At 46.1% G+C, this 57,671-nt stretch carries 46 protein-coding genes (1 of these 46 running past the window's edge); 23 read left to right on the top strand and 23 right to left on the bottom strand.

What is annotated here, in order from left to right:
* Window positions 1–64: 64 nt before the first annotated feature.
* The 4 genes from QUA03_RS14535 to dapB all read right to left on the bottom strand — a co-directional run bounded on the left by QUA03_RS14535 (window position 65) and on the right by dapB (window position 2,390).
* Window positions 65–379 carry a DUF2442 domain-containing protein gene (locus tag QUA03_RS14535; protein WP_333212999.1) on the bottom strand — a complete coding sequence of 105 codons (315 nt, stop codon included), beginning with the start codon at window positions 377–379 and terminating at the stop codon, window positions 65–67.
* Window positions 360–560 carry a DUF4160 domain-containing protein gene (locus QUA03_RS29020; protein ID WP_445242604.1) on the bottom strand — a complete coding sequence of 67 codons (201 nt, stop codon included), beginning with the start codon at window positions 558–560 and terminating at the stop codon, window positions 360–362. The genes QUA03_RS14535 and QUA03_RS29020 overlap by 20 nt, the downstream gene beginning before the upstream one ends.
* 197 nt (window positions 561–757) lie before the next feature.
* Window positions 758–1,468, bottom strand: a complete 711-nt coding sequence (locus QUA03_RS14540; RefSeq protein WP_333213000.1) for a phosphate ABC transporter permease — start codon at window positions 1,466–1,468, stop codon at window positions 758–760.
* Between the two features lie 94 nt (window positions 1,469–1,562).
* Window positions 1,563–2,390 carry a 4-hydroxy-tetrahydrodipicolinate reductase gene (gene dapB / locus QUA03_RS14545; RefSeq protein WP_333213001.1) on the bottom strand — a complete coding sequence of 276 codons (828 nt, stop codon included), beginning with the start codon at window positions 2,388–2,390 and terminating at the stop codon, window positions 1,563–1,565.
* Window positions 2,391–2,689: 299 nt separating this feature from the next.
* Here dapB and QUA03_RS14550 point away from each other — a divergent pair, with 299 nt between their 5' ends.
* Together QUA03_RS14550 and QUA03_RS29025 are read left to right on the top strand one after the other, a co-directional pair.
* On the top strand, window positions 2,690–5,212 hold the full coding sequence (locus QUA03_RS14550) for an EAL domain-containing protein (RefSeq protein WP_333213002.1): 2,523 nt from the start codon (window positions 2,690–2,692) through the stop codon (window positions 5,210–5,212).
* An 87-nt stretch (window positions 5,213–5,299) separates the two neighbouring features.
* Window positions 5,300–5,452 carry a DUF6883 domain-containing protein gene (locus QUA03_RS29025; RefSeq protein ID WP_445242603.1) on the top strand — a complete coding sequence of 51 codons (153 nt, stop codon included), beginning with the start codon at window positions 5,300–5,302 and terminating at the stop codon, window positions 5,450–5,452.
* A gap of 102 nt (window positions 5,453–5,554) precedes the next feature.
* On the opposite strand, the gene QUA03_RS14555 is transcribed toward QUA03_RS29025, so the two are convergent.
* Window positions 5,555–7,291: a pseudouridine synthase gene (locus QUA03_RS14555; protein WP_333213003.1), complete on the bottom strand. Its 1,737-nt coding sequence runs from the start codon at window positions 7,289–7,291 to the stop codon at window positions 5,555–5,557.
* Window positions 7,292–7,901: 610 nt separating this feature from the next.
* Between QUA03_RS14555 and QUA03_RS14560 the strand changes: the two genes are divergently transcribed.
* Window positions 7,902–9,584, top strand: a complete 1,683-nt coding sequence (locus QUA03_RS14560; protein ID WP_333213004.1) for a tetratricopeptide repeat protein — start codon at window positions 7,902–7,904, stop codon at window positions 9,582–9,584.
* Between the two features lie 301 nt (window positions 9,585–9,885).
* On the opposite strand, the gene QUA03_RS14565 is transcribed toward QUA03_RS14560, so the two are convergent.
* Window positions 9,886–12,342, bottom strand: coding sequence for an ATP-dependent helicase (locus QUA03_RS14565; protein WP_333213005.1), 2,457 nt, complete (start codon window positions 12,340–12,342; stop codon window positions 9,886–9,888).
* Between the two features lie 166 nt (window positions 12,343–12,508).
* On the opposite strand from QUA03_RS14565, the gene QUA03_RS14570 reads away from it, so the two are divergent.
* Window positions 12,509–13,516: a DUF4349 domain-containing protein gene (locus QUA03_RS14570; RefSeq protein WP_333213006.1), complete on the top strand. Its 1,008-nt coding sequence runs from the start codon at window positions 12,509–12,511 to the stop codon at window positions 13,514–13,516.
* Between the two features lie 311 nt (window positions 13,517–13,827).
* Here QUA03_RS14570 and QUA03_RS14575 read toward each other — a convergent pair whose 3' ends face one another.
* Window positions 13,828–14,922 carry a RuBisCO accumulation factor 1 gene (locus tag QUA03_RS14575; protein ID WP_333213007.1) on the bottom strand — a complete coding sequence of 365 codons (1,095 nt, stop codon included), beginning with the start codon at window positions 14,920–14,922 and terminating at the stop codon, window positions 13,828–13,830.
* Between the two features lie 156 nt (window positions 14,923–15,078).
* Here QUA03_RS14575 and QUA03_RS14580 point away from each other — a divergent pair, with 156 nt between their 5' ends.
* From QUA03_RS14580 to QUA03_RS14610, 7 genes are all read left to right on the top strand, one after another.
* Window positions 15,079–16,023: a response regulator gene (locus QUA03_RS14580; protein WP_333213008.1), complete on the top strand. Its 945-nt coding sequence runs from the start codon at window positions 15,079–15,081 to the stop codon at window positions 16,021–16,023.
* Window positions 16,024–16,275: 252 nt separating this feature from the next.
* The gene (gene ubiE / locus QUA03_RS14585) at window positions 16,276–16,977 is read left to right on the top strand and encodes a bifunctional demethylmenaquinone methyltransferase/2-methoxy-6-polyprenyl-1,4-benzoquinol methylase UbiE (RefSeq protein ID WP_333213009.1); all 702 of its coding nucleotides are present in this window, start codon (window positions 16,276–16,278) and stop codon (window positions 16,975–16,977) included.
* A gap of 159 nt (window positions 16,978–17,136) precedes the next feature.
* The gene (locus tag QUA03_RS14590; RefSeq protein WP_333213010.1) at window positions 17,137–18,369 is read left to right on the top strand and encodes a DUF445 family protein; all 1,233 of its coding nucleotides are present in this window, start codon (window positions 17,137–17,139) and stop codon (window positions 18,367–18,369) included.
* A gap of 168 nt (window positions 18,370–18,537) precedes the next feature.
* The gene (locus QUA03_RS14595; protein ID WP_333213011.1) at window positions 18,538–18,846 is read left to right on the top strand and encodes a DUF3493 domain-containing protein; all 309 of its coding nucleotides are present in this window, start codon (window positions 18,538–18,540) and stop codon (window positions 18,844–18,846) included.
* A gap of 732 nt (window positions 18,847–19,578) precedes the next feature.
* Window positions 19,579–20,154 (top strand): alpha/beta hydrolase, encoded by a 576-nt coding sequence (locus tag QUA03_RS14600; protein ID WP_333213012.1) that lies wholly within the window; start codon window positions 19,579–19,581, stop codon window positions 20,152–20,154.
* Window positions 20,155–20,711: 557 nt separating this feature from the next.
* Window positions 20,712–21,920 (top strand): DegT/DnrJ/EryC1/StrS family aminotransferase, encoded by a 1,209-nt coding sequence (locus QUA03_RS14605; RefSeq protein WP_333213013.1) that lies wholly within the window; start codon window positions 20,712–20,714, stop codon window positions 21,918–21,920.
* A 919-nt stretch (window positions 21,921–22,839) separates the two neighbouring features.
* Window positions 22,840–23,967 carry a glycosyltransferase family 4 protein gene (locus tag QUA03_RS14610; RefSeq protein ID WP_333213014.1) on the top strand — a complete coding sequence of 376 codons (1,128 nt, stop codon included), beginning with the start codon at window positions 22,840–22,842 and terminating at the stop codon, window positions 23,965–23,967.
* Window positions 23,968–24,123: 156 nt separating this feature from the next.
* On the opposite strand, the gene QUA03_RS14615 is transcribed toward QUA03_RS14610, so the two are convergent.
* The 11 genes from QUA03_RS14615 to QUA03_RS14665 all read right to left on the bottom strand — a co-directional run bounded on the left by QUA03_RS14615 (window position 24,124) and on the right by QUA03_RS14665 (window position 38,398).
* Complete coding sequence (locus tag QUA03_RS14615) at window positions 24,124–25,305, bottom strand: glycosyltransferase family 4 protein (RefSeq protein WP_333213015.1); 1,182 nt, start codon at window positions 25,303–25,305, stop codon at window positions 24,124–24,126.
* Between the two features lie 422 nt (window positions 25,306–25,727).
* Window positions 25,728–25,952 (bottom strand): hypothetical protein, encoded by a 225-nt coding sequence (locus QUA03_RS14620; protein ID WP_333213016.1) that lies wholly within the window; start codon window positions 25,950–25,952, stop codon window positions 25,728–25,730.
* Window positions 25,953–26,193: 241 nt separating this feature from the next.
* A complete protein-coding gene (locus tag QUA03_RS14625) occupies window positions 26,194–26,934 on the bottom strand; it encodes a low-complexity tail membrane protein (protein WP_333213017.1) in 741 nt (246 codons plus the stop codon).
* 366 nt (window positions 26,935–27,300) lie between these two features.
* Window positions 27,301–30,465 (bottom strand): translation initiation factor IF-2, encoded by a 3,165-nt coding sequence (infB, locus tag QUA03_RS14630; RefSeq protein ID WP_333213018.1) that lies wholly within the window; start codon window positions 30,463–30,465, stop codon window positions 27,301–27,303.
* Between the two features lie 382 nt (window positions 30,466–30,847).
* Window positions 30,848–31,162, bottom strand: coding sequence for a YlxR family protein (locus QUA03_RS14635; RefSeq protein ID WP_333152294.1), 315 nt, complete (start codon window positions 31,160–31,162; stop codon window positions 30,848–30,850).
* Between the two features lie 262 nt (window positions 31,163–31,424).
* On the bottom strand, window positions 31,425–32,705 hold the full coding sequence (gene nusA / locus QUA03_RS14640) for a transcription termination factor NusA (RefSeq protein WP_333213019.1): 1,281 nt from the start codon (window positions 32,703–32,705) through the stop codon (window positions 31,425–31,427).
* Between the two features lie 268 nt (window positions 32,706–32,973).
* Window positions 32,974–33,441, bottom strand: a complete 468-nt coding sequence (gene rimP, locus QUA03_RS14645) for a ribosome maturation factor RimP (protein WP_333040953.1) — start codon at window positions 33,439–33,441, stop codon at window positions 32,974–32,976.
* Window positions 33,442–33,767: 326 nt separating this feature from the next.
* Window positions 33,768–33,986 carry a hypothetical protein gene (locus QUA03_RS14650; RefSeq protein ID WP_333213020.1) on the bottom strand — a complete coding sequence of 73 codons (219 nt, stop codon included), beginning with the start codon at window positions 33,984–33,986 and terminating at the stop codon, window positions 33,768–33,770.
* Window positions 33,961–34,113: a thiamine S protein gene (locus QUA03_RS14655; RefSeq protein WP_333213021.1), complete on the bottom strand. Its 153-nt coding sequence runs from the start codon at window positions 34,111–34,113 to the stop codon at window positions 33,961–33,963. Before QUA03_RS14655 ends, QUA03_RS14650 begins: the two co-directional genes overlap by 26 nt.
* Before the next feature lie 71 nt (window positions 34,114–34,184).
* Window positions 34,185–35,576 (bottom strand): response regulator, encoded by a 1,392-nt coding sequence (locus QUA03_RS14660; RefSeq protein ID WP_333213022.1) that lies wholly within the window; start codon window positions 35,574–35,576, stop codon window positions 34,185–34,187.
* A complete protein-coding gene (locus QUA03_RS14665; protein WP_333213023.1) occupies window positions 35,573–38,398 on the bottom strand; it encodes an ATP-binding protein in 2,826 nt (941 codons plus the stop codon). The genes QUA03_RS14660 and QUA03_RS14665 overlap by 4 nt, the downstream gene beginning before the upstream one ends.
* 411 nt (window positions 38,399–38,809) lie before the next feature.
* Between QUA03_RS14665 and QUA03_RS14670 the strand changes: the two genes are divergently transcribed.
* On the top strand, window positions 38,810–38,977 hold the full coding sequence (locus QUA03_RS14670; RefSeq protein ID WP_333213024.1) for a hypothetical protein: 168 nt from the start codon (window positions 38,810–38,812) through the stop codon (window positions 38,975–38,977).
* 54 nt (window positions 38,978–39,031) lie between these two features.
* Here QUA03_RS14670 and QUA03_RS14675 read toward each other — a convergent pair whose 3' ends face one another.
* Complete coding sequence (locus QUA03_RS14675; RefSeq protein WP_333213025.1) at window positions 39,032–40,483, bottom strand: hypothetical protein; 1,452 nt, start codon at window positions 40,481–40,483, stop codon at window positions 39,032–39,034.
* Between the two features lie 610 nt (window positions 40,484–41,093).
* On the opposite strand from QUA03_RS14675, the gene QUA03_RS14680 reads away from it, so the two are divergent.
* Both QUA03_RS14680 and QUA03_RS14685 read left to right on the top strand, forming a co-directional pair.
* Window positions 41,094–42,593, top strand: a complete 1,500-nt coding sequence (locus QUA03_RS14680) for a GUN4 domain-containing protein (RefSeq protein ID WP_333082456.1) — start codon at window positions 41,094–41,096, stop codon at window positions 42,591–42,593.
* 268 nt (window positions 42,594–42,861) lie between these two features.
* The gene (locus QUA03_RS14685) at window positions 42,862–43,074 is read left to right on the top strand and encodes a hypothetical protein (RefSeq protein WP_333213026.1); all 213 of its coding nucleotides are present in this window, start codon (window positions 42,862–42,864) and stop codon (window positions 43,072–43,074) included.
* Window positions 43,075–43,201: 127 nt separating this feature from the next.
* Here QUA03_RS14685 and QUA03_RS14690 read toward each other — a convergent pair whose 3' ends face one another.
* Entirely contained in the window at window positions 43,202–43,729 is a 528-nt protein-coding gene (locus tag QUA03_RS14690) for a P-loop NTPase family protein (protein ID WP_333213027.1), read from the bottom strand.
* Between the two features lie 356 nt (window positions 43,730–44,085).
* Between QUA03_RS14690 and QUA03_RS14695 the strand changes: the two genes are divergently transcribed.
* Both QUA03_RS14695 and rph read left to right on the top strand, forming a co-directional pair.
* Window positions 44,086–44,640, top strand: a complete 555-nt coding sequence (locus QUA03_RS14695) for a nucleoside monophosphate kinase (RefSeq protein ID WP_333213038.1) — start codon at window positions 44,086–44,088, stop codon at window positions 44,638–44,640.
* Between the two features lie 130 nt (window positions 44,641–44,770).
* Complete coding sequence (gene rph, locus QUA03_RS14700) at window positions 44,771–45,490, top strand: ribonuclease PH (RefSeq protein ID WP_333152318.1); 720 nt, start codon at window positions 44,771–44,773, stop codon at window positions 45,488–45,490.
* A gap of 437 nt (window positions 45,491–45,927) precedes the next feature.
* On the opposite strand, the gene QUA03_RS14705 is transcribed toward rph, so the two are convergent.
* Complete coding sequence (locus tag QUA03_RS14705; RefSeq protein WP_333213028.1) at window positions 45,928–50,766, bottom strand: CHAT domain-containing protein; 4,839 nt, start codon at window positions 50,764–50,766, stop codon at window positions 45,928–45,930.
* A gap of 81 nt (window positions 50,767–50,847) precedes the next feature.
* On the opposite strand from QUA03_RS14705, the gene rnhA reads away from it, so the two are divergent.
* From rnhA to QUA03_RS14735, 6 genes are all read left to right on the top strand, one after another.
* Window positions 50,848–51,753: a ribonuclease HI gene (gene rnhA, locus QUA03_RS14710; RefSeq protein ID WP_333213029.1), complete on the top strand. Its 906-nt coding sequence runs from the start codon at window positions 50,848–50,850 to the stop codon at window positions 51,751–51,753.
* A 247-nt stretch (window positions 51,754–52,000) separates the two neighbouring features.
* The gene (locus QUA03_RS14715; protein WP_333213030.1) at window positions 52,001–52,789 is read left to right on the top strand and encodes a HipA family kinase; all 789 of its coding nucleotides are present in this window, start codon (window positions 52,001–52,003) and stop codon (window positions 52,787–52,789) included.
* Window positions 52,767–53,231: a DUF3037 domain-containing protein gene (locus QUA03_RS14720; RefSeq protein WP_333213031.1), complete on the top strand. Its 465-nt coding sequence runs from the start codon at window positions 52,767–52,769 to the stop codon at window positions 53,229–53,231. The genes QUA03_RS14715 and QUA03_RS14720 overlap by 23 nt, the downstream gene beginning before the upstream one ends.
* A 175-nt stretch (window positions 53,232–53,406) precedes the next feature.
* Window positions 53,407–53,820, top strand: coding sequence for an MAPEG family protein (locus QUA03_RS14725; RefSeq protein ID WP_333213032.1), 414 nt, complete (start codon window positions 53,407–53,409; stop codon window positions 53,818–53,820).
* Window positions 53,821–53,971: 151 nt separating this feature from the next.
* Window positions 53,972–54,844, top strand: coding sequence for a class D beta-lactamase (gene blaOXA / locus QUA03_RS14730; protein ID WP_333213033.1), 873 nt, complete (start codon window positions 53,972–53,974; stop codon window positions 54,842–54,844).
* 337 nt (window positions 54,845–55,181) lie between these two features.
* Entirely contained in the window at window positions 55,182–56,252 is a 1,071-nt protein-coding gene (locus QUA03_RS14735; RefSeq protein WP_333213034.1) for an IS630 family transposase, read from the top strand.
* Between the two features lie 21 nt (window positions 56,253–56,273).
* Here the strand turns inward: QUA03_RS14735 and QUA03_RS14740 are convergent, their stop codons facing one another.
* Window positions 56,274–56,795: a phosphatase domain-containing putative toxin gene (locus QUA03_RS14740; protein WP_333213035.1), complete on the bottom strand. Its 522-nt coding sequence runs from the start codon at window positions 56,793–56,795 to the stop codon at window positions 56,274–56,276.
* A gap of 96 nt (window positions 56,796–56,891) precedes the next feature.
* Here QUA03_RS14740 and QUA03_RS14745 point away from each other — a divergent pair, with 96 nt between their 5' ends.
* Entirely contained in the window at window positions 56,892–57,530 is a 639-nt protein-coding gene (locus tag QUA03_RS14745; protein WP_333213036.1) for a pentapeptide repeat-containing protein, read from the top strand.
* Between the two features lie 97 nt (window positions 57,531–57,627).
* Here the strand turns inward: QUA03_RS14745 and QUA03_RS14750 are convergent, their stop codons facing one another.
* Window positions 57,628–57,671, bottom strand: the 3' portion of a protein-coding gene (locus QUA03_RS14750) for a TIGR03032 family protein (RefSeq protein ID WP_333213039.1). The gene runs 1,021 nt beyond the window's last position; the window shows 44 of its 1,065 coding nt (coding positions 1,022–1,065); its start codon lies beyond the right edge, outside the window; it ends in the stop codon at window positions 57,628–57,630.

A 57,671-nucleotide genomic window follows, 5' to 3' on the forward strand; every position in this document is an offset into this window, starting at 1 on the left:
AATCTTACACATGCTCAGCGCTGTCAGGAGCCAAAGTCTTTTGATGTAAGGGTTTTAGGCTTTTTCAGCAAGCCCTATTTAGATCAGTCTTGCGGTTAATTAACCAACTTTCAAACGATCGTTGACTTTCACTGCTGCGTCGACCGGCTAGCAAACCTCCAACTCCAATATGTTCGTCTAAATCAACCCATTCAATGGCATAACCATCTCCAAGTAGCTGCCAATTATGTCTTTCCTCCGGGGTACCGTGCAACAAAGGGGGATACCAAGCTAAGGGAACACTCAAACTGCGACCATCAACTAAGTCCACAATTACTTTTTCATCTGTCACCGTGACTTTAATTACGAGGGGTTCTGTTTCAAGGATCAAAGTAGTCATGCCAAGCCTCCAACAATATTTGTTCATATTCCTCTATAAGACGAGCAATCTGGTTTAATTCATGCTCTTTGAAGCCTATATTTTTTTCTAGAGATACAGGATTCATCCAAAATTTGGCAAGTTGCCGATCGCGCGTAACATGAATGTGGGCGGGTTCGCCTCGATCGGAACTAAAAAAGATGAAACTGTAGGGGCTAACCTAAAAAACCGCAGGCATTAGCCGCTATCTTGTGAATTTTGTCAGAATTTTAACCTGCATTTGCTCTTAAATTTGTGGCTAAGCTGTTCACCATTTAAATCTCAGAGGCTATCTAGGCCAGTAAAGGGTTTCAGGCTCTGAAATACGCAGTTTAAATGCTAAACAGCTTACTATCAATATTAATAATCAGCGGGCGATCGCCTTTTTACATCTCTGCTTTGATTAGTGCGATCGCGGTTTTTTTTCCTACCTTTTTTAATTTGCTGGCTCATCTCGACAAACAAATCTCTGCGTAAATAAGGATAGTCGCTCACCCACACGTCACGGCTGGGAATATAAATATCTGAAACTTTGGCAATTCTGCCTAAATCTTCTTGATTTGACATAATTAACATTAAAGCAGCTTGGCCGGGGACAATTCCTTGATGATCTTTCCGCAATGGAGCTCGAAGTGTAGTAGTAAATCCGGTTTTGTCGCCAACTTCTAAGTTGATTCGTGGTTCTAGGTTGTCAACTATTACGAGTTGTCCTTTTTGATTGACTGTTTCTTCTTGACTTGTGACTTCATCTGTAATATATATATCCAAAACTCGTCCTTGCCAAAAACCGCAGTATTGATATTTGCGGCATTCTGCATTCCGCAAACTCGCCCACAAAATCGGCCCCCACAGCCAGTACAAACCAGCTATCAATCCGGTGATTAAAACTAGCGGCCCGACATCGGAACCGACGAAGTTATAAACTACCAGGAGGAAAACTACGGTGACGGCAGAGATTAACATTCGCCTCAAAAAATCGGGCGGTTTTCCCCAGATATATTTATATTGCGCTCCCGTGGCGACGGCGGGAATTAGTTCTTGAAAGGTTTCGCGGGTTAATGGAATTAGCATAATTAGTCAGTTGGCAGTTGGCGGTTGGCAGTTGGCAGTTGGCAGTTGGCAGTTGGCAGTAGTAACAAATTACCAATTACCAATTACCAATTACCTACAAGATTTTTTCCAGACCGTAAACGAGCGATCGCAATTCAATGACTTTGCGTATAGACAGCAAGACTCCGGGCATATAACAAGCGCGATCGCTAGTATCGTGTCGTAAAGTATAAACTTGACCGGCGCCGCCAAAAATTACCTCTTGGTGGGCAATTAAACCGGGTAAACGGATGCTGTGAATGCGAATCCCTTCATCCGCCAGTGAACCTCGAGCTCCGGCTAATTTTTCGGTTTCCTCAACTTCTGGAGGATTGAAAGTTTTTCCCATCTCTGCTAACATTTGGGCAGTTTGAATTGCCGTACCGCTGGGAGCGTCGGCTTTTTGATTGTGGTGCAGCTCGATAATTTCTACGTGTTCAAAATACTGAGATGCCGTGACGGCGGCTTGTTGGAGCAAAACCATGCCGATCGAGAAATTGGGTATGATCAAACACCCTGTGCTCGCTTTATCAGCAAATTCAGCTAAGTTTTCAATTTGCTTGCTGCTCAATCCGGTAGTGCCGACTACGGGGCGAATCCCGTAAGCTATAGCCGATCGCACGTTTTCATAAACAGACGAAGGGTGCGTAAAATCTACCATCACTCCTAACTGCTTTTCCTGAGCTGCTAATACCAGCATTCCTTGCAAGTCGTCAGTGATGGGAACTTCTAACGGGCCGCATCCGGCTACTTCGCCGGCATCGGCGTTGAGGCACGACTGAGAGCGGTCTACAGCTCCAAATAAGGTCATGTCACTAGCATGGGCGATCGCCTTAATTACTTCGCGGCCCATTTTGCCTGCAGCACCGTTAACAATCACCGGAATCGGAAGTTGATTCGCCATAATCTCAAAAATATCCTGAAAGTTTGATCGACTAAATTTTAACGCTTGTGGGAATTTGGGTAAACAAGGAATGAAAGACAGGATTTGTCGGCCAATCTTCCAAAACCCGGTTCAGATTCGAGAAATATTTTGCCAAATCGAGTAATTAGCTTAAAGAAACTCGGTGGCGGCAGAAGTTCTGAAAAAATTACATTCAATCTCATATTAAGCTCAATTCTGTAAGAACAGACTGCAAAGCTAATTTGCACCGACATATTTTTTCTGTGACTGCCAAATTCTCTCGAAATCTTCGATATGTCATGTCTGTCGCAACTGGTCTCAACCTGAGTTCTCAAAACCGACGGGTTAGGATTTTGCCTGCAATGCTTGCGGGCGCGACTGTAACGCTGCTGAATATGGGAGTTCGGCAGTTGGGAGGCCTGCAAAGCCTGGAATTGGGGAGTTTTGACTCGTTAGTGCGCTTGCAGCCAGATTCGGGCCCCGATCCGCGACTGCTGGTAGTGGGAATTTCTGAGGCCGATATTCAAGCTTTGGGGAGATTTCCGATTTCCGACGGTGCGATCGCTCAAACCTTGGCAAAACTGCAAAAGTATCAGCCAAAAGTCATCGGTTTGGATTTGTACCGGGATTTGCCTCAACCGCCGGGACACGAAGAATTGCTGGTCGCGCTGAAAGCACCGAATGTGGTGGCGATCTATAAATTGAGCGATTCAGAAAGTCAGGGAGTGCCTGCGCCTCCGGGGATACCGCCCGATCGGCTCGGTTTTAACGACTTCGTGCTCGATCCTGATGGCGTTGTACGCCGCAATTTGCTTTCAGTCTCGCAACCCGACAAAAAGATTGCTTTATCGTTTTCTGTGCAAGTGGCTTTGCTGTATCTCAAAGACAGAGTACAGCAGAAAAATAGCCCTGTTCATCCCCACCAAATCAATTGGGGAAAGGCAGAATTTGTGCCTTTAACTTCTAACAGTGGCGGCTATGCAAATCTCGACGCCAAAGGCTACCAAATTCTGCTCAAATACCGTTCTGGTAAGGAGGTGGCGCGACAAGTCAGTATCAGGCAGGTATTGAAGGGAGAAATTGACCCAAGCTGGGTTAAGGACAAGATTGTGTTGATTGGGACAACGGCACCGAGTACCAGAGATTTGTTTTTGACGCCCTACAGCCCGGTTAAAATGCAAAGTCCGAAAATGCCGGGGGTGTTGCTGCACGCACAAATGCTCAGCCAAATATTGAGTGCGGTTTTGGATGGGCGATCGCTATTTTGGGTGTGGCCGGAATGGGCGGAAATTTTGTGGAACGGTGCTTGGGCGATGATTGGCGGGGTTTTGGCTTGGCGGATTCAGCATCCTGTGAGGGCGGGATTGGCTGGGGCTGCGGGATTGATGGGACTGTTGGGGATTAGTTATGGGATTTTTACTGGGGGTGGGTGGATACCGCTGGTGTCGCCGACTTTGGGTTTGGTTGTGACTGGTGTGAGTGTCAGTGCTTACAGGAAGCTTTACGATGCTTTTCACGATTCTCTAACAGGTTTGCCCAACCGGGATTTGTTCGTGGATTGTCTGGGGCGGGCGATCGCCAATACTAGGGGCCGCCGCAGCTATCTGTTTGCGGTGCTGTTTCTGGATTTAGACAGGTTTAAGGTGATTAATGATTCTTTGGGTCATTTGGCGGGGGATGAACTGCTGATGGCGGTGGTGTTGCGGTTGAGGACAAGTATTGGTCGCGCCGATACGGTGGCGCGGGTGGGGGGTGATGATTTTGCGATTTTGGTGAGGAATGTTGATGTTGCTACTGCGGTGGATTTGGCCACTCGAATTCACCAAGCTTTAATTGTGCCTTTTGAGTTGAAGGGGCAGGAGGTGTTTTTGACGGCAAGCATCGGGATTGCGCTGGGGGGCGAACCGGCTGCTACTGTCAGTGAACAGCCGGAACACTTGCTGCGGGACGCCCACACGGCGATGTACCGGGCAAAGGCTTTGGGAACGGGAAGGTATCAGGTGTTTAATGCTTCGATGCACGATTTGGCGGTGGAAAGGTTGCAGTTGGAAACTGATTTGCGGATGGCCCTCAAGCGTCAGGAGTTTTTGCTGCATTACCAGCCGTTTGTATCTTTGGCAAGCGGGAAGATTATTGGGTTTGAGGCTTTGGTGCGTTGGCAGCACCCGCTGCGAGGTTTGATTTCGCCGATGAAGTTTATTCCGGTGGCTGAGGAAACGGGGGCAATTGTGCCGCTGGGTGAGTGGGTGTTGGAGGAGGCTTGCCGGCAGTTGGAGCTTTGGGAGGGAATGTTTGGTTTCGATCGAGCTTTGATTATGAGTGTAAATTTGTCGGGAAAGCAGTTTGCCCAGCCAGATTTGGTCGATCGCATTCAGGTGATTTTGGAAACAACGGGTTTGAATGCCGAGAGTTTGAAGTTGGAGATTACTGAGAGTGTGGTGATGGAGGATGTGGAGTCGGCGATCGCGGTTTTGAAGCAGATGAAAGCGTTAAATGTCAAGTTGGGAATTGATGATTTTGGTACGGGTTATTCGTCGTTGAGTTATTTGAGTCGGTTTCCTACGGATACTTTGAAGGTTGATAAGTCGTTTGTGGGGCGGATGGAACTCGAAAGCGAGGGGGAGAATGTGGCGATCGTGCGGACGATTGTAGCGCTGGCTCATGCTTTGGGTATGGATGTGATTGCTGAGGGTGTGGAGACGGCGGCACAATTAGCTAGGTTGAGGTCGATCGGCTGCGAATATGGTCAGGGTTATTTTTTTGCTAAGCCGTTACCGAGCGAGGCTGCGACTGCTTTGATGGCTTCCGATCCGCAGTGGTAGTTGTGGGTTATTAGTTATTAGTTATTGTACGTTAGAGCTAAAATTAAAAGTCCATCGGGTTCCCAAAGCAGCTCTCTAATATGTTAGGTGCTAAAATTACTGCTAGGTAAACCTGAAAAAATTGTCAGCTATCTCGTTATCGCTCCTCGAAAATTAACAGAGTATCCTCTTAATTTAGATAACGCTCTCGGTAGCGATAAAGCTGTAATATTTCAGGGTTGTTTAGGATTAAATCAATAAAACTATGACTTACTGTTAGCACAGATTTCAATTAAAACTCTTGATGCTGAAGCAATTACTTGTTATTCTACAGATATTGATCATTGCCCGATCGCCCTTAGCTCAAAAAGGTGTTTCTGCCTGTAAGTGCAGCTTTTCTCCCAACTGCGGATGCTCAAACGAAAGTTCCCGCGCGTGCAAGTGTAGGCGATTCGCAGCAGCCCGACATCCGTAAAGTCGATCGCCCAAAATCGGTATCCCTAACCCTCGAACATCCGCTGCATGAACCCTCAATTGATGAGTGCGTCCCGTCAGCGGCAAAAACTCGACGCGAGTATGATTTCCCTCTTTCACCATTACCTGAAAACGAGTAACACTGGGTTTTCCGCACTCCCAATTGACTTGCTGGTAAGGGCGGTTTTCTGGATCGCCCCAAAGTGGGAGAGCGATCGTCCCCGCATCAACTTTTACAGTACCCGAAAGCACCGCTTCATAAACTTTGTGAACCTGCTTTTTTGCAAATTGCTGTCTGAGTTGACTGCTAGTTTCTTTGTCCCATGCCAAAAGCAAAATTCCCGATGTCTCCCAATCTAAACGATGCACTATCGTTAAATTTAAACTATCGGGTAACAAGTTCCGCAAACGACTGAAAACACTATCTTGATTTTCAAAATAACGACCTGGAACTGACAGCAATCCAGAGGGTTTATTGACCGCAATCAACCAATTGTCTTCATAGATAATCGGTAGCATTTGCGTAACGAGCAAGATGCCCGTTCCACAAGAAAAATTATTGCTTGTGGGGAGTAAGGGTTGGGCTTCTAGCCCGCCCGTCAAACCCCCATTTATATTAGAAACAATCGGATTTTGAGCTAATCCTGACAGCAAAAAACCCATCAAAGGCTGACACCGATCGCCACAAGCACCGTAAAATTCTCCCTGTATCTTATCCCCCGATGGCGGCCCCCACCAAAACTCAGCCATTGCCAGCGGTTTCAGATTGTGTACTGCAGCACAGTGAAGCAATTTTGGCGCGCAACAGTCGCCGGTGCCAGTGGGAATAGAATTAGTTGGCATCAATGAGGAGATCGATCGCGATGTCCCCAAAAAATTCACCAGAGTGTAAGCCGCGTGCATTTGCGTCTGAAGTTCGCGGGAAAGTTCTTTTCGCCGCTGTTTCAGCGCCCGCATCCGTCGATCCGCAGCTTCAATTAATTGTTTGAGTGGCTGCAATGTTTCATCCCGCTGTCGTTTCAATTGCCTGCGTTCAATTTTCTCCAAACGGCTTTCTTGATTCAGTTGTTCCAGGGCAATTTCTAGTGTTTCTGCTGGGAGAGTTTGACACAGTAACTGGCGTTTTTCATCTCGCTGCTGCTTGCAATTGCGATGCCGATCGCTCAAAACTTGCATTTGCACTTCAAACTCCCGAAATAAGGCTGCATACTCTTGTCGCTGCGGGAGTTGATTGAGTGCAATAAGTTCCTGTTTCATCGCCTCCAATTCAGTTAAGGTGCGGGCTTCCTCGAAAGCAACACGATCTCGTCCCGGAATCGGTGGCACCCAGCCCTCAACAATGCTGCAACCGTTCAGCAGCCCGGAAAATGCTTTGAGTATCCCCTGTTCCCCCGAAGGCATCTCCACCAGTAATATGCCGTACATCTTCCCTTCGCGATCGTAGGAGTCGTCAGCCGCCAGGTATTGCATCAAACCCCGCGCGAGATCCTCGGAAATTAGAGTGCGCGGCAGTCTCAGCAGTTCGCCACTTTGAGGACAACGGCCTTCGTACCAATAATTCGGCTGCGAGTCGATCGACTCCCAATGACAGTCCGTGACATCTAAAAGCGCGTGCATTTCTAACATATTAAATTTGGTTTGAAATCTGAATTAGGGCATATCTGCTTGTATTCTGGATGCTTTCGGTCAATCTATTTTAGATTTTAGATTTTAGATTTTAGATTGAAGCATTGACCCAGCCCAAAAACGGATACGCTGCCACGTACAGGAGTCGTGGAAAGATAAAAATTTTCGACCCTAGTTCAAACTCCCAGATTTATCTGTGGGGTAAATCGAGAATCGAAAATCGAAAATCGAAAATCGAAAATCGAAAATCGACTGACCCCACGGATAAATTCGGGGGGCAAGTTTCATCGGATACAGGTTTTTTATTTCTGGGTCCTGAGTCTGCTTTCGGAATTAATCCGGGGGCTTGTATCCTGGATGCTTTCGGTCAATCGAAAATCGAAAATCGAAAATCGAAAATCGAAAATCGACTGACCGTATGTTACATGGGTGTACCGAAAGTGGGAAGGGTGCATAATTTTATACCTACTAGAATTAAGTAAAAAGGATTGGTTGCACCAAGCCTGATATGCTAAATTTGTTTCAAAACAGCAGCGAGATTAAGAAAAGCATAAGTTAATATATAAGACCGCAAGCTTGTTATCCCACTAAATTTTTATGTGAAAGGCGTATGCCAGACCTCTCGACTTCGGCTCCAGAAAACTCCTCAAACCCCCAACCAGCTCTGCTGCCGCCAATTTTAAGAATTTTTGCAGCATTTCCAGATTACGATCGGGGCAATAGATTGTACGCCGCAGGAAGGTACGAAGCGGCAGTCCTTTGCTACGGAAAAGCGGTTCAAATCAAGCCGGACTGGGCCAGGGCGTGGCTGAATCTGGGCAAAGCTTACAAGCAACTGCATTCCTACGCAGAAACCGTAGCCTGCGCCGATCGAGCTACAGCAATTAATCCCGAAGAATACTGGGCTTGGATGCTGCGCGGCACAGGGCTGTTAAGTTTGCAAAATCACTCAGAAGCGATCGCCGCTTTTGACACCGCTATTCAAATCAATTCAGAAAAGCACGAAGCTTGGTATCAGCGCGGCAGAGTTTTAGAGGAATTGCAGCAGTGGGATGCAGCCGCAACCTGTTACAAAAAAGCAACCCAACTTCATCCGAATTTACCCGCCATGTGGTATCGGCAAGGCAACGTGTTGGTTCAAGCGGAGCGCTATCCTGAAGCCGTTGCCGCTTTCGAGCGCGCGCTGAAACTCGTCCCGACTAATTGGGAAGCTTGGCTGAACCGAGGTTTGGCTTTGATGAAAGCCGAACGCTACGCTGAAGCTGTAACTTCTTACGATCGCGCCATTCAACTGCAACCACAAAATAGTCTGGCTTGGTTCAATCGAGGCATTGCTTCAGCAAAATTGCACAAATATGCAGAAGCGGTGACAGCTTATGATCGCGTACTGCAAATGCAGCCCAACGACTGCGAAGCTTGGTTTTATAAAGGGATGGCCCTCAAACACCAGTGGGCAGACGCGGCAATTGCTTGTTTCGATCGGGCAATTCAAATTAATTCTTTTTATCCCGAAGCATGGATCGGGCGCGGTCAAACACTGTCAGAATCGAGAGATTTTGAAGGGGCGATCGCTGCTTTTGACCAAGCAGTTCAAATTAATCCGAATTTTCCCGAAGCTTGGCTGGGTAGAGGCATCGCCCTGGCAGGATTGGAACGCTACAAAGAGGCAATTATCGCTTACAGCAATGCCCTACAAATTGAAGGTAATTTTCTAGAAGCTTGGAACTTGCGAGGCGAAGCTTTGGAAAAATTACAGCAATACGAAGAAGCGATCGCCTGTTTTGATAAAGTAATCTCTCTGACTTCAGAAGCAGAAATTACATCAAAAGTAGGGTTGCAGCAAGGCGCCGCGCTGGAAAAATTGCAGCGTTACGAAGAAGCCGTCACAGCTTACAACCGCGTCCTAAAAATCGTGCCAGACAATTTTGAAGCTTGGTTGAAACGTGGCAACGCTTTGTCAAAATTGCAGCAGTACGAACAAGCTCTAGCATCATACGATCGAGCAATTACTGTCTGGCCCGATAACTATCAAGGCTGGGTACAGCGAGGTCTGATCCTAGGGGAAATGCAGAACTATTCCCAAGCACTCGTCGCTTTTGACCAAGTGATTCAACTCAAGCCAGACAACTGGGAAGCTTGGGCGCAGCGGGGCGACGTTTTGCAAAAATTGCAGCGAACTCAAGATGCCATTAGCTCTTACGGAGTCGCCCTCGAAATCAAACCCGATTACTACGAAGCTTTAGTCAGTCGAGAAGAATTAAGACTCAAGGGCGCGATGTCAGGAAAGTGGTAAGTGGAAATTGACGAATAGTTTGGAGTTTTGAAATTGCTTTGTTCCTCGTAACGCAGCGCTGGGGTAAAGTTTTAACCTGAACTTCCCCTGCAAATAAGCTAATCCGCATTTAAATTGCATGGTAAAATAAATTTTAACTCTTGTGGGGAGTAGGGGTTGGGCCGGAAAGACCGCCCTCAACATACAATTTAAATGCACAATTAACAATCGAATTAAGTTGATTATGCGACAAAGATAGGGATTTTATAACGCCAGATAACTTGTGATAAGCTGATGCACCTCAGCTTAGTTTTTACTTTTTTTATATAGCATTACTCGGAAATCTCTGCTTCAAAACAGGCATTATCGGACAAGGTTTTTGCTCCTGTAAATTCTCTGGTTTGTTCCAAGTAAAAGGCCCTTTTTTCTCCGCCGCCATCCACAGCAAGCTTTTTGCTCGCGTCATCGCCACATACAGCAGTCGAAACTCTTCGGCTGTTTTCAAATAACCTGCTTGTTCCCAGGCTTCGCCTAGATTTGGTAAAGGATATTTTTCGTGCAAACTTGCTCGAATTTGTGCTCGTGCTACCTCTGCTAAAGTGAAATCTCCTAAAAATCGGGTTTGTGGCAAAACTCGCAAATTTCCGGGGATGGTTTGTTCGTGCAGAAACGGCAAAAATACACAATCCCAATCCAGTCCTTTGGCTTTGTGCATGGTAATAATGGTTAGTTGACCTTTGCTGGTATAACGTTCTTCTATTTTGTCGTCTGCATCCACAGGTTCAAATCTTTCGGAACTGACAATTTCGCTTAGTACGCCCAAAATATTGTGCATTGAATTGTTGCCGGCTGTTTGGATTGCTACCCGTTCTGCTAATTTGTCGGCGGTGGCTAATTCTGTTTGGTCGTATTGCAGCGCTAAGGCTAAGAATGAAATGATTTGGTAGGGTGGCAGTTCTAAGCTAGCTTGCAGCAAACCGCAGCAAAAATAGCGACATTTGCGAACGGGGTCTGACTGCTGGGGGTCTAGGGGGCCTGGGTAAAGGAATTGTTCGGGGCTAGTCGCAAAAGCATTGTAGTCTTGTTTGGGGATCAGTTGCCGATCGCTCAAAATCTTTAACGCTGCTTTCAGGTAGTCTGGAGAGTGGGGGCGATCGAGAAATTGCAGCAGTGTTAAGATTTCCCAAGGCACTTGAGAATGTCTGTCCCGCTCTCCCACATCCTCAATTTTAATCCCGTATTTCCGCAAATCAAAGCTTAATCCGTGTTTTTGAGGATTTTCCAGCACTTCTTTGATAAACTTGCCTTGTTTGTTTTCCCGCACCAAAATAGCCATCGATTTCAGATTTTCTAACGGCAATTTTGCACTACTTTCCCCATCGGTAGCTTCTTCGCCTGAATCGATAGCTTTTTCAGTTTTTGTAAATTCAAAATCGGCTGGTAAAAATTCCTCAACTAACTCAATTACCCGCTGACCAATTAACTCTACTGTATGGTAAATATCGCGGGGAGTATGCAATTCTAAGCCTCGACCAAGGGGAGCCGGATTTGCATTCTGCTGCGGGTCATCGCTGGGTACGGGCTTAATAGTTTGGTCGCGAAAAGGCTTTTCATGTTTCGCTAATTCCGAACCATTTACCCATTGCAACATAAAGTTAGCCGCATCGATAATTACTTGGGTGCTGCGGCCGGCACCGTCCATTGTAGCTAACTTATTCTCTACTTCGCACTCATCACAAAATTGGTTAAAATAAATCGGGTCGGCGGGAGTGAAAGTAGAATTAATCGCTTGATTTGGGTCGCCAACTCTGATAAAATTGGGAGGTAAAGTAGGATGATCGGGATCGATCGCCAATGTTTCCAAAAGCCGAGTCTGCAAAGGTGTAGAATCCTGCGCTTCGTCCTCAAAAACAGCAAATACTTGCTTTTGCTCGATCGCCCTCGCCTTCGGATTGTCCAACACCCGCAAAGCTGCTAAAATCATTTCGTCGTAATCGATGAATTCCCGACTCCTCAACAAAGCCTGATATTTTTGATATAAACCCCCAGCTACCGCTAAAATCTCATAACCGTCCCCACTATCAAGAGCGCTCATTTCTAACAACTGTTCGGGAAATAAACCAGAAGATTTCGCCTCGTGAATCACAGTTTTAGCTACCTGCGGCAAAATTTCCGTCCGCAAAACCGATTGTCGCCGCAGCCTCTCCGTTTCCTCTCCGTCGAATTGCTGTCCTTCCAACAAAACTTGATATCGGCGGGGATTTTCCGCAATCCAAAGTTCTACACAGGTGCGAATTAATCGGTGACTTTGAGTAGGAGTAACTAAGGTTGAATTTTCTAAATTTAAACCCGACAAATCAGGATGGCGCATCGCAATATTCAAAGCTAAACCGTGCAAAGTGTGCACCGCAAAACCGCCTTGAGATAAAGACAATTGGGCCAATCTTTCCCGAATTTTAGCTTTAATATTAGCAGCAGCCGATCGCGTAAATGTCACGACAATTAACTGGCGACGGCTGTGAAGCTGGTTGCGGGCGATCGCAATTGCCGACGCAGCAGCCATTCCCGTAGACTTCCCGGCTCCCGGAACCGCCGAAACAGCAAGGGGGCCGCCTTGCCAATCCGCCATGTCCTGCTGGCCCGCACGCAAGCTTTCGCGAATTTTAAGGCAAGCTTGTTCTCGCAAAACTGCCGCAGAGTCTAACCCAGAGGAAATGTTGCCAGGGCGATCGATATTGGTTGTCGATCGCATAAAATCAGAATCAAATTCATCAGTCATTATTACATCCGCGTTTATCTGCGTTCATCTGCGGTTAAAAATAAAAAAATCTGCAACCTCTACCGTTTCCATTTCGGTATCGGCTAAACTAACGCTATCTATTCGAGCTTAAATTAAAACCAGCATAAAATTCAATACCCAAGCCTTTTTTAGAGGAGTCACCCAAATGAAAACTCGCCTCAAAATCAATTCCCCGCCCCACAAGCCAAACCCAAACCCAGCCAACAACAGCACAACTCGTTTTGCTGTTGCGGTATTCTTAACTTTATCTTCCACAATTGCTTTGCCTAGCTGCGGAGGAGCTCAAACGTCCAGCAGCGCTCCAGGCGGCGCCGATTCACCCAGCATCCGTGAAAACCAAGTTACCGCATCGGCTCCACAATCAGCACCAGCACCCGAGCCAGCAGCCCAGAGGTCAAAAACTTCTGGTGCATCAAAAAAAGCAGCAGAAACAACCGCAACCCGTCCCCAACTGATTAAAAAAGCCGAACTCAGCGTAGTTGTCAAATCTATTGACGCCAGCACTAAATCTGTTACCAATATTGTCGAAAAACAGCAAGGCGATATCTTGGGTTTCCAAAATCAAAAGCCGCCGGATTCGAGTGTCCGCCAAACCGCGTCTGTGGAGATTCGCGTGCCTCAAGAACGGTTAGAAACTACTTTAGACGCTTTGGCAAAACTCGGAACTGTAGAGAACCGTGCTCTGACGGCTGAGGATGTTACCGATCAATTAGTTGACAATGAGGCTAGGCTGCGGAACCTTCGCAAATCGGAGGAAATGGTGTTAAAAATTATGGAGCGATCGGGTTCTGTCGGTGATGTGCTCAAAGCTGCTCAAGAGTTGAGCAATATTCGGGAGTCGATCGAACGCATTGACGCTCAGTTAAAAAGTTTGCGAAATCAAGTAGCATATTCGACTATTAGCTTAACTCTAGAAGCAGCAGTATCGGCTCAACAAACTCAGGAACCTTCTCTAGGTTTGCGGGTACAGGAAACTTGGGGGAAAGCAACTCATTCTGTGGGTGAATTGACGCTAGGTTTGTTTGGTTTGGGTATTTGGCTGTTGGCTTACAGTCCTTATTTTCTGTTAATTTGGGCTGCGGTTTACGGCTTTAATCGATTTAAGAAACAGCATTCTGTTCCGCAAATTCAAGAACCGAAACCGCCTCAGTAGTCAGTAGTCAGTAGTCAGTAGTCAGTAGTCAGTAGTCATTGGTCAGTAGTCAGTAGTCATTAGTCAGTAGTCAGTAGTCAGTAGTCATTAGTCAGTAGTCAGTAGTCAGTAGTCAGTAGTCAGTAGTCAGTAGTCAGTAGTCAGTAGTCATTCCACCCACATAAAATTTATCTATTGTGGAACAGCCGGAGAAACCGTTATTAAAACCAACGACAACTGGCAACTAACAACAGTCAACTGGCAACTAACAACAGTCAACAGTCAACTGCCAACAGTCAACAGTCAACAGTCAACTGACAACTGCCAACTGACTAATCATCAATTTGCCACCCATCTTTGGTATAGTCTTCATCCACAATCTTTTTCGGACGCATCACCAGAACAACTCGCCCCAAAATAGGAATATCCGGGGATTGTTCAAACCAGTACAATTCTAAATTGCCAGCGTTATCGGCGAGGAAATAACTGTCAGCATCCCACTGTCTGTGGGCTCGATCGGCAATAATCAAAACTTCTTCAACTTTGCCTTGCAGCGGTACCGGCAATTGATCGCTCATTTCCAAAACAGCCACCGGATCTTCAGCGTTCAAAATTACCTGCCATCCGGGAATCGCCACCCAAGCTCCGGCTCCAGAAAATTTTACCATTCGGAACGGCTCGATTTCCTCCGGCAAAGGCACTGCCAGCAAATCTGTCGTAGAAAGCGGCAATTTGCCGACAACCGGGACAACGCGCGGCAATTGTTCTTCGGTATCCAGCCGATAGACGGGCAAGCGGGGCGCTTCCCGTCTGGAAACGACGGTAAAATCAACGAGCAACTGCTCGATTTGCGCCCTAGCGGTTGGGCTGCTAGCTAATTTTAAACCGCGAGCAATTAAGCGCGATCGCTCTTGCAAATCGCTTTTCTGTCTCGCTAATTGCCAGCATTGGTAAGCCATAGCATCGCCGGGAGTGTCTGTGAACCCTTGGGGGAGACTCCCGAAGTGCGAAAACTCCTTGATCGCTTTAGCAACTTGGCGAGCATCGTCAACATCCAAATTGTGGGTTAGCATCAAAGCAGCGGCCCCGGCACGCTCTACTTGAGAGAGAATCCGAAACTCGTATAAGATATCGCTACCTTTGCCTAAAAAGTGCGATCGAACTTCCTCTGAAGCCCCAGCATTTACCATGCTGGTGTAAACTTGGGCTGCTACGCTTACTTGATTTTGCTGAATTGGCTCAAAACCAGTTTCTTCAAAAATCCTTTGAGAGTTGTAGCCAGCTTTTAGCAGTGCTGTGCAGGCCTGTCCCCACTCTACCCAAGTGCCTTCTTTGCGGCGGAGCGATCGAATTAACTTTTCAGCATCCACAGCATTGGTGGAGGGTGCAGATGCAGGAGGGGAGGAATCTTGCGGTGTATCAGTCATAATTGAATCAAAAACTAGCGCTAAGTTATGTGTTATTGGATACCGGCAAGGCTCGTGTCGCGGCAGAGCGATAGATTAATAGTAAGTGAGTTATGAGACTATTGTTACAGAATAGTTGCTCGCCTAAATTTACGAAGGGGAGTTTATCGTATTGTTATGGATAATGCCATTTCAGAGCTAGATCAAATTAAACGCCAGCTCATGACCCTACACAGACCGAAAAAGCCCAAAATGCTGGTAGTAGACGACGAACCAGACAATCTGGATTTACTCTACCGCACTTTCCGACGAGATTTTAACGTTCTCAAAGCTGAGAGCGGAATTCGCGCCTTGGAAGTCCTCGGCATCGAAGGCGAGGTCGCCGTGATCATTTCCGACCAGCGGATGCCCGAAATGAAGGGAACGGAGTTTTTGAGCAAAACCGTGCCCCAGTTTCCGAATACGGTCAGAATTATCTTGACTGGTTTTACGGACATTGAAGACTTGGTAGATGCGATTAACTCAGGACAGGTTTACAAGTATATCACCAAGCCTTGGGACCCGAACGAATTGAAAATGGTGGTGCAAAAGGCAGCCGAGACTTATGAAATTCTCAAGCAGCGGACTGAGGAATTGGATCGCGCCCAAACTCAAATACAACTGTTAGCAACAATCATGCAAACGGCTGTGGATTATCCGAGTTTGGAAGCAAGTTTAGATCCAATTGCTACTGCTATAAGTGATAATTTTTTGGCGGACTCTTGCATTTTGCAACTGGTGGAAGGAAATGTTTTAATACCAGTCCAAGGCAGTCACACCACTGGTGCAACTGTGGAAAATTGGCTGGCAGATGATCCTCTGGTTCGAGAAGCAATTACCTCTCAAACAATTCAGGGTGCTGTGAATATTGCGCTCGACACCAACCTAGCGAGTCTGCCGCACTATCAGAAATCCGGCATTCAAGCTCACCTGAGCATCCCGGTGATTCACAAAGGTCGATCGATCGCCCTGATTTCCATGCAGTGGAAGCAACCTTGTTCCCTGCGCCCCGACGAACTCACAACAGTTCACCTCGCCGCTCAAGAAGTTGCTTTGGTATTGACGAGTTTTCAGGGTCATTAGTCATCAGTCATCAGTCATTAGTCATTAGTCATCAGTCATCAGTCATCAGTCATCAATCGGCTCTGTGTCTTGAGTCGAAAATGATAGCCAACCAATGATTAAAGACAACATATCACCGATCGCTAACAAATAAAAAAGCATTAATGACTGGCGACAGCATGACATGAATGGACGGATTAATTATTAGTTCCGGCTGACAAATCACCTTTTCCCAAATCACTTTTTCACCTTTTTCGCAATGACAAATGACCAATGACTAATAACGCCGAAGAAATTAAAACTATATTTAATCGAATTGCACCAGTTTACAACCAATTGAACGACTGGTTGAGCTTTGGGCAACACCGGATTTGGAAGCAAATGGCGGTGAAATGGAGCAGTGCGGGTCCCGGAAATACTTGTTTAGATTTGTGCTGCGGTAGCGGGGATCTAGCTTTGTTGCTGGCCAAACAAGCAGGGCCGACCGGTTGCGTATTTGGAGTAGATTTTTCTGCCGAACAATTGGCCGTGGCGGCCAAACGCGCGATACCTTTTCTCACCCCTATAAGTCCCATTTCCTGGGTAGAAGCTGACGCCCTAGACTTGCCTTTTGCTGACAATTACTTCGACTGCGCCACAATGGGTTATGGCCTACGTAACGTGACTGACATCCCCCGCAGTCTTCAGGAATTGCACCGCGTACTCAAACCCGGTGCCAAAGCAGCTATTCTCGACCTCCACCGCCCCAGCAATTCCCTAATGCGGAGCTTTCAGCAGTTTTATCTAGACAGTCTCGTAGTGCCCATTGCTCAGCAATTTGGAATGACTCAAGAATATGCTTATATTAATCCCAGTTTAGAAAAATTCCCGATCGGCCAGGAGCAAGTCGCGATCGCCAACAAAGCCGGATTTGCCACCGCCACCCACTACCCCATTGCCGGAGCTATGATGGGAGTATTGGTATTAGTCCGTTGACTGTTGTCAGTTGTCAGTTGTCAGTTGTCAGTTGTCAGTTGTCAGTTGTCAGTTGTCAGTTGTCAGTTGTCAACAGTCAACAGTTAACAGTTAACAGTTAACAGTTAACAGTTAACAGTCAACAATCAACAATCAACAATTCCCAATTCCCAATTATTGATGAATCCCTCTGACATTTGGCTGTTGTTGGCCCCACCTGTAGTGGGAGGAATTATTGGCTATTTCACTAACGATATAGCTATCAAAATGCTGTTCCGTCCCTATCGAGCTATTTACATCAAAGGGCGGAAGTTGCCTTTCACTCCAGGCTTGATCCCCCGCAACCAAGAGCGTTTAGCAAAGCGAATTTCCGACACAATTATGGGTTCGCTGCTGACGCCACAGGAACTGCAAAACTTAGCGCGCCGCCTCCTGCAAACCGAGCGGATGCAGTCGGTGATTCTCTGGTTGTTGCAGTTGGCGCTGGATCAGGTAAAAGCAGACGCAGAGCAAAAAACCGCTAAAATTCTCGCTAACATTTTGCGAGATTTGCTGGGGGAATCTGTGCCACGAATTCTCAAAGTTTTGGCACGCCGGGAAGATTTTTTAGAAGCTCAGCTAAATCAAATTTTTGATCAAGTTTTGCTGGAGATTCAGCTAACGGAAGCTCAGGCGGCTCAGCTTGCTGAGTGGTTGTTGCAGGTAGTAATACCACCGGAAGTGCTGCGGCAGGCTTTAATTGACTTTTTGACGGATCGCAATATTTCGATCATCGATGAAGGGTTTCGAGAAAAAACCAGCGGCACTTATTGGGTAGTAGCAAATTTGTTTGGTTTGCGGAACACTTTAACTCGGCTGCGGACTTTTTGTCTGGATGACAGAGAAGCCACAAATCAGCGCTTAGCAGAGTTAACTATTTCTTTGGGGATTCGCGGGCGAATTCAGGAATGGCTGCAAAATTTGTCGATGCAAAATTTACCGGTTTCGACTGTGAGACAGTTGCGAAAAACTATGCGCGACAGTGTTCGCAGCTATGTTCAACAGCGGGGTACAGATGTACTTGAGGGGTTGAGCAAATCTATTGACTGGGAAAATATTTCGCGGTTGATTCTCAATCGCTTGCAAACTTCAGCGGTGATGAGCGCTTCCCTGGAAATTGTCAGCAAAGAACTGGCTTTGGTTTTAGAGCGTTATTTAGAGCGGGATTTAGAAAATATTGTAGCTCAGGCTATCCCGATTTTGAATATTGACCAGGTGATTGTCGATCGAGTCAAAGGTACTTCTCCTGAAGAGCTGGAGTTAGCAATTCAGGGAATTGTCAAAAGCGAGTTGCAGGGAATTGTAAATTTAGGAGGCATTTTGGGCGTTTTTGTCGGCTGTTTGCAGACAGTTGTGCTTTTGCTTCAGCGGTGATGTATTTCGGCAGTTGTGAGATATTTGTTGTAGTCTAATATTCACTCAACTTGCGCCCAAAGTACCAAAAACCCGGTTTTTCCCTAGTATTTGCTACCTAAGCCAGAGGATTTTTGGTATAAACCGGGTTTTTGTGACCCAATCCTAATTTACTTATTTTCTAAATCTATGCCAGCCCCAAATTCGGACGATCGCACAAACATCCCCAAAAACCCGCGCAACCTCAGCCGCCAACAATACGAGCGTTTAACCGCAGAAATGGCCACTCCCTACCGGCCTCTGCGACAGTTTGTTTACGTAGCTTGTGGCGCTTCGGGCTTTATCGGCGGCTTGGTTTTCCTCGCTAAAATTGCCTCTGGCCGGGAAATTGGTTCTGCTTTGCCTAATTTTGCCATCCAAGTCGCAGTTGTGGCCCTGATGGTGTTCCTGTTTCGCTGGGAGCAGCGCGCCGAGGGCCGATCCCCGAAGTCGAAGTAACAAAAATTTACAAATCGAGACAAATATCTATGTGACGTAAGGAAAAGTTAGAAATATAAAGAAATTATTATGAAATCCTGGTTTACCAGCGATCCCTGTAATGATAATGATGTGGGTTCAATTGGGGTCAGCAAATTTAAAGGCCCTAATCATAAACCGCTTGTAATTCGTTCAATTGGGGTCAGCTTTCATAAAGACCCTAAATATATAAAATAAATTTAAGCCCAGCGCCAGCCTTCACTGATAGAAGAGCTGGCGTTCGGCATTTTGATAGGCTCAGGAGCTGGGGAGATAGAATCAGTAGGGTGTGCACCGCGTACAGAGTCAAAATCCCGTACTAGGGCCCGGAACCGAGTTTTTTGCCTAGCATCCGATACAGGTAATACCAGTTCCCAAAAATCATGCAACTCTTGGCCGATGCTGGAAACCACGATCGTCCTCACTAATCCGCAAATCTACAATCTCAAAGAGGCCAGTAGCAGCGCCCGGAACCGAGTTTTTTGCCTAGCATCCGATATAGGGAATACCAGTTCCCAAAAATCATGCAACTCTTGGCCGAGGCGGGAAACCACGATCGTCCTCACTAATTCGCAATTCTAAAATCTAAAATCTAAAATGGTATAAGTGCTGGGGCGATCGAATAATTTGGCATTTGCCGAAGACCTGAGCCTGGGCAGTAACTAATGAGATGTGTCAAAGTCGAAGTAGAAAAAGATGTTAGGAGATTTGACTATGGGTCGATCATTTTTCAAAAAGCGGTGGACGTTATTTTTAGCAGCAGGCGCGGGAATTGTATTTTACAGTAATGCTGCGGCGGCTGCCGAAAAGGTAGTGCTCAAATACAGTGCGATCCGAATGACTTTACCCGTCAGCGAATTAGAATTTTTTGCAGAAACTGGGCAAATGTCGCCCGCGTTAGAAATGCTGCTGGGAAAAGCAAAAAAAGACCCGGAAGCGGTTCGCAACAGTCTGACGAGACCAGTGAAAGTCAGTCAAAGCTTTTTGGGTCGGACGCTTAACAGCAAGGTTGGCGAAATAATTCTCGATGAAGTGGGTCAGGTAATTCGCACTCCTTCTGGGAATGCAAATCGAGAAGCTTTGAGATCTGCCTTGGTGCTGTCTGCAACTAATGATAACGAGATTACCCTGCTGGAAGCGATGAAGAATTATCCTACTCCAGAAGTTTATGTGGAGGGCGATCGCTTAGTTGAAGCTTACGGCAAACTTGTAGCTTTGTCAGAACAATTGGGCGGCGTTTCAGAACGGCTGCAAGACATTTTGAACAAGATTCGTCTGCCTCGATTGTAGTGGATTTGGTCAAGGATGGTTGATTGCTTGGAGCGATCGCAGAATGTTGCTGAACCTGCATCAATTACAGGGGAGTTACATTTTTTTGTGCAAAATTTGCCTAATTTTTACACGAGTTAAAACAAAATCTAACTCCACCCAAGCTCCAAACCTCACGGGAATCTGTCATTCCTAATTCTAAAATTAAAAATCACAAATCAGATAACTTCGCTGTCAAATCTTTCTCTGGATAGATGTTCGACATCTTACAAAAAATTTATAGAGAAAGAAAACTTTTTTAAAAAAAAATATTTAAAGTAAAAAATGCGGGTAAGAGCTTGTGTATCACCCATAAACTGAAATACGATCTACTGGACATTGCAGATTCTCTATCTTAAAATATATAAATTCTGTCAGGGTCAGGCGCTTGCGAAAAAACGGCTTGTCATTAGTAAGCTTGTTATACAAAAGATGCCATTACACAAGGTATTAGCAAAAGATCTGGATAAAAAACGCTGATACTGCATTCATTAACACTTCCATTTGATCAAGTTTACTTACTGGGTAAGACTAGCAACATGAACAACAATCCTATTCGTTCAAAAGACCGTTTCTTGGTTTTCGGTGCTCCGGCGATCGAAGATGCTGAAATTCAAGAAGTGGTGGCAACCATGAAAACAGGTTGGTTGGGTACAGGCCCTAAAGTCAGGAAGTTTCAAGACGAATTCAATGCTTACAAGGGTTCCCAGTACGCGATTGCAGTCAATTCCTGTACGGCGGGACTGCACTTGAGCGTCCTCGCTGCTTGCTTGGAACCGGGGGATGAAGTCATTACTACTCCGATGACTTTTTGCGCTACAGTAAATGCCATCATCCACGCCGGGGCAACACCAGTATTGGCGGATGTAGATCCGGTGACAATGAATATTGACCCGGCTCAAGTCGAAGCTAAAATCACTTCAAAAACTAAAGCAATTTTGCCGGTTCACTTCGCAGGTCGTCCCTGCGATATGGATGCGCTTTGCGAGATTGCTCGCCGTCACAACTTGAAGTTAATTGAAGACTGTGCTCACGCGATCGAAACAGAGTACAAGGGACGGAAAGCAGGCACATTTGGCGACTTCGGATGCTTCAGCTTTTATGTCACCAAAAACATTACGACCGGGGAAGGAGGAATGATTCTGGCCGCCAGTCAAGAAGACGCCGACAGGCTCAACATTTTAGCGCTGCACGGTATGAGCAAAGATGCTTGGAAGCGCTTCAGCGACTCGGGTTACAAGCACTACCAAGTGGTGGAAGTCGGTTTTAAATACAATATGATGGATCTGCAAGCTGCGATCGGCATTCATCAATTGAAACGAGTCACGCCTTATTGGCAGCGTCGGGAGCAGGTTTGGCAGCGATACAACGAAGCATTTGCGGATTTGCCGATTACTTTGCCAGCCAACCCCGAACCGGATACAATTCATGCTTATCACCTGTACACCATTCTGGTAGATGAAGCCAAAACTGGAATCAGCCGCGACGAATTTCTCGACGCTATCAATGCTGAAAATATCGGTGTCGGCGTACATTATATGAGTATGCCGGAACATCCTGTCTATCAAAAAATGTTTGGATGGCATACCGAAGATTATCCGAATGCTGGCTACATTGGGCGGCATACAGTTAGCTTGCCGATTTCGGCCAAATTAACAGATGCAGATGTGGAAGATGTAATTGCTGCTGTTAAAAAATGTTTGGCGATCGGCAAAACTAAGAATCCAGCTTTTGCAACAGCAGGCTAAAATCCTGAAATAGTTTGCCATACAAACATCCTAGCTGTTTTTGAAGAAAAGCAGCTAGGATGTTTTTTAACTCCACAACGCCCTTTGGAAGGTAATGATCTAGCAACCTTTTCGGTTCCACCGGAGGTTTTTAATAGCCCAAACCATTGATTTTATTGCATTTACCTTCTGATTCCCCCCAAGGAGGGAGCAGGGGTGGCGAACTTCTTCCTTGTTCCTTCTGCTATACCAACTCCGGGTTTAATACCCGGTCGATGGATTTGAGATTTGAAATTTGAGATTTTAGATGCCACAAAAGCGGCCTGTACCATTTTCCGTTTGATCGGATGCCCAGATGAGTCAGACCTGATCCGCGGCCGCGATCCGGGAGCTTGTACTCTGGATATTTTCGGTCAGTGATTTTAGTACGTAATATCCACTAGGAGAGTAGGTGTAGCAGCAATTTCAAGAGACTGTTGGCGAATTCGCAGGGGGTGTTACCCATCACCTCTGGGAGGCAGTATTTCCGTTCACTATTGGTAGTTAATGGCTATATGGTCAATTTGAAATTTAGTCTAGAACCACTATTTTTAGGGGTGAGAGGTGAAGCCCTTTATTGATTCGCCAACAGTCTCTTTCAATCGCCACGTTATCTAAAACGCTTGAAAAGCCCTATTTAATAGTAAGCCAAACATCTTGGAAAAATTTTCAGCGCATTCTGGATGCTGCTGTTTCATTCTTTACAGTAAAAATACATAATTTTTGGTTCAGGGCCTTGTCAGTGAATTTACTTAATGTTATGTTGTCACCATACAATCACTGTCAGAAGGCAGAATCTACTTTTCAATCAAACAAGACTGGTCTCTAAACCGAGCCTCATTTTTCTATCTCCGTGTTTAGAAACAACTAGAAAAACTTTAGTTAATTCAAGATGAATCCTATGTTAAAACTGAGTGCTTTATTCCCAATTCATTGCAATGACCGAGCCATCAGCCACGTATTTTTTTCAGTATGCAAAGAATGGCAAAAACCTGAGCTGAATGCTCGCATGGTTGTCCCGAGTTGCGATCGCTCCTGCCGCAACTCAAATATAGTTGAAGCAATTCCGTCATTTCTGACAAACTTTTATTACCGCAGCCCTAGTGCTCCCAAAATCAAGGCAGAGAAGCGTTTTCTCAAAGATATCAAAAATTTTGATGTTGCCTACTTGTGGCCCGCTATATCATTAGATACTGTAAAGAGCGTTAACAAGCAAAGTAAGCCGATTTTTTGGGAGCGAGTTAATACTTGTCAAAGTCAAGCTAAGAGTATCCTTGACGATGCTTACTCTCGCTTGGAATTGCAACCTCAACACGCAATTACCCCAGAAAAAATTAAGACCGAAGAGCAAAAACTCAAGCTAGTTGACTTTCTGTTTTGTCCCAGTCCGGCAGTAGTAAAATCATTTCAAGAAGCCGGAGTTCCTGAAGAAAAACTGCTGTTAACCACTGAAGGTTGGTCGCCGTCGCGTTTCCCCAATTATCAATCCCAAAAACCGGCCTCAGAGGAAGTTAACGTCCTTTTCCTAGGTTTTGCCTGCGTCCGCAAAGGGACTCACCTGCTCTTGCAGGCTTGGGAGCGAGCTGGGATTAAGGGAAAGCTGACAATTTTTGGCTCCCTCGAACCGGCGATTGCTCACACTTGCAGCCATTTGCTGAAACGTCCTGATGTAGTTCACTTTGATTATGCCTTGGACTACAGTTCTGCCTATCGCCAAGCTGACTTTTTTGCCTTTCCCAGTCTGGAGGAAGGTAGCGCACTCGTTATCTATGAAGCAATGGGTCATGGTTTGCCGATTCTGGCTTCACCGATGGGAGGAGGTGGTGTGGTGCGTGATGGCGTTGAGGGCATAATTCTTCCTCCTTACGATACTGACGCCTGGGTGGAGGCACTACGAAAACTATCTAATTCTCCTGATTTGCGGGCTAAGATGGGAGCCGCCGCCCGCCAGCGAGCTTTGGAGTTTACTTGGCCAAAAGTTGCGGCTAGGCGCGGAGAGCAGATTCGGCAAAAAATGCAGGCAAAATAAAAACTCAATAGGAGAGGACTGACGAAGAGTCCTTATTTGTTAAAATCTTTAAGAAACGACTCTTCGTCCTCACGACTTGCCCGATGAGGGTTATATGACAGGACTAGATAGAAGTCCTACTCAAGTTTAATTAGGTTGACCTAATTATTAACTTTGTCATGAGTTATAGGCTCCAGAAGCTAGTCGTTGTTCAAATAACCACTGTTTGCTTTCAGGAGAATCATCCAGCCAGCGATCGATCAAGTCCGCCCATTTGACATGCAGACGCAACTCCTGCCAGGTTGAGTGAGAAGCGACAGAAAGATTGTGGTAAAGCGCTGAATCCGAAATAACTTTTTCGATACATTCTGCTAAAGCCAGAGAGTTCCCCGCCTCAAAAATCATCGAATTAATACCGTGTTTTAAGTGGGTTTTAAACATCGGGTGATCCGAAGCTACTATCGGTGTTCTAGTGCGTAAAGCGTGCTGAATTGTCAGGGGAAAACCTTCGGGATATTCGTGCCTGCTAGTAACTAACACGAGATCGGATTCTCTCATTAAAGGTTCTAAAGTGTGAGTTGGCACGATTCCCAGAAAATCTACACAATCTTTAATTTGCAGCTCTTCGACTCGCTGGGCAAAAAACTCCTCTTCACCTGTACCTGCCATTTTTAAGTGAACTGATATATTATTCCGTTTTCTTAACTTTGCTACGGCGCTCAATATATCGCCCACTCCCTTACTTTGTACTAACGAGCCAGCGTAAAAAAGTTGAATTTTTTTGATGTCCGCAGGGATGGTTTTCGGCGACAAAGAGCCGGGATTGGTCTCTAAGAGAAAGTCCCAGGGAATTATTTTATCAGCTTTTACTCCTATTTCTTTGAACAATAAAGATGAAGTAATGCCGTAAGTTCCAACCCATTCTATTTGCTCGTTATTTAACAATCGGGATAGGAAATAGTTGCGGTATTTATTGCGCCAAGTTTTTGTTGCAATAGATTCGGCAAATACAGCGATGGTTTTAATTTCCTTTTTAATGACCCACTTAAAAAGGTCGGGAAAAGTCGTCCGCAGGACTAAATGAGTCGGATTTTGCTGGGCAATTAACTCGATCAATTTTTGGGAATCAATTTTGTAATTAAATCCGCAACCGATCGCCCGCACGCCGTTTTCTAGAACCCGATCGTTAAATTCGGGTGTCATGCAGCAAATAACCGTTACTGACTCAGCTCGTTTTGCCATCTCGGTGACGGCATCAACAGAATATTTTTGAGCGTAGTATGTTTCGCTTCCACCTTTGGCTAAACGCTCAAAGGCTTCTGCGTAATCGCCGGCATACTGAACTATTACTAAGCGCATTTTCCTCTACTCTGGTTGTAGACTATTTAATAGGACTTACGGTGCAAAAAGTTTGTAAGTATGTTGATGGGGACGGTTTGATGTACCGCCACAACCGCACTATTAATTTTATTTTGCTTCAGCCTTATTATAAACAGTTCCGGCAACAGGCAGATCAATAGATAGCGGCCGCAGTCGCTTTGTATGGGGGCTTTCAGGCTAATTTTCTCGGAATTTTTCAAGTGTGTGTTGCCAGTAGAATGCGGGAATTAATCCCGACTAAGTAAGGAGAAATACTGTCCCCTGCAATTTGATCTCCGAAGTTGCGATCGACACTCACTTTCGACACTCACTATCGGCACTCACTTAGCATATTGGAGGGGATGCCAGCAGAATTGGGCTATAAAATTCACAAACCGTGACAATATTTGGTTTTAGGGTACTCAATAAGCCAAAGTTTCTAAAGTTTCCCGCAGATAGGAACGAACCTGCTGATCGATGGTGGCATTTTGCTGCTGACGCTCAAAATTGAGTTCTAGCTGCCAGCGTTGAAATCCTGAACTTGCACCGATCGCGGATTTGAGACTGCCCCAGATTTCAGAATCTCCGCACAGCTCGATCGGCTCGGCGGCTTGAGGTTCTTGTGCGATGGGTAGATAATTCGCCATATTGTTATACCTCTGTTTTAATCCCTTGTAAGGATTGAAAGCTGACCTTGACACTCTCTATTATAGATTCTTCTCTCCCAAGAGCCAACATAAAATATCCACAACCTGCGATTAAAAATTAAATATTAAGACTATTAATAATCTCTATCCGAAGAGGGGCCTTACCTATTTTTTGTACAGCATACATCTGTACAAATTAAAGTAGCTTAAACTACAATTGTCCCCCTCTTAATTTTTTATTTCACTTTTTTTCGATCGACTCTTCGGGTAGAGATGTAACGCCGTTGGTGTCAGCAGGTTTTGGGTTGACAATACTGCCGACTGACAAATTCCCTATGCTGGATGCTAGCCCAATTGACTCTGCGGGTGCAGCCACAGCGGCAGTTGTCTCGGCTGCCAAAGCCGGCAAAAGTCGATCGACTTGCCAAGGCGCGATCGTAAAATCCTGCCGAATTTTGTCTAAAATATGAGGCTTTGTCGCTGCAAATTCTGATTCCGGCGTCAGCAAAACCGCCATGACACTAGCAGACACCTGCAAAAACAGATTGCTAGCTAAAAAAGCAGCAACTGCCAACAACAATCCAGCCCACCGCCAGGAAGGAGGAAAGGGAGCCACCGAAGCCGCCAGGGGAGCCAATCGGTAAAGCTGCCACAAAATTACTGCCAGCAAAACAGCGACAAATAGAGCGAGTCCTTTATTTAACTTAGTTTTAAACCGAGTCAGAATCTGCTGCTGCAAAGAAGTTAAATTCTGCGGTTTCACCGCCACAACTAAAATACTAAAAATGTAAAAAGGGCGGAACCACTGCATCCACAGCACAGGAACAATACCGGCTACAGCCACTAAAAATATTTCTAACCAGACAGGGAGCAGGGGAGAACCCACTGCGAGTCCCAGCAAGCACAGTCCCAGGAAAATCGGCAGTGTAGCCGCCCCAGAAAGGTGAATCCACAAAAAAGGATCTGACCAAAAAGAACGCACTTTAAATAATTATTAGTTATGAATTAGGAGTTTTGAATCTTGGATTTTGAGATTTTGGGATGCACTCTTGACTCTGAAATCCGATGCCAGGAGTAAATATTTAGCTATCAAACCGAGGACTTACAAGCAGAAATCTGGTTTATTTCGGTAAGTCTTATTTGAGCGAGCGAATTTTAAATTTTAAGCAAGGGTAAAGACGATTAGGAAGTTCTTAATTCCTTCTTTATTCTTCTTTCGGTCAACTGTCAACTGTCAACTGTCAGATGAGTTTGGGAGTATTGAGTGAAGAGAAGAGTTGCGAGCGATCGGCAATTTGGTTGCGATCACTCAAAAATTCTCTTCCCCCTCAACACTCACCACTCAAAACTATTGAGAGAGAGTCCGGCGTTTAGTAACCATCCGGTAGGCTTCAATAATATCGCCATCCGCCCAGTCGCTAAACCCGCTCAAGGAAATGCCGCATTCAAAGCCAGCATTGACTTCCTTGGCATCTTCCTTCATCCGTTTTAGGGAGTCGAGGACACCTTCGTAAACGACATTGTTGCCTCGGCGCACCCGCACCTTACAGTTACGGATGACTTTGCCAGAGAGTACCATACATCCAGCCACAGCCCCGCGACCGATCGCGAAGACAGCGCGCACTTCGACTTGACCCAAAGGTTCTTCCACCAATTCGGGTTCCAGCAGGCCTTCCATCGCCCCTTGAATGTCATCCAAGAGGTTGTAGATGATGCTGTATTCCCGCACGTCTACCCCCGCTTGGTCAGCGGCGAGGCGAGCGTCGGTGGCGAGAGTAGTATTGAACCCGATAATTACAGCATTACTGGCTGCAGCGAGGTCAATATCCGTTTCTGTAATTTCCCCAGGAGCAGATAGCAGCAGTCGTAGTTGAACTTCTTTTTGAGGAAGTTGAGTCAGAGCGCCGACAATTGCTTCGAGGGAGCCTTGGACATCTGCCTTCAAGATCAAGTTGAGTTCCTTGAGAACGCCTTCCTTAGCTTGTTGAGAGAAGCCGCTGAGGCTGATCCGGCCGCCTTGCAGCAGGCGGGAATCTCGTTGGGAGGTAGCTCTTCCAGAGGCGATCGTCGCAGCTTCTTTTTCGTTTGCGAAGACATCAAACTCGTCTCCGGCGCGAGGAACTTCCCGCAGCCCCAGCACTTCCACCGCGAAGGATGGAGTTGCTTGCTCTACGCGCTCGCCCCGGTCATCGATCATTGCGCGCACCTTGCCCAAAGCCGAGCCTGCGACCACAATATCGCCCACTCGCAGAGTGCCGTTCTGCACCAGCAGAGTTGCCACTGGCCCCCTGGCCTTGTCGAGGTGAGCTTCAATCACAGTACCCTTAGCCGGCCGGTGCGGGTTGGCGTTGAGGTCTTCCATTTCCGCGACTGTCAAAATCATTTCCAACAGCGTATCCAGGTTTTCGCCTCGGATCGCGCTGACTGGAACCATCGTGATATCGCCGCCCCAGTCATCTGCCACCAAGCCGTACTCAGTAAGCTCTTGCTTCACCCGTTCCGGCTGAGCACCCTCCTTGTCAACTTTATTGATAGCCACAACAATTGGCACTTTCGCCGCTTTCGCGTGGCTGATCGCTTCAATTGTCTGGGGTCGCACGCCGTCGTCCGCCGCCACCACCAAGATGGCGATGTCCGTAACCCGTGTTCCCCGAGCCCGCATCGCTGTAAAGGCTTCGTGACCGGGCGTATCCAAAAATACCACCTGCTGGCTCTTGCCTTCGTGTACCACATCCACGTGGTAAGCACCGATGTGCTGGGTAATGCCCCCAGCTTCTCCCTGAGCCACCTTGGTTTTGCGGATCGAGTCGAGCAAGGTAGTTTTACCGTGATCCACGTGACCCATAATCGTTACTACTGGGGGACGGCGTTCGAGGTATTCCAAATCCGCTGCGTCCAGCATCTCGATCACTTTGATAGCTGGCGCTACTTTTTCTGGGGTTTCCACCTCTACGCCCATTTCTTCGGCTACCATCCTCACCGCTGGAATGTCCAGGGTTTCGGTAATATTTACCGCAATTCCTTTAGAGAACAGCCGCTTAATAATTTCGGTTTCGGGAACTGCCAAAGTAATTGCTAGTTCCTGAACGGTCATCGGTCTGCTCAGCAGCAGCTTTTCTGGACGTTCTACCTTAGCTTCGGCTGTTTTGCCCCGGTTGCCCCGTCCCCCACTAGAACTAGAAGAACTTTTATCGTGAGAAGGGCCCGGTCTTTTATTTTTTCCACTGCTTCCGGGTGCGCCCGGAGTTGGTGTTGACTTGGGTGCTGCTTGTGACTTCGCTTTAGCTGGGCGGGCTAGGGACAGGCTGACCGTGACTGGTGCTGGCATATCCAAGCCGTTTTCTAAGTCGTCGTCATCCTCATCTATTGGTTTGAGGCGAGAACGTTTTGCCTTAACAGCCTTGGCAGCTTTGGCAGCATCTGAGTTTTCGTCATCATCTTCTTCCCAAATGACCGATGTCTTTTTGGCAGGACGAGGGAGAGAGGGCCTTTCGAGGAGAGTAATCCCCAGCAACGGCGTATTATCTTCTTCATTGTCATCAGTGTCATCCCCTGCGGCTCCGGTGTCACCGCCGCGGCTACGCAGCCCGGTAGCTGACGTTGCGGGGGCAAGGCTCCGGCGCGGGCCACCGGGCTGGGGTCGATCGGCAAGTTGAGTTTTGACTGGACCACCAGCGCCTTCCCGGCGCGGTCTTTGCGCGTCGCGAGATTCGGTAGGAGATCCCGGTGCAGGTCTGCTGGGGCGGCTCGGTTTAGCCGGCGCTTCCAGAGTTTCTGAATGTCCTGATTGCTCTTGCTCGGTTTTTGCAAGTTTGAGTACCGGCTTGTTCCCCAGATTTTGTGGGGTACGGCTAGCCGAATCGGACGCCCCTCTGACGGGCGGCGACGTGAGTTTTGCCGAGGGCGCGATCGGCGCGAGTGGCGGTTGCTGGGTGCGTTCTGGAGCCTTTTCCGACGGCGGTTGAGGTGCCGACGGTGCCTGAGCCTGAGCGATGGTTTCCGGGGCGATCGCACCTACATTTTCCGACACTTCTGACGGAGCCGCCGACACAGCGACATTTGGCTTCGACAGTACAGGTCGATTGATATTCGGTTTAGCGGGAGGCTGGAGTTGTTGAGCTGCAGGCGACTTGGGAGGAGTTGCCACGGTTGCCGCCGGCTGATTTTGGTTCTCCTCGTTGCCTGCAGGCTGGGAGTTTGCACCAGCCGGTCGTACTTTTGGACTGCGTATTTCTAAAATTTGCTGCTTTTTTTGTTGGTCGTTAGGGTGAGGGCCAGATTCTCTAGATGGCGCTGCTGCTCTTTCGGGTGGAGCTGGCTTGCCGGGGGAAGAGTGGCTACTGGCTACGTATTTTTCCGCCGTTTTGCGAATGCGCTCTGCTTCGGATTCTGTAATTGTGCTGCTGTGGCTCTTGACTGAAATATTGAGCCGCTCGCAAACTGCCAAGATGTCTTTATTATCCAAATTTAGTTCCCGTGATAATTCGTAAATTCTTACTTTGCCGTTGTTCATCCACTCTGCCCTCTTTTGTGCCAACCAGTTTTTACATTGTGATTTTTTGTGCTAATGACGACATCATTCGGTGTGATTGATTCAGTGTCAGGAATCGGGGTTTTGGTACTCGCTCAGCAATTTTATCTAAAAGATGCAACTCGCTGAAGTCTGCGGTTGAAGAATTCTCAAGTCTGTTTGGGAACTTGGAACTCCGAAGTCTGAGTTTTGGCAAAACCCACTCTCTCAAGCTTCAAAGTTTGCCTTTCCACCTTGAGGATACCTCTGCTAGTACCCTACCCTTATCTAATCTGACACAAATCTTTCCAGACTGGTGGGCAGATCGGATTGGGGTTTTATAGCTGGCGCTACCGGTAATTACTGGTAGGGCTGCCAAGAGGGTTTATACAGTCGATGCCGAACTATTGTCGGTTTTTCGTCCGGCTAGACCAGAGTAAGATGTACAGTCAGATGTGGCTAAACGCTGCCAAAGTGTTTGGTACAGTTCGTCAGACACAGACGCTTTGAGCGATCGCCCAAGTCGATTTTTTTTCTGAGCTGCTTTGAGGCATTCTGCTTCCCGACAAAGGTAAGCAGAACGGCCCATGCCACGATCTAATTGTACCTGATGAGAAGGATAGAGCCTGACTACTCGCCAAAAAGCTTCCTTAGGAGCTATTTTTCGACAACTTGCACAGCACCGGTAGTTCGGTTTCATTTCTTGTGAGAGGGGGAGTAGGGGACAAATCCTCCTTGTCTGGCGAAGATAGAAAATCTTATGACAAGGAGTCAGAAGACAGAATTCAGAATTCAAAATACGCCATGCCCCAAGTCAGGGGTAAGGGTCACGGAAAGAATTTTTTCGGCTCCACGATTAAAATCGGGGGCTTTAAAGCTCGATTCTCCATCCTGTCGCACAGAACCCATGCTGGATTCTGGCTCCTGAATTCTGAATTCTTCTTCGGTAAATGTCACAGTTTTTAGACTGCGGCTTCGGTTTCCTCCGTGGCGGCTGCCTCCTCTTCCTCAAATTCTGCGGTTTCCTCGTCGTAGTCGCCTTCTAGTTCTTCGTAGTCGCCTTCTAGTTCTTCGAGCCTAGTTGCTTCTGCTGCCAATTTGCTGTCTTCGGCGGCGCGATCGTACTTAGCAATATCTTTGATATCGATTTTCCAACCGGTTAGGCGGGCTGCGAGGCGGACATTCTGACCTTCTTTGCCAATGGCAAGACTCAGTTGGTCTTCAGCGACCAAAATGTGAGCTCTCCTGCCTTCTGGAGCAACTAAACGCACTTCATCTACTCTAGCGGGACTCAGAGCGTTAGCAATATAAGTTGCTGGGTCTGGAGACCAGCGGATCACGTCGATTTTTTCGCCGCGCAATTCGTTGACTACTACCTGAATCCGCGATCCCCGCGCTCCGATGCAGGCTCCTACAGGGTCTACGTCGCGATCGAGAGTATCAACTGCTATTTTAGTCCGGGGGCCGACGTGCCGGGATGGCGGATTTGCCTCCCTGGCTACGGCGACAATCCTCACCACCCCGTCTTCTATTTCTGGTACTTCGTTAGCAAACAGGTAAACCACCAAACCTGCGTCCGCTCTAGAAACAAGTAACTGCGGCCCTCTAGTAGAGCCTTCGCCTACTTTTTTGAGATAAACCTTGAATGTAGCGTTTGCCCGGTAATTGTCGTTGGGCAACTGTTCGCGCTTAGGGAGTTCGGCATCTACTTCTGGCTGACCGAAGCTGCTGGTAACTGCTAAAATTACCGACTGCCTCTCAAACCTGAGAACTCTTGCTTGAAGAACTGTTTCTTCTAAATCTTTAAACTCTTCTTGAATCATTTTGCGCTGTTGGTCGCGCAGTTTTTGAGCTAGAACTTGTTTGGTCTGGATCGCGGCCATGCGACCAAATTCTTTTTGATTTGGTGTTACGTCTACGAGCACAATGCTCCCAGGCTGAGCTTCCGTGGCTACTTCTTGCACTTCGGAAAGTGAGATTTCGTGATCGGGATTGATGACTTCTTCGACAATAGTTTTGTTGGCTAAAACGCGGAAACCTTCTTGTTCTGCGTCTAGTTCTACATCAAAGTTGTCGAAGTATTCTTCGCTGAAGTGATCGAGTTTTTGGGTACGGCGGTAGCGTTCGTATCCTTTGAGCAGGGCTTCTCGCAAGGCTGCTTGGACGGCGTGTTTGGGTAAATTGCGTTCTTTGCTAATACCTTCGACCATTTCTTTTAGTCCGGGCAGGGGAACCATTGACATATAAAACTCTCCTTTTTTGCTGTGGTAATAAGTAACTGGTAATCGGTAATTGGTACTTGGAAATTTTCCAGAAAAAGTGATGACAGAGGAGTGATGAGTTACTGGATAGGATTAGGGAAGCTAGGTGCAGTAACAATTTATTTGTTGTTCCTCTTCAACCCGCTGCTACAGATGTGATTGTTAAAAATTAACTCGCAGCCAAGCGTTTTCAGCTTGCTGCGAGGCAATCGCAAAACTCAAAACTCAAAACTCAAAACTCAAAATTTCCTTACATCTCCTTTCCTTCGTCTAGTTCAACTTTGACAATCTGAGGGCGGGGAATTTTAACCTGTCGCCCTTTTTGATTGAGATAAACCGCTGTTTCATCCCGGCCCAGGAGTAGTCCTTTCCACTCTTTGATTCGCGAGTCCGGTTCGGTGGTTTTGGCTGTCACGGGGAAACCTTTAAAGGTAATAAATTCTCGATCGCTGCTGAGCAATCGGGATATTCCGGGACTGGAAATCTCTAGCACGTAGGCATCGGGTATGATGTCGGCTGCCTCTAACTCAGCATCGAGGGCTGTGCTCATGCGCTCGCAGTCTGCTAAACCCGTGTCTTGTTGGAGGTTGCGGATGTCTACCCGCAAGACGGGAGGATTTTGGTTGGTGTGAAACACTGCTCCCACTACTTCCAATCCCAGTGTTTCCGCAACGGGGGTAGCTAAGTCAATGATTTGTGGGATTAGGGGATGAGTCATATCGAATACTTAAGTTAAAACTCCTAAACTCGGACACGGGCAAGGAAAAATTTGGTGTTGAGATTGCTTGGCTTTGAGGTGGTTTGATTAGGTGGCTGCGACTTTCGTCTTCAACTTTGGGACTTACCCAACATCCCAGCAGGGGATCTCAAGCGGGGGGGGTACCCCTACTAAATCAGTCCTCAACTTGCAAGTCAGACGCCCTGAGCTCTTTTCCTGCGACTAATGCAACAAAAAAAGTGGGCTTGACCCACTCCTAGGTAAAACAATTTCTTCCAAGAAGTTTGAGGACTTCTTCTGATCGAAGGCAGGCCTCAGTTCTCAGTTTAGCTCGATCGCCCGCCCGGTGACAAACCGATCGCCCTCGGCCGACTGTCCGAGGGCAGAGGGGGATAGCTGACAGGGGAAATGAGGAGGACTTGATCGCCGTTTTGGAGTGGGGCGAGGGCAAATTCCTGGTGGATACCGTGATCGGGTGCGATCGATCCTAGAACAGGGGGGGAGTGACACTCAGGCGTTTTAGGACTTGCGATGCGGAGTGGCACTCAGGCGTTTTAGGACTTGCGATATGGGAGTTTCTTTGGGAAATTCTAATTTTAGTTCGGACAAGCCCTCTGCTTCTTGATAGGTGGCGAAGAGTTTGACAGTGATGGTGATTGGTAGATTAGACATGGGCGATCGCCAAATTAACGCTATATTGACCAAACAGCCAAACTAAGATTCACCATAAAAAATCCCCATTACTAATGCTGAATAGGAAGCTCAATTACAAACTCTACCCCCCATTCGGGCGAGGAAATGCAGGTCAGCGTACCACCATGTTTTGCTTCTACAATCTCACGACTAATAGACAAGCCTAAACCTGTCCCTTTACCCACTGATTTTGTAGTAAACATCGGCGTAAATAAATGCTGCATTATCTCCGGCGTTATCCCCAGCCCATTGTCAGCAATCCGAATCACCACTCTGTCGCCCTGAAGCATTGCAGTGCAGATCCGAATCTGTGGATTGTCATTGCTCTGTTGCTTTTCCCCGCAGAGCGGACAACTGATCGTAGACTCTTCTAAAGCATCAATTGCATTCGCTAATACATTCATAAACACCTGATTGATTTGCCCAGGATAGCACTCGACCAGCGGTAATTCGCCGTACTCTTTAATAACCTTAATAGCGGGGCGAGTGCCTTTACCTTTCAATCGATGACCTAAAATCAACAGGGTACTATCTAGCCCATCGTGAATATTCACTGGCGTTAGTGCCGATGTATCCAACCGAGAGAAATTACGCAGTGACATAGAAAGATTGTAAAGTCGCTCTGTTCCGACCGCCATTGAATCAATAATTTTTGGCAAATCTTCAACAATAAAATCTAACTCAATCTCCTGGCACTTATCCTCAAATTCTGATGTCGAATTAACGTTGTGCTGGCAAAGCCGGGTCATCCCGATCAAATCGGTAATATATTCCTTGGCAATAGGGATATTATTGGAGATAAAACTAACTGGATTGTTGATTTCGTGAGCCACTCCAGCTACAAGTTGACCAAGGCAAGCCATCTTTTCACTTTGAACTATTTGTACTTGAGCTTTTTTAAGATTATCCAAAGCTTGAGAAAGTTCAGCCGTTCGTTCTTCCACCCGTTTTTCTAACTCCTGCGCGAGCTGATGTAACGCTGCTTCTGCTGCGAGCCTGTCTTCAATTTCCTGTTTGAGAAGCAGATTTTGGTCGGCGAGAGTTTTAGTCAAAGAACGCAGTGTTAAATGGAGGTTGACGCGAGCTAAAACCTCCTTTTGTTCAAAAGGCTTAGTAATGTAATCCACAGCCCCTAGATTAAAGCCTTTGACCTTATCTCCTATGTCAGACAGAGCCGTCATAAAAATTACCGAAATTTCGTTCGTCAACGGACTTGCCTTCAGGCGATGACAGGTTTCAAACCCGTCAATTCCTGGCATCATCACATCTAACAGAATCAAATCAGGTTGACTATATTCAGCCTGTTCGATGGCTGTTTCGCCATCAGTTGCTACCAATATCTCCCATCCCGAACCCGCTAAAGCTTCAGAAAGCACGTCCAGATTGCTAGGATTATCATCGACGATTAAGATGCTACTTGTTTCCATATTTGCTGCCTTCATTCTTTTTCTATTCTGTGGGATGTAATAAACTCTTTGATTTTTTTGACCTGATAGCCTTGGGCTAACTGGCGCAGCTCAACAGCAAAGGACACAAATTTCTGATCCAATTTCTCTATGTGCTCAGTGCGCTTCACAATTCCTTTCACGTTGCCTCTCATCGCCAGTTCAAGTAGGAGTTCAATTTCTCCTGGCGGGGGAGCAACTACAAATTTCGATTCAGAAAGTAATTTAGCATCAGAGTAAAAGGGAATAGTGCTAATTTTTTCACTTTTTTGTTCGTCATATATCCATTCAAGTTTTAAATACTTTTGCAACATCTCAAATAGCTCTTCTGCCTGCACTGGTTTACCGAGAAAATCGTTAGCTCCCCCCTCCAAACTTTTATGTTGATCGGTAGCAAATACACTGGCAGATGAAGCAATGATTGCCACGTCTTTATAGTGTGACAAGCTTCGGATACGGCGCATCATCTCAAAGCCATCTAATACTGGCATCACCAAGTCAGTGATAATCAGATCAAACTTACACTCTTCTATTTTTTCTAAACCTTCTTGACCGTTTTTAGCTTCGGTTACTTCAAAGCCGATGGGTTCCAGGAGATTGACAATGACCGAGAGGTTTTCCCATTTGTCATCCACAACCAAAACTTTCTGCTTTCTACCTTGGTAGCCAACCAGCTTTCTTTGCTTGGCAATCGTGGCTGTATTTGCCCAGTCTGCCGCTTCCCATAAATCCAAATCTAGCCAAAAAACACTGCCTGTTCGTGACTGACTGTTTACTTGAATGGTACTACCCATCATTTCGACAATTTTCTGGCTAATTGTTAAACCTAGTCCGGTTCCTTCCGCCTGACGTTTGCTCTCTCCTACCTGTTCAAAAGGCAAAAATATTTTTTTTAATTGTTCTGGTGTCATACCAACGCCAGTATCTTCTATTTGAAACCGAATTTTGTGAATTGGTGAGGCTGGCTTTTGGTCATTGCTTTGTACCTTTTCCTCTGTCCCCTTTTCTAGATGTTCTATCTTAAAAGTCACCCCTCCACCGTCGGTAAATTTAATTGCATTGCTCAGTAAGTTAATGAGTACCTGTCGCAAGCGTTTTTCGTCAGCGTGGATGCCAGCAGGCAGGTCAGAACTGGGTTGATAAACAAAAGCAATTCCTTTTTGTTCGGCTCGGATGCGGCAGATTTCTGCGACTCCCTGTAAAAAGGAAGGAAAATGGAAATCTTTCGCGTACAGTTCCAATTTCTGGGCTTCAATTTTAGCGAGGTCTAAGATGTCATTGATCAGGGTTAGCAGGTGGGAGCCACACTGGTGAATAATACTGATGCCTTGGAGTTCCTTCGGAGCCATCGTTTTTGAGCGTTCTAGGATTTGAGCGTATCCTAAAATTCCATTGAGTGGTGTTCTCAATTCGTGACTCATATTCGCTAAAAATTCACTTTTAGCTTGGTTGGCAGTATCAGCGATTTGTTTGGCTTCCGTGAGTTGGGCGGTGCGTTCTTTTACTCGAATTTCTAGCTCGGAATTGGTCTTGGCTAGCGCCTCAAAGGATTCGCGCAACTGTTGTGCCATAAGGTTGAAAGACTGCCCCAGAACTTCTAGTTCTTCTACGCCTTTTACCTGCACATTTTTCTCTAAGTCGCCACTGGCGATCGCCCTAGAAGCTGCGCTCAAACGGAGAATCGGGCTGGTAATCCAGCGGGCGGTTAAGATTCCCAAAACGGTAGCTAGGGCCAAGGCTCCGAAACACAACAAAATGGTAGTCTGGGTATTGGCGTTAATTTGATCCATGAAATCGCTTTCAGGAACTACGACGACGATCAGCCAGTCCAATCCTCGGCTATCCTGAAATGGCATAACTTGGAGGAATTCCCGCTGGCCGGCGATCGTAAAATCCAATTGCTGAGAGCTATTAATTTTAGTGAGGTCGCCAAAGCGTTCTTTTAAATGCGCTGTTGTCAGCCGAATTAAATCATCTGTGCTATCTAAAGCATTCAGGCGATCGAGCGTGTCTTTGTTGGTGATAAATGGTTCTTTGAGAGTTGAACTGGCTACTAGGAGTCCCGAACGTTCCATAATGAATGTCTGTCCCGAACGACCGATGTTTAAGCTGTGCAGGAAGTCACTGAGGAAAGAGATCAGAAAATTAGCAACGAATACCCCGCGCAGCTCGCCACTTTCGTCATAAACTGGATGTCCGGTAGGAAGCGAGAGTGTTTTCTGACCTATAAGCGAAAAAATTTCGCTCCATGTGGGCTTGCCTAAGCGTACACTGTCTTTATACCATGAACGGCTGAGTATATTGTAGTTGCGGGAGACTGTTAAGAGCTTCGTTTGATTGCCTTTGCTATCAGATTCATAAATATGAAGTTCATTCCGATGCTCTTTGTCTGCTATTTTAAAAACTACTTTGCCATTCTCTTGGCGTTCAATGGCAATGAATTCTCCAGTTTTACTAGCAAAACCCATATTGGGCAGAGAAGGAAAGGCTTGAATTTGCTCCCACAAATAGCGTTCCGTACTCTCCAATTCGTCGGGATTTAAGTACCCTAGTCGAAGGGCATTGGCATTTAGTTGATTGACGCGAGGGGCTGTGTCTAGGTATGTGTTGAGCTGCTGCTGGATGCGGGCCGTAATTTCACTCCGCAACTGGCTGGCCACTTCGTTGACTGCTTTTTGCCCGTTGCGTAAGGATAGCCAGCCTGTCAGCCCGACGGCGACAAATATTTGCAGAACGAATGGGAATACTAAAATTAGGCGCAGGGACACCTTTTTTTTAAAACGGTTTGACAGGAAAGTGGTTGCAGAGGTCTGTGACATTGATTGGTGTTACTCCTGGGGTAACGAGTTGGCTGAAAAATCTCAGGGGAGAAGAGTGAAATGAGGCTGAGGAAATATATATTGAAAAGCAATCTATAATAGTTAGTGAAAAGTTTGAAACAGTAACTTGCTTAAAGAAGAATGGCTACTTACGTATTTTTTGTGGTATGGGTATAATAATATCTGACTAAATATACTGACGCGCCTTATTTTTTTATAGAATTGGTAAATTATTTTAGCCTTTAGAAAACCAGTTAGCAATCATATCTAATAGATTACTTGGTTTAGAGCTATGTGTAGTAGTTTTTAACTTTACTTTACAGAGGGTCTCTAAAAAGTAGAATGTCATCAAACTTACATATATATTGATATAATATACGTCTAAAAAAATTGACCTTTCTCGCTAAAAACATGACACCCCAGGCCGCTGAGAAGCCTAACGGCGGTCTAACTCACTACCGCGCTGAAGATGTGATGCACAACCCTGCAGATGACTCTGGTAGAGAATGCCGATCGCACATGAAACTTTACAATTCCAGCAAGTTTCATGTGCAGGAGTTACAGCAGGGTAATTGCTAATTGCTAATTGCTAATTGGGGACGAAAAAAATCAGTAAAGCGGTGGAGACTTGCCCTAACGCGGGGCTATCCGTTGCAGTTCTTTGGCTTGTTCTAAAATTTTCTCGAAGTCTTCTTCGCTCAACCGCTGAATGTAGTTGATTTTGAACTCTTCTAGGAAGTCGCACAGCAGCAGTTGTATTTCTTGCCAGGTTTGCTGCTGTTGCAGTTCGGTTCCTAAAGCTTGCCCGAAATGTTGAACTAGCTGGCTGGAGAGTTTGATGCTTATGGGGTCTTCGCTGGCGATTTTGAAGGCTTCGTAGGCATCTTGGGGGCCGAGGGTGGCTAATTTTGAGAGTTCTGCAACTAATTGCTGTGCTAGCTGTTCGGGCAGGTTTCCCAGGCCGGGTACTTGCTTCCATCCTTGATAGAGGGGGGATTGTTTGAGGAAGCTTTCAATATTGTACCGGAGGAGGGCTTCTAGGTCTGGCTGGAGTTGGGGAAGGACTTTGTAGACGGTTATTTGCACTAGATGGGTGGCGATCGCTTCTATTTCATTGATATTGTTGATGTCTAGATAGCGCTGTTTTGGGGATTTAAAAAGTTGACGAGCGAGTTCGCCTGTGGTAATTGATTGTTGCATCTGGTTGATGAGTTGAATTACTACAACTTCGGTCAATTCTTGGGCGAAGTTGGCGACGAAACCTCGGCTGATTTGGGTGCGTATGGGTTGGAGATCCGGCATTTTGGCTTGGTGGATGCGAATTGTGACGGGTAATATTCGCAACAGGCGCCAGAATGGGAGCAGCAGGAAGATGTCGTACCATCGCCAGAGCATGGCTGCTCGCCAAGTAACGCTGCGGTGGCGGCGGCTGATCAAGTAGGTACGGGCTAGAAATTCGATCGCGAATATGGCAATGAATGGCAGGTCGATTAGCCAGAAGTTATCGGTGAATTCGCCGTTGTCTCCGATCGCGCGGTAATAGTTGGTGGCGATTAATGGCTTGATTTTGGAGTCAAACCACTGGATTTCTTTTTGCCAGTCTTGTTTGTTTAAATAGTCTTGGCTCCAAAATCTTTGGAATGATTGTTTAGCGGAGTCTTGTGGATTCGGGACGCGATCGCGCATCCGGTCTTTTATTTTTTCTAGGGTGCCACTTTTTGATGCTACTCGAAAGGGATCTTCGTCGATCATTTTCGCGCTCAGATTGTTTATTTCCTGCAATTTGGCTGCTACTTGGGGAGAGGGCAACCCTGTTTGCACTACTTGAATTTTTAATTCTTCTAAGGTTTCCAGATATTGCTGGGTGTCTCGGTGGGGTTTAATTCCTTTAAATGGATCGTATACTTGAGTTATAACTGGCAGTTGCCGGAGGTAGAAATCACGTCCGGGCACGTAAGTTATGTCAAATAATACTAGGCTTAAATTTCCTAGGGCGACCAGTGCCATGAACCGCTCGAACCAAGGTACTTGTTGTGATTTTTTGCGGGAGTTTGGAGTTTGAGAAGGCTGTAGTTTTAGTGTCACTGGCGATTCCTAATTAAGTAGACCGAGCGAATTAGATGTAACTGGTAATAGCTGAAAAAATGGAACAGGGAAAACTGGCTAATTGTCTTGTCGCGCTCGGATTGCGATCGCGGAAGCTAGTCTTTATTTTAACGTGCGTTTGTTGGGGGTTTTTGGATTGTTGATTCCGCCTGGTTAGGTAATAATTTATGCTGCTAAAATATTAAAGCCGATCGAAGTTGACGGAAGCTGTGGCTCCCGTTAGTGTGCTTCTCTCTGGTAATAAAATTATATCTCAGGCAGAATCCTCAGTTTTTTTGGCGTTGCAGAACTAACGCGGCTGGTAATAAATTACTATTTCTGTTTGTTCTGGTGGCTCTTTGACAGCGAAATCAAATGTATTGCACGCAGTGGAGTCTAAGGTTAGATGAGGACTTCGAGTTTGAGGTCAAACCCTCAAGAGAGTTATACTTGCTCAGGGGCAGTCTGGTGAAAGCGCCCCCTCTGATCGCGAGGGTGGCTGTCGCCTCCGTAAGGTTCGAGGTCTCGCCTCTACAAAAACCAGCTCGCGATCGGACTCTTGAATAATATAAAACCCTTCCTACTAATTTTGTTCGCATTTTTTTAATATATGACATACTGCCTTAATCTCGATTGCCCAAGAGACAAGCGTCAGAACCCACCAGGCACAAAGTATTGTCTTAATTGTGGTTCAAAGCTGCTACTAAAAGACCTTTATTCAGCAACTGAACCGCTACGCGATGGGGGATTTGGCAGGACTTTTCGAGCTGTTAATCATGGAAAATTTGAGGAATTGTGCGTGATTAAACAGTTGTCGCCCCCTCAAGAGTTTCAGCGGAAGCCCGGTCATTTTAAAAAATATGTTCGATTGTTTGAACAAGAGGCAAGGCGGTTATACGAACTGAAGCACCCGCAAATTCCTCAGTTAATTTCTTATTTTGAGGAAGATGGGCGCTTGTATTTGGTGCAAGAGTTTATTGATGGCAATAATTTAAAGGATGAGTTAGATAAGTACGGTGCTTATAGCGAAATTAAAACTTGCGAACTGCTGTTAGATTTGTTACCTTTATTGAAATTTGTTCACGACCGAAATGTAATTCACCGCGATATTAAGCCTGAAAATGTCATCCGCAGATCTCGCGATCGTAAGTTAGTGCTGATAGATTTTGGGGTTTCTAAACAGGTAGTAGCTGCTGCTCCCACCAAAACTGGAACGAAGTTGGGAACTCCTGGCTACGCGGCTCTAGAACAGCGTCACGGTAGGGCTGTTCCTGCTAGCGACCTTTATAGTTTGGGGGTGACTTGCATTCGCTTGCTGACTTCTGTTATGCCTTATCTGGATATCTACGGGGACATTCACGATGACCTTTACGATCCGCTTGAAGGCCGGTGGCTTTGGAGGGAGGCTTTGCCAAAAGGAACACAAATTAGCGAGGATTTAGGTCAGGTTTTGGATAAGTTGATTCAGGAATATGTTAAAGATCGCTACAAATCGGCTGTGGAAGTTTTAGATGCTTTAAAACCTCCTGTTGTTGTTGTCCCCATGCTGGAAAAGTCGCAGCAGGCAACTGTCATTAGTCCTTCGGTTCCGACTCAACCGGTGACTGATACTCCGCTAGTTTCTGTGAATTTAGAGTCCGAAAAAGGTATTGATTATTCTCACTTGGCAAGGCTGCTGGCTGCTAAAAATTGGCGTGGTGCTGATGAGGAAACTTCTGTGAAAATGCTGGAGGTGATGCAGCAAAATTCACGGGGTTATTTGAGTGAGGAAGATATTAGGAAGTTTCCAGCTAAGGATTTGCAGACTATCGATCAACTTTGGGTGCGGCACAGTCACCGCAGATTCGGTTTTTCTGTGCAAAAGGGTTTGTGGCTCAAGTTGGGGGGAAAGCCTGGTGTTTATGATGCTACAGTTTGGGAGAAGTTTGGCGATCGAGTGGGCTGGCGGGTTAACAGCCAGTGGGTATACTATTCGGAGCTGAATTTTACTTCAAAAGCAAAGCCTGGACATTTGCCGGGGGGGACTGTTTTTGGGTGGGAAGGCGGGGTTTTGTGCGGTGTTTTGGGTTTAGGTGGGATCTGGTTTCTGCTGTCGCGGCGGGATTTGTAGAAGGAAGGTAGAAGGTAGAAGGCAGAATTTATTAGTGAGGCTGCACCCCAAGCGAAGTCGAAGTTTTAGTCATGAAAGAGTTTGAGTTGCGAATTAAAGAGTTAACAAGTTTTGAGTTTAATCATCTGTTATGTAGAAAATAGCTCTAAAAAAAGCGAAAAATAAGATATAATCACAAACCATTTTTTTTGTGCTATGTTCTTAGAGAAGGGCAAGTTTGCAAAGTCAAAAGCCAGTCCTCGGCGGTGGCCAACCATGAGGACTGGCTTTGGCTCCAATTTACCAAGGAGATTTATTTAGTATGTTGCAAGAAAAACGTCTCAAGCCGTGGACTATAGTTCGCTCGCTTCCAAATGTGGAAAAGGTGGTTGTGGGTGAGTTTCGCAGTTGGTCTGATGCAGACGGTCATTTGAAAATTCTCAAGCGGATGGTGCCGGCGGATCGATTGAGTGTTGTTTTCGATCCGGTAGTTCAAGCGTAACGTCGCTGGTAAATTGATCAGCGTGCGATCGCTCTTTGAGCTAAGCGATCGCCTTTTTTTTTGATACTGTTTTTTTACATAAAAAATGCGACCGCTAAAATGGCGATCGCAACTTGAATCATTGTCCTTAACTGCGGCGAATTTCAGTAATTTGGTCGGCAACATCCAAAATTCTTTGGGGCATGGATGGCCCGGTAAAAATCATATCCAAATGATGCGGCTTGTTGTCAATCAATGCCACCACTTCGGCTTCGGGAATCAAGCCAAAATTCACCGCTAAACTCAATTCATCGAGAATAACTAAGGAATAACGACCTTCGCGCACCGCCTTTTGAACATACTCCCACAATTGTTCGATCGATCGCGTCTCCAGCTCATCTAAATCGGCATTCTCAATGCAGCGTGACAAATCGCAGCGCACCCAATCTAAATTTTGCCCCAGCCGCACCGGATGCTGATGCCCTTGATTAATTCCCCCTTTGAGGAACTGCACCGCCAGCACGGGAGCTCCCTGTCCTGCAATTCTGAGGGCCTGAGCCATGACACTGGTAAAAAAGCAGCGGTGCGGGCCTGTAAAAACTTGCACCAGCCCTTGAACTGTGTAGGGCAAGCTGTGGGTTAAATTGAGTTTAGGGGTTTGTAACTGAGCAACCATAGGGCAATATTTAATCAGCAACTAAGTCTTGAGTGCAGCTCCGACCTTGGCGTGGCTGAAGCCTGCTTGACAATATATAGTGTACGGGGCCGAGTGCACATCGGATCGAACACTAGATATACAAGTTGTCAAAAGCTCGCGGCAGTGGCATTCGCAGTCGTTTGTTCGATTTTTGAACTCAATTAGCACTTAGGCAGAAACGGGGTTTTTTAGGAAAATACGGCGTGGATCTTGACATTTATACAGTTATAGGATGAAAAACCAAGATGATGAGAGTCTTGCGGCTTCCAGGGCTTTTCAGAAAAGGTACACACATCGCGTAAAATTTGAATGTCGCGGCACTAGGAGCAGGGACTTTGAGAGTGGTGATTCTGGGAGGGCCAGGAGCGGGAAAGGGAACTCAGGCTGAACTACTGTGCAGCAATTTGAGCCTTCCTTTGCTGGCTGTGGGGGACATTCTACGGGAGGCGATCGCAGAAGACACAGATTTAGGCAAGCTGGCGGCGTCTTATGTCGAAAAAGGGGAATTAGTTCCCGACGCAACTATGATTGAATTCTTTCGCCGCCGACTGCTGCTGTGGGATGTCTTTAATGGCTGGATATTGGAGGGCTATCCGCGAACTGCTTTTCAAGCTGAGGAGTTGGATTTTTTATTAGAGGAGTTGGCGCAGGAGCTAGATTGGGCAGTTTGGCTGAAAGTGCCGATCGAGGTTTTGCTGAGCAGGTCGATCGAGCGCGATCGATCAGATGACCACCCTGAAATTTTACAGCGTCGGCTCGATTTGTTCCACGAACGCACTATTCCTCTTTTAGAGTATTACGAACACCGCAACAAACTGTTAACTGTCGATGGCAACCAATCTCCACAACAAGTCCAGCAGGATATTCTAAAAATTGTCAGTAGTCAGTAGTCAGTAGTCAGTAGTCAGTAGTCAGTAGTCAGTAGGAAGAATTACGAATCCCCGATACTTCGGCTACGGGAGCGTACAACTGTCCCAATGCCCAATGCCCAATGCCCCATGCCCAATTACTAATTAGCTTATGTCTTTCCAACGTCCCGACGGCAGACAACCAAATCAAATTCGTCCGATTAGTTTCGATAGACAGTTTACTAAATTTGCCAGCGGTTCCGTACTCGCGAAAAGTGGCGATACTCAGGTACTTTGCAGCGTTACAATCAAGCCGGGAGTGCCTAGATTTCTGGAGAATACCGGACAAGGTTGGCTGACAGCGGAATACCGAATGCTTCCGGGATCTACGCCGCAGCGACAAGAGCGGGAATTTATGAAATTATCGGGACGGACTCAAGAGATTCAGCGGTTGATTGGGCGCAGTTTGCGATCGTGCTTGGATATGCAGCTATTGGGAGAACGCACTATACTTGTCGATGCCGATGTTTTGCAAGCGGACGCTGGGACTCGCACGACTTCAATTACTGGCGGGTTTGTGGCTGTGGCTGATGCTTTGAATAAGTTGGTGCAAAAAGGTGATTTAGTGCGATCGCCCATTATTCGTCAAGTGGCGGCCGTGTCTGTCGGACTTTTGGAAGGCGAGCCATTTTTAGATTTGAATTATCTTGAAGATGTGGCGGCTGAAATTGATTGTAATGTGGTAATGAATGGAGATTTGAATATCATCGAAATTCAGGGAACTGCGGAAGAAGGAAGTTTCAGTCGGAGTCAGTTAAATCAAATTTTGGATGTGGCAGAAACCGGGATTCAGGAATTGTTGGAGGCTCAGCGGCAAGCTTTAGTGGAGTAGGACTTACGCATGGGAGTCAAGAAACCGGGTTTTTACGATAAAACTTCGTTTCAGTCAGTAGATTTCGTAAAAAAAACCGGGTTTCTTTGGTGCAAGTGCGACATTAAGCCCTTTTTGGGACACGTCAATGCCCATTGATTGGTGTCAACTTAATCTGAAATATCACTTAACCCCAAATACCGCCAGGGGTTTAAACCTCTGGCGGTATTTGGGGTTTGACGTTAAGTTGACACAAATTGGCCCGGCGCCGTGTCCTATATATAATAATTGCGGTGCAACCGGAAACGATATCAAGCGATCGTGTGGTGGCGGACTCGGCATAAAAAATAGTGAAAATGGCGATCGCACTCGGAACTTGCTTGCTGGCGGGCGATCGACTTTTCCCGAAAAATCATTGATATCCAACCAATCACTAATCACTAATCACTAATCACCAATCACCAAGGACTCCCAATCATCACAAAAGCCGACCAATAATAAGGATGCGACAACTTTAAATCCGCAAACCCTTGCAGCGAAGCCGGCAACTCCACCCCCTCACCCCGACTCAAACCCCGCAATCGGCCACCCTCCAAACGCACATCTCCCCGCAACATCGCAATTTGCGCTTGTCGCAGCGCCGCCCCCTTAATTCGCGCCGTCTTCAACTGCTGGTAAAACTCACTCATCAATCCCAAAGTACCTTCATCACTCACGTACCACAAACTCCCCAAAGCCGTTTGCACCCCCGCTTGCAGCGCCAAACCCCCAAAACCCAACTCCGCCTGTGCATCTCCCACCGCAGTCCGACAAGCACTTAAAACTAACATATTCACCTGCGGATCATTCAATCTCAAATCCCGCAATTCATCCAGTCGCAGCCGACTATTCCACAACTGAATAAAAGAATTATTTGGTACTCCAGGTCGAAATTCGCCGTGAGTAGCTAAGTGAATAACCCCAAAAGGTCGGCTTTGATGCTGTCGCTTCAAATTCTCCAAAGTGAAACCCTCATTTAGAAAACTCACTCCGGGCCACTCTCTAGAAATAGCTGCTATTTCAGCAGGAACCGCAGGCAAAGGATTCAACTCGGAAAATTCCGAGGCACCCATTGCTAAAACTTGAGTATTTCTGAGATCTACGTAGCGAGTATCGGTTAAATTAATGCTGGGCATCAGGCTGAGATTGTACTTTTCCACCAAAAATTGCTGTCCGTCGTGCAAAGCAGCAAAGGGCATACCTCTCAAACCTCGATCGACAACAAAGGAAATAGTATCCGTTTCGCAGCTTTTTAAACTGTCCTCTAAAGGCGCAATCATCCACTTATAAAGCTGTTGGGAAGATGGTAGATAACTCGTAGTAGCCCGGACTCCCGGTTTGGTAATCTCACCCCTGAACTCATTTACAACTTTCAGAAGTTCTTGTCGGTTCGCTGACGGCACACTTTTGTGAACCACTTCCCCGCAAGAAGTTATCAGCATTAAATTTAATTCTTCGGGCTGCGAGAACAGATAAATTAAGCTTGGTTTCGTGCCGGTTTGTGCGCCTACCGATGCTAACTTTTTTTGAATTTCCTCTGGTGATACCAACTCGTCGCTGATGTTGATGGCTAAATATTCCCCGAATTCTTGGCTGAAAGATTTGTCCAGCAGAGACAAAGCTGCCGATATTTTGCCGGCCTCCAAATTCCTGCCGATGTCGCCGCGAAATGCTGACTGAATAACAGAATCTCTGATTTTTGAATCGATGAAATTTCTGATTCCTCTGGGAAATTGCATTCTTTCGGGCGGCATCCTGTCTCCGGGTTTTCCTATATCCCGCGATATTCTATTTTGGTTCTGTCGCTGTTGACGGCTAAAGGGTTGGTTGCTATCGGGGAAAAGCGATCGCCCTCGATCTAATGGAAATCTATCTCTTGGTGATATTGGGGGCGAATTGGGGTTATTGGGATTATTCGGATTGTCGGGATTGATGGGATTATTCGGATTGTCGGGATTGAGGGGATTATTCGGATTGTCGGGATTGAGGGGATTATTCGGATTGTCGGGATTGAGGGGATTATTCGGATTGTTGGGATTGAGGGGATTATTCGGATTGATGGGATTGAGGGGATTATTCGGATTGTCGGGATTGATGGGATTATTGGGATTGTCGGGATTAGTTGGTTGGTTGGTAGTGACGATCGCACTATTGCCTTGAGTGTAAGAATTTATGAACGATCGCCCTTGAGTAATCGTACCTGAAGCATTGCTGGCGATCGCCCCAGCAGTACCGTTAGTCGTCGCATCTCCCACCGCAAAAGGCGTCGGCGGAGTGACATCGCCACCGCCGTGGCGGATCGTAACTGTACCGGGTTGAGTGTCGCCAAGAGTCGAGATGCTAACAGGAGTCCCGTTTTGGCCAAAAGTACCCGTCACTCGAACTAAACCCGGAGTTCCGATCTCAACATTACCGCCCGGAGCATTTATGGATGCAACGCTGATATCATTTTGAGCGTTAAGATTTACTGTAGAAGTGCGATCTGCCCTAACAACAGGATTAACATTTATTTGTCCAATTCTGATTTCGTTTGCGGCTAAAATACTCACAATTTCCGCAGCATTTATATTGCCAGTGCTGACACTTCCCCTACTGCTATTAACATCAACAGCGACTCCCTGCAAATTCCCCGTATTCACATTGTCTAACGCTCTGAAAGTGATATTTTCTGTTGCAGTGATGTTGGTCATTTGCAGATTCCCGCTAGTGCTATTGACATTCACTCTCTCTCCCTGCAAATTTCCGGAACTTACATTACCAGAAGCTGTTACATTAATATTCCCAGTGGCTGTGGTATTTGCAGTTTGAATTGTTCCAGAGTTACTATTGACGTTCACTTCCACTCCCTGCAAATTTCCGGAAGTTACATCGCCAGAAGCTGTTACATTAATGTTCCCAAGGGATGTAGTATTGCCGATCGCAATTTTTCCCCCATCGCTATTGACATCAACTGATCCTCCTAGCAAATTCACTGCATTTAAGTCGCTGGATGCTCTCAAAGCAATAGTGCCAGTGCCAGCATCGATCGATAGAACTCTAATATTAGTTTGGGCATCCAAATTTACTGTAGGAATGCGATTGCTTCCGTCTGTGCTGGTGGTAGGATTTACATTAATTGTCCCTGCTGTAATTTGCTGTCCTGCCAAAAGTCTGACATCTCCATTCGTAGCGATCGCACCCGTATTGACACTCCCATTGGTGCTAGCACTGACAGTCGCAGCGGTGAGATTGCCTACCGTTAAGTCTCTAAAAGCTGTCAAATTAATATTCTCAGTTGCTGTGATATTGACTGGTGTAGTATTAGGCACAATGGTATTGGCATCAGTCAAAACTCCCAATTCACCGGAGTTACTGGTAATATCAACATTAGAACCCTGCAAAGTCCCAAAATTCACATTGCCAAAAGCTCTGAGTACGATCGACCCGGAAGTCCCAGTATCGATCGACCCTGTTACTATATTGCCTTGAACAGTATTCAGACTAATACTGCCGTTGATATCAGCACGAGTAATGTCATTTGTCAATATAATATTGTCATTAGCTTGAATATCAATTGTCGAACTAGACGTTAATCTGCCCCCAACTAGCACTCCTGCTTCCCTGCTTTCGAGATTTATTTGACCGCCATTAATATCTCTAGTTGCGATACTTCCCGGCGCTGACAAAATTACCGGCCCGCCTGCCGAAATATTTTCAACAGAAATCAAATTGCTTGATAAAAGTGGACTTGTAAATATTGAATCTTCACCTAAACTGTTACTAACAGGATTTAGCAAATTTGCCACTCCAGCCCGTAGAATTAAGGCCGGACTGCTGGTTAAAATAGCAATATCTGGATCACCGCTCACATTTTCCCTACCCAATGCACTATCGGGGCCGGTAATTGTAATATCCTCGGCAACAATGCTCCCCTTCGCCTCGACTTTCAGCGAAACTCCGGTATAATCTCCAAAGAAAACATCTCCTTCCGAACTGATAATCGGGTCAAATAAACTGACAAAGTTTCCCGGCATTCCCGACAAATTGCGAATAGAAAAATTGCCACCAGAAACAAAGTGGGAATCCCCCGAAATAATGCCGTTGCTAACCAAACTCAAATTGCCGCCGCTTTGGAATTGCGGGGGAAGAGATAAGCCGCCGATCGCATTTTGAGTGAGAATATCAATAGTGCGAGATCCCTGAATGTATAAATTCCCCCCAGCCTGCGCCAAAAAAGGATTCTGGGCGCTGTCCCTGACCCGCACCGCATCCCCACCCAGCAAACTCAAATCCCCCGTAGTTTGCAGCCTAGTGCCCGCTAACGTGAGATTTTCCGCAGCCCATAAATTCGCACTTCCCGCATTCAACTGCGGCAGCCCAGACACATTAGCAGCAATCGCCACATCCCCAGAATTCACCTGCAAACCAGAATCCACAAGCCGCACAGAACCGTCATCACCAACCGCAACACCCGCCGCCTGATTTTGCCCAGTACCTGTCAGCAACTGCGGCAAAGAAACAGGATTCAAAGTCTGTGCAGAAATACCAAAATTTCCGCCCGTTGCTATTTCCAAACTCAACAAATGCCCCGGTTGACTAATGCGGAGAACCTGATCTCCCCCAACAGCAGCAACAGTAATTTTCCCGCCCGCCGCCGACAACTGTCCGGTACTAACAACCGTACCGCCAAGCAAAGCCAAATTTTGCCCAGGAGTCACCGATAAATTGCCAGCATTAACAATACTTCCCGGTACACCCGGACTAAAATAAAAAGCATTTGGCGTACCAACCAAGGCGCTGAAATTATTTGTACCCGCAGCATTAAACCAATTTGAACCAAAACCGACACCATTCGCAGTAGTTGCAGTAAAAGCCGCCGGCACATTCAAACTCGCGTTCGGGCCAAACACAATCCCCGCAGGATTTATTAGAAAAAGATTAGAATTGCCGCCCGTCACAGTAATTAAACCGTTAATTAGCGAAGCGTCCCCGCCAGCAATTCGAGCTAATATATTCTGAATAGCCGAATTAGTCAGAAAATTAGCAATTTGACCTTGATTCAAGCCAAACTGCCCAAAACTGTGAAAAAGATTCGCGCCGTCTCCCGACAAACTGCCACCGTTGATATCGTAGCGGTTGCCGCTGGGGGTGACAACAGTACCCGTACCGTCAGCAGCAGGCACTATCGGCTGTGCTTGCGCGAAAGTATTAAAAATTAACAAAGAAAACGGACAAATAAATAGCCCGACCTTTTTAATCTTTAAGTTGGCATTTTTCATAGCAGCAAGTAAAACTATCCTAATTGCCTTAATTATCGCACTTGCAAACAACTTACCTCTAAATGACAAATTAATTCGCTCATGACAACTCCCAAAATCAAAAGCCTCTACACAGACGGCGCTTGTTCCGGCAACCCAGGCCCAGGCGGCTGGGGTGCAGTAGTTTGTTTCGCCGACGGCAATTGTCACGAACTCGGGGGTGGAGACCCCCAAACTACTAACAACCGCATGGAAATGCAGGCAGCAGTCGCTGCGCTGGAATTTTTTGCCAATTCCGGTCAAACCGAACCAGTCACCGTTTACACCGACAGCGAATACGTTAAAAACGGCATCACTAAATGGATACAAGGCTGGAAAAATAAAGGCTGGAAAACCTCAACGGGCAAAGATGTTGTCAACCAAGACCTTTGGCATCTGCTAGACAAGCTGAATTCCCGGCACATCAAGTGGGAACACGTCCGCGGCCACTCCGGCGACTTCTACAACGACAGATGCGATGAAATCGCCCGCAGCTTCTCGCACAATCTCACTCCCCAACTGCAACAGCAGAAACCAACGGGAGACGAGGCCGGGGCGGGCACGGGGGCATCGCCCCTACACTTTGAAAACACAATTGTTTCGGAAGAAACGGACGCAACTGGTAACAAAACGATAGAATCCTATGTCATAACTTCTGACCTTCCGATCTCCAACTCTACCATGATGGATTCAACTGCCGATACCCTGGAGAACTTGCCCCGCGAGGTGAGGGTTCAAGACCTCCGCAATCTGATCGAAACGTTGCACATCGCCGACGAGGTTGCTACGAAAGGCTACTTGATTACCAGTTCTGAACTGGCTGATTTGATGGATGTAAATGCCAGCGCTGTCACCAGTCGCGGAGACAACTGGGTTTGGCGAAATTGGGTAGTGTCGCGGGTGCGGCGCGAAGGCAACCAAATTCTCTGGCAATTAGAGAGAATCGACCACGTTAGTACAACTGATTAGTGGTTAGTCATGAGTTATTGGTTGATTAATGACTGATGACTAATGACTGTCTCAAAGCAAAATTTGGCAAAGTTCCGTAGGGACACAACATGAGTTGTGTCCTTTTAGTCATCAGTTGAGTAAACAGATTACTTAACATCAGTCCCAGTTAAAAGAAAGAATCCAACTGTCTGTAAGCCCGTGCTCAAAACCCTCATAAAATCAGTGATTTCCCATCTAAAATCTCAAATTGCAAATCGAAAATAGCATGAGTATCAGCTTGCGAACAGTCACTGCTACCAGATATGTCACTCCCTTGCGCGAGGGCGGGTCGCTACCCGCGATCGTCGAAGCAGATGATGATGGTATGTACGTGCTCAAATTTCGCGGTGCCGGCCAGGGAGCCAAATCTCTGATCGCCGAGCTAGTGGCGGGAGAGATTGCTCGCGCCTCCGGGCTGCCAATCCCCGAACTCGTCTTTGTTGAACTCGATCCCGAACTGGCTCGCACTGAGCCTGACCCGGAAATTCAAGATTTGATCCGAGCAAGTGCTGGCCTCAACCTAGCCCTTGACTATCTCCCCGGTTCCATCACATTTGACCCGATCGCGGGGAAGTCCGAAGCGGATTTGGCCTCAGAAATCGTCTGGTTCGATGCTTTTGTGACCAACATCGATCGCACCCCGCGCAATGCAAATATGCTGGTATGGCACCGCCGGCTTTGGCTGATCGATCACGGTGCAGCCCTCTACTTCCACCACACTTGGAAAGATTATCTCTCGCGCAGCCGCGATCGTTTTCCGCCTATCAAAGACCACGTTTTGCTGCGTTTTGCCAGTACGCTGGAAGCGGCAAATTCAAAGATGACTCAAACGCTAACCCCGGACATCATTCGCAACATTGTTAAACTAATTCCTGATACTTGGCTGGTGGGAGATTCTCCTTTCAGCGATAGCAACCAACATCGCAATGCTTATATCGAGTACCTGCTAAATCGGCTAGAATCACCACATATTTTTTTGGAGGAAGCGATTAGTGCCCGATCGATTTCTTTATGATTATGCGATTATCCGCGTCGTTCCCAAAGTTGAACGCGAGGAGTTTATCAACGTGGGGGCGATCGTTTCCTGCGGTACGAAAAAATTCCTCGAAGCCCGTATCGAAATTGATGAACAGCGCTTGATGGCGATCGACTCAACGTTGGATCTGGAAATGATTCGCAATCACCTAGCAGTCATTCCCATCATTTGTGCAGGTGGCAAGGAATCTGGCGCGATCGGTCAACTTCCCCACAGAGAGCGCTTTCACTGGCTCGTAGCACCCCGCAGCACGATCGTTCAGACATCGCGGGTACACACTGGTTTTTGCCAGAGTCTACCGGGTGCGATCGAACACTTGCTCGACACAATGGTGCGATCGTCAAGCCGAAAACCATCTCTAAACGCTCGGTTGCTAGCGGCTGGAATTGACTCTCACGAGATGCGATCGCACTCTAGTTAGCGTCAGCTTGTCGGTTAGATGCTGCTTTGAGCTTGGTGAGCGATCTATCCATTTCGGAAAACAGCCAGAATAGAAGCATCCTCAAGCTGTTTTAGCTAAAAATGAGAACGCCAGAACAAGAGTCTTGACCGATAACTTTTCTAAAGTGTTAGCAGCAGTTTCGCAAGGTAGAAAGATGATGCAAATTGAACAGACAAATATGACTTTCCCTCTCTGGGGTTTAGCAATTTTCATTTTGTGGACGATCGCGGTTGTTATCCTGCTACTAACAGTCAGGATTCGGCATCTATCTGCAGGCGGATCGGTAAAAGATTTCGGTACACAAAACGACGACAGCTTGCTTTGGCGACTATTTCGAGTACAATCCAACTTGATAGAAAACCTGCCTTTGTATTTGGGAGTTGTTTTCCTTCTAACCGTTAGGGGTGTTTCAGGAACAGCAGTAGATTTGCTGATTGTTGTGTACATCCTATTTCGGCTTGTACATTCAGTGATTCACATCGCTGGCCTCGATCCAAAGTTTCGGTTATTCAGCTTAGTAATTCAGTTAAGCTGTTTGGTAGCCTTAACTATTATGGCAGTTTTTTAGTTGAGTAATTACGCAATTGACAGCTATATATAGTAGGGTGCGTCAAGGGCTAACCCTAATTGTTTCTTACACAGCGTAAGTCTGACGCACCTTACAAGTCGATCGCCCCTGTGACATTATTGCCTGTGATTTTGCTAACTTATGGAAGTTTATGAACCGAATATATCGTGCGATCGCTGTTATTTTAATTGTATTAGGCTGCATTACTTTTGTTTTAGTTCAGCCACCGCAATCAGCATTAACCGTACCACCTAAAGTGCAAGAATCTCCGCCTCGCGGAGGAGATGTTGCTCAGACAATTAATTTTGGACGGCACTTTCAAGAGCTAGGAGTTGAAGGCTCGATCGCAATTTACGATTTGAATAGCGATCGGCTTTATCAACACAACCCGCAGCGTAACGCCACAGCTTTTTTACCCGCATCTACATTTAAGATTCTCAACTCTCTGATTTCCTTAGAAACCGGGGTAGTTTCAGATGAGCTTGCTGTGCTAACTTGGGATGGAATTCAAAGGCAAATTCCCGCATGGAATCGAGACTTGAATATGAGAGAAGCCATGAAACTTTCCGCCGTTTGGTTTTACCAAGTTCTCGCCCGCCGAGTCGGGCACGAGCAAATGCAAAAATGGGTAGCTAAAGTCGGTTATGGCAACCAAAAAATCGGTAACAAAGACGATATTGACAAATTCTGGTTAGAAGGAGAACTGCGAATCACACCCAACGAGCAAATTCAATTTCTCCGCCGTCTCTACAAAAACGACTTACCCTTTTCTGAGCGATCGCTGTCCCTGGTGAAAGACATCATAATTGTTGAACAAACTCCTGATTACACAATTAGGGCAAAAACAGGCTGGGCAGGCTTTGGAGAACAAACAAAGCCTCAACTTGGCTGGTATGTAGGTTATTTAGAAAAGGATAAAAATGTTTATTTTTTTGCTACAAACATTGACATCCGCAACAATAATGACGCACCTGCAAGAATCGAGTTAACGCGCCGTTGCTTCAAGGATCTGGCGCTGCTGTAAGTGCGTTATTTGTTCTCTAATATTCGCAAAAACGCCAGCGCCTCGGCTAACGGTGACAGCCAAAACACCCATTTATTCGATGCCTGAGTTCGATCGTAGGAAGCGGAGTCTTTTAAATCTTTTAGAGCTTACGCAATTGGCCCATATAGCAATCCTTGCAGGTGTCGTAAACTTTTTACCCCACCCCAACCCTCCCCTTAGTAAGGGGAGGGAGTAAGAAATTCACAAATGATTTAGGATTGCTATATATATAGTTGCTATCGTGCTATAGCAATCCTAAATCATTATCAAGACTATGATACAATTATATGCAATACTTGATTGTGACCATAAAAAAATGAATAACTTACAACTGCAAGAAAAAGATATGGAAAAAGAAATAGCCCAATTAGAAGATTTCATTAAAAGCGATCTCGATGCAAGAGAACTAAAACGAGCAATAGCTGTAAGGATGGCGCTGTCAGGTAATATCTACCATGAAATCAGCAAGATTTTAGGTGTAAGTAAATTTTTTATTGGTTATTGGAAAAAACAATTTAAAACCAAAGGTATCGCCGGAATCAAACTAGGACATAAAGGGTCAAAAGGGTATTTAACAGCTCGACAAAATACTGAAGTAATCGAGTGGTTAAAGAATAAAGAATATTGGAATTTAGATGAGTTGGTTACTTATTTAGCTCAAGAGTTTGGTGTGATGTATAAATCAAAACAGAGTTACTATGAACTTTTCGACCGGGCGAAAATAAGTTGGAAAAAAACTCAAAAAGCTAATCCTAAATTTGATAAAGAACTGGTAAAAAAAAAGACGGAAGAGATTAACGATATTTTATTTAAAAACAAAGCTGGTATAGAGTCTGGAGAAATAATAGTATTGTTTTTAGATGAATGTCATCTACTTCATGGTGATCTAACTGGTTATGTTTGGGGTCAATCAAAAATCAGAATTGAAGTCCCAATTACCAATGAAAAAGATAGACAAACTTATTTTGGCGCCCTCAATTATCAAAGCAAAAAATTCCATATTCAGAGCCATCCATCTGGTGATGGAGAATCCACAGTTAAATTCATAAAATACTTACAAAATAAATATAAAAATCGCAAGATTATCTTGATTTGGGATGGAGCTAGTTATCATAAATATGGAGAATTTAGAGAGTTTTTATTAGAACTAAATGGTGACAAAGAACCTGAGAATTGGTCAATTACTTGTATTTTATTTGCTCCCAATGCTCCCCAACAGAATCCCGTTGAAGATATTTGGCTACAAGCTAAAAACTTTTTAAGAAAGTATTGGTATTTATGTAGATCTTTTAAAATTGTCAAGTTTTTGTTTGAGTTTTTCACTAACGAACATAAATTTGATTTCCCCAAAATACGTCAATATACTTACACAGAAAAAATAATTTAGGATTGAGCTAAATAGAGAAAATCATTTAGGATTGCTATATATTTCATTTCTTCCAGCAAGGCGACAATCATCTAAGAGAGCATTAAGTTCTTCAACGACTAGCCAGGGGTTTCGACCTTTCAAACAAGCTGCGATCGCTGCTTCATAGGGATTTCTGCCAGTTTTTTTTACTGCTGCGATCGCCTGTTTGTTAGACAATCCCCGCCCGCTGACCAACCAAGCAGCCAAAACCTGTCCTGTACGTCCGATCCCCCCAGAACAGTGAACTACCACCCGTTCGCCTTTGTTATTTGCAGATTCCAAGAACGGCAATATGCGATCGATTAAAATATCGCGATCGACCAATTCAAAGTCTGCAATCGGCGCCCAGCAAACTCGATCGCACCCAAATATTTTCCTATATGTTCCCAGTAAATCAGTGTAGCGGATGAGTTGGGTCGGAGCCAGCAAGCAGCAAACTTGCTTGATATTATGCCCCTGCATAAATTCAATCCAGCGAGCAATTTCTGCATCGCGGTATCCTGGTCTGGCTGCACCAAACACAATCTATTCCTTCTCTGAAGCCGCAGCGAATTTGTGCATACTGTTTTCAATATTTTTACCTATAATTAAGAAAGACGCACAAATCCTGAATCAACAATGAAAAACAAGAGCTCGATCGGTTTAATGAACTGGCTGCAACCCAAACCAGAAACCGTTTTGCTATGCGACTCAATTGCAGCAGCTTCTGACATGGCATTCATGCTCAACGGTGAGTGGGATGGGTGCAATAGTTTGGTGCTCCCTAAATCCGACAAGGTAGCAATTGAAGCAGCCGCTAGTTTGCTGGAGACATCGTGGTGCTACCAAAATACTTGCGAACCGGTTTTAATTCGGCTGGAAGTTGACGAATTGGTGCGCCGTTATGCTATTGGAGACAGGTTTTTTATTAATGCTAACTTGCGATGCGCGCAATTTAGCGAACTCTGCTTGGAAAATATTGATTTGAGTTATGCTAAATTGAATTTAGCTAACTTCAGGGGCACTAATTTAAGCAAAGCCAACTTAATGGCAGCACAGATGCCAGCAGCAAATTTGAGTGGCAGCAATTTGAGTAAATCGCAACTTGTGAGGGCGAATTTATCAGGAGCAAATTTATCGGATGCTAATCTCAGAGGTGCAGATTTGAGTTATGCAGATTTAAGCAATGTTTGTTTAACAGGTGCTGATTTAAGAGGTGCAAATTTAGCGAGAACAGACTTAAGAAAAACAAGCTTAGATGGGGCGATTTTTGAGTGATACCAAATCCCGCTTAAATACTTTCTCTCACACCTTCTGCGTACATCCTGTCAACATTTATCTGCGTTAATCCGCGTACATCCGCCACCATCTGCGGTTAAAGTTCCAAAGTAATTAACTGAGCAATTTCATCCGTTTGAA

This window comes from Microcoleus sp. S36b_A4 (genome assembly GCF_036700645.1).
Classification (GTDB): Bacteria; Cyanobacteriota; Cyanobacteriia; order Cyanobacteriales; family Microcoleaceae; genus Microcoleus.

Coding starts and splice junctions, on each gene's coding strand:
- QUA03_RS14705 (WP_333213028.1), bottom strand. CDS start 50,766: ATGAAAAATGCCAACTTAAAGATTAAAAAGGTCGGGCTATTTATTTGT.
- QUA03_RS14635 (WP_333152294.1), bottom strand. CDS start 31,162: ATGAAACCGAACTACCGGTGCTGTGCAAGTTGTCGAAAAATAGCTCCT.
- QUA03_RS14540 (WP_333213000.1), bottom strand. CDS start 1,468: ATGCTAATTCCATTAACCCGCGAAACCTTTCAAGAACTAATTCCCGCC.
- QUA03_RS14715 (WP_333213030.1), top strand. CDS start 52,001: ATGAGTATCAGCTTGCGAACAGTCACTGCTACCAGATATGTCACTCCC.
- blaOXA (WP_333213033.1), top strand. CDS start 53,972: ATGAACCGAATATATCGTGCGATCGCTGTTATTTTAATTGTATTAGGC.
- QUA03_RS14570 (WP_333213006.1), top strand. CDS start 12,509: ATGAAAACTCGCCTCAAAATCAATTCCCCGCCCCACAAGCCAAACCCA.
- dapB (WP_333213001.1), bottom strand. CDS start 2,390: ATGGCGAATCAACTTCCGATTCCGGTGATTGTTAACGGTGCTGCAGGC.
- QUA03_RS14555 (WP_333213003.1), bottom strand. CDS start 7,291: ATGTTAGAAATGCACGCGCTTTTAGATGTCACGGACTGTCATTGGGAG.
- QUA03_RS14735 (WP_333213034.1), top strand. CDS start 55,182: ATGAATAACTTACAACTGCAAGAAAAAGATATGGAAAAAGAAATAGCC.
- QUA03_RS14600 (WP_333213012.1), top strand. CDS start 19,579: ATGGGTCGATCATTTTTCAAAAAGCGGTGGACGTTATTTTTAGCAGCA.
- QUA03_RS14580 (WP_333213008.1), top strand. CDS start 15,079: ATGGATAATGCCATTTCAGAGCTAGATCAAATTAAACGCCAGCTCATG.
- infB (WP_333213018.1), bottom strand. CDS start 30,465: ATGAACAACGGCAAAGTAAGAATTTACGAATTATCACGGGAACTAAAT.
- QUA03_RS14595 (WP_333213011.1), top strand. CDS start 18,538: ATGCCAGCCCCAAATTCGGACGATCGCACAAACATCCCCAAAAACCCG.
- QUA03_RS14620 (WP_333213016.1), bottom strand. CDS start 25,952: ATGGCGAATTATCTACCCATCGCACAAGAACCTCAAGCCGCCGAGCCG.
- QUA03_RS14610 (WP_333213014.1), top strand. CDS start 22,840: ATGTTAAAACTGAGTGCTTTATTCCCAATTCATTGCAATGACCGAGCC.
- QUA03_RS14665 (WP_333213023.1), bottom strand. CDS start 38,398: ATGTCACAGACCTCTGCAACCACTTTCCTGTCAAACCGTTTTAAAAAA.
- rimP (WP_333040953.1), bottom strand. CDS start 33,441: ATGACTCATCCCCTAATCCCACAAATCATTGACTTAGCTACCCCCGTT.
- QUA03_RS14535 (WP_333212999.1), bottom strand. CDS start 379: ATGACTACTTTGATCCTTGAAACAGAACCCCTCGTAATTAAAGTCACG.
- QUA03_RS14605 (WP_333213013.1), top strand. CDS start 20,712: ATGAACAACAATCCTATTCGTTCAAAAGACCGTTTCTTGGTTTTCGGT.
- QUA03_RS14565 (WP_333213005.1), bottom strand. CDS start 12,342: ATGACTGATGAATTTGATTCTGATTTTATGCGATCGACAACCAATATC.
- nusA (WP_333213019.1), bottom strand. CDS start 32,705: ATGTCAATGGTTCCCCTGCCCGGACTAAAAGAAATGGTCGAAGGTATT.
- ubiE (WP_333213009.1), top strand. CDS start 16,276: ATGACTAATAACGCCGAAGAAATTAAAACTATATTTAATCGAATTGCA.
- QUA03_RS14615 (WP_333213015.1), bottom strand. CDS start 25,305: ATGCGCTTAGTAATAGTTCAGTATGCCGGCGATTACGCAGAAGCCTTT.
- QUA03_RS14745 (WP_333213036.1), top strand. CDS start 56,892: ATGAAAAACAAGAGCTCGATCGGTTTAATGAACTGGCTGCAACCCAAA.
- QUA03_RS14655 (WP_333213021.1), bottom strand. CDS start 34,113: ATGTCTAATCTACCAATCACCATCACTGTCAAACTCTTCGCCACCTAT.
- QUA03_RS14550 (WP_333213002.1), top strand. CDS start 2,690: ATGTCTGTCGCAACTGGTCTCAACCTGAGTTCTCAAAACCGACGGGTT.
- QUA03_RS14575 (WP_333213007.1), bottom strand. CDS start 14,922: ATGACTGATACACCGCAAGATTCCTCCCCTCCTGCATCTGCACCCTCC.
- QUA03_RS14725 (WP_333213032.1), top strand. CDS start 53,407: ATGATGCAAATTGAACAGACAAATATGACTTTCCCTCTCTGGGGTTTA.
- rph (WP_333152318.1), top strand. CDS start 44,771: ATGTCTTTCCAACGTCCCGACGGCAGACAACCAAATCAAATTCGTCCG.
- QUA03_RS14670 (WP_333213024.1), top strand. CDS start 38,810: ATGACACCCCAGGCCGCTGAGAAGCCTAACGGCGGTCTAACTCACTAC.
- QUA03_RS14590 (WP_333213010.1), top strand. CDS start 17,137: ATGAATCCCTCTGACATTTGGCTGTTGTTGGCCCCACCTGTAGTGGGA.
- QUA03_RS14660 (WP_333213022.1), bottom strand. CDS start 35,576: ATGAAGGCAGCAAATATGGAAACAAGTAGCATCTTAATCGTCGATGAT.
- QUA03_RS14690 (WP_333213027.1), bottom strand. CDS start 43,729: ATGGTTGCTCAGTTACAAACCCCTAAACTCAATTTAACCCACAGCTTG.
- QUA03_RS14560 (WP_333213004.1), top strand. CDS start 7,902: ATGCCAGACCTCTCGACTTCGGCTCCAGAAAACTCCTCAAACCCCCAA.
- rnhA (WP_333213029.1), top strand. CDS start 50,848: ATGACAACTCCCAAAATCAAAAGCCTCTACACAGACGGCGCTTGTTCC.
- QUA03_RS14680 (WP_333082456.1), top strand. CDS start 41,094: ATGACATACTGCCTTAATCTCGATTGCCCAAGAGACAAGCGTCAGAAC.